This is a genomic window from Suttonella sp. R2A3, from assembly GCF_021513215.1.
Taxonomy (GTDB): Bacteria; Pseudomonadota; Gammaproteobacteria; order Cardiobacteriales; family Cardiobacteriaceae; genus JAHUUI01.
This window is the reverse complement of the sequence record NZ_CP090975.1, coordinates 692,899-748,625: the sequence shown is the minus strand read 5'-3', so window position 1 is coordinate 748,625 and position 55,727 is coordinate 692,899. Positions and strand designations below refer to the sequence as shown.

Genomic DNA, 55,727 nt, shown 5'->3' with positions numbered 1-55,727 from the left:
TAATAGCCGTATGATGCCGGTGCAAGGCTGTGATACAGCTTTTCCTACGTCTGTTGCATTTCCTGCAGGCTGTTCAGGTGCTGATGCGAGCAGTACCAGTCAAGGGATTCGTATTGCCTACCAGGCGGTGAGTGTGAGTGGTAAATCGGGTTTGAGTTTACGAAGTGCTACACAAGAGGTTTTGGATAATACGGGCATTGCCAGTGATAAAGGTGCGTTGGATTGTACCGGATCGGCGATTCCTGATACAGCAAATGGTTTTGTGGTTAATCAGTATGAGCTTAACGATGGCAATTTTCGTTGTGCAGGTAACGGTGGAAATACAGAACCGGTTGTCCAGGGCGTTGAGGAACTAACGTTTCGTTATTTGCTAACCGCCGCCATCCCGGTCGATAAAGGGGTGTCTAGTAGCGAGAGTGGACGCTATGTCGCCGATATTCGTCCAGCAGGTGAAATAACTAAAGCTAATGTGCCGCTGTTGTGGTCAGCAGTAGTCGGCGTTGAGGTGTGCTTGATCGTTGCGGCTGATCCACCGGATGGGACGCAAATGGCGTCACTACGTCAGGCACAAAATAATCAACGCCCAACCTGTGCGCGCAAAAATGATGACACTTTTGAAGATAATGTGGCGATGGCTGCAGGCGATAATCGCTTGTATCGCCGCGCGGTTCGGGTGTTTAGTATTCCTAACTCACTCAATGTGACACGTTGAGGAGGCGATAATGTTAATGGTATCTGCTCATTCTTCAAACCATTCAAAGCAACGCGGTGTTGTGTTAATTAGTGCGCTTATTTTCTTGCTGTTAATCTTGCTATTGCTGCGTTTTACGCTCACAGGTAGTGAGCTACAAGAGCGCAAAGCCGGTATCGATCAAGAGCTCAGTATGGCAGTCGAAGGCGCCGAAGTCGCATTGCGCAGCGCAGAAGGCTTTATTTTATCTCAGCAAACCCCAGGATTTACACCACCACCTTGCCCAACAGGTGCGTCACAGGCTGCGTGTGAAGCCGATCAAGCTGATGCGGTGGCGGCCGATAATTTGGCCTATTGGCAAAGCACAGCGGCGATAGATCTTGGGTTTGTGGTCGAAGGTGATCCAGGGCCATGTCTATCACCAGATCCATCCTCGCCGGCCTGGACATGTGCTAACTGGGGTAATCAGTTCCGTGCCGGCGGCAATACTTTTACTGCTAATAAATTGGCAGACAGCGTGTATGTAACCGAGCTTAAGCAAACCCTAGCAGAAGGTGCGGCTGTGATCTCACCACGCTATATTATTGAGCGTTTTGCGCCAGATGAATTAGACCTAAACGTTGCTGATCCACGAACAAAAAAGAGCGTGGTCTTGCGCGTGACGGCAGTTGGCTTTGGCGTGGATGATGGTAGTGGGGATAATGTGACCAATCACATGGCTCAAGCAACCTATATCCTTACCCCTTAAGGTGAAGTGTATGAATAAATCCCATAAACATAAAGGTTTTACCTTGGTCGAGTTGATGGTGACTATTGCCATTGTGGGTATTTTACTTGCCTTAGCTGCGCCAAATTTTAGTGAAATGGTGGCGCGCTCTAAACTAAAAAGTGCGCTGAATGAATGGCAAAGCTCTTTTTATTTTGCGCAAGCTGAAGCGATGCGCTTAAAAGAAAAAATTCATTTTTGTGCTAGTAGTGACGGGGAGAGTTGCAGCAATAGCGGTAACTATAACCAAGGTTGGATTGTTTTATATCAAAGTGGCAAACCTGATCGCGTTTTACGCGATGTACCACCACCCGATATGTCGAATAATATTGATATAACATTTAATGGTACGACCCATACTTCGACAAGAGCGCATATTATATTCGCACCCACCGGCCGCATTGATGGTGGATTTGGTGGCGCTACTGTGAGCTTCGCTTATAATGATGGAAAAACAACCGCTATTAAACTGGTGGTGAGTAATGAAGGGCGCTTGCATATAGAGTAGATCTAATGAGAATGAGTGGTAGTTAGTGAAAAAAGGTGATCAGTGATTAAACAAAGATACACAACAAATAAAGGCTTTACCTTGGTCGAGCTGATGATTGTCGTGGCAATCATCGGCATCATCGCAGCGATTGCTTACCCGAGCTACCAAGAATATGTCTTACGTAGTCATCGGGTTGATGCGCGTAATGTATTGCAGGAAGCGGCGCAAAAGCTGCAGCAAACTTATACTGTGACGCGTCGTTATAATAAAACCGCAGCCGATGAAGATATTGATAATGCGATGCTCACCACATGGGGGCTTGATCGCTCACCAGCTAGTGGCACAAAACGCTATGACATCAGTTTTTCAGCCGGACCAGATGCGTCAACTTATACCCTACAAGCTGTGCCAACCGGTGTTCAGGCTAAAGATGATTGCGGTACATTTACCCTCAATCAATCAAATGCGAAAACAGCTAACGGCAAGGGTGTTCGTGACCCCCAGTCGATCGAGTGCTGGAGTCGCTAACTAAACTGGCTCGAGCTTACTTATAAACGCTATTTGCTGGCGACAACGATCACCCGTTTGGGTGGTGGATGACCTTCTACGGTAGCGCGATAATCTGCGCGCATAAACTGATCGAGCGAGTGGCGATCCATCCAAGGGGTGCGGCGTTGCTCTTCTGCTGTGGTCGGAACGGCCTCGCTGCAATACTCAATGCGTAGCTTGAGGCGCTCCAGCCAATGACACAACGCCTCTGCGCTCGGTAAAAACCACACATTCTTCATCCCCGCATAGCGATCATCAGGCATAAACACCGTATTCTGGTCGCCATCAACAACCAACGTTTCCACCACCATCTGCCCACCGCTACGTAAGGTCTCACGTAGTTGCCATAGGTGCTGTAACGGGTCACGACGGTGATAAAGCACGCCCATCGATAGAGTAAGGTCGAACTCATTGAGCAGAGCATCATCTAGCGTCAGCGGTAAGTACGCCATGCGTGTGGCCTGATAGAGCTTTTGTAGGGCAAGAAATTGTGCAAAATAATGCCAGGAAGGATCAACGCCAACGCAAAGCGAAGTACCTTCACCCAGCATGCGTAGCATAAAATAGCCATTGCCACAGCCGACATCAAGAATATGCTTGTCGGTAAAATCCAGTCCAGCCTCTTGCAAGCGTGCAAATTTCCAATCGCTGCGCCACTCGCTATCTAAATCAATCCCACACGGCGCGAAAGGTCCTTTACGCCACGGCATCAGTGTGTGTAATGCTGCATTTAAGTCTGCTTGCTCACGATTGCTTAGCGCTTTATCGAGGCGAGGCGCTGCGCTGCGTAGGTCGATGTGCCCACCGGCACCATCTGGCATGGCGGTTACTGCTTCAAGCCATGCATCAAACTGACTATGGCGTTGCTGCCAAAGCTGGTCAAGTTTGTATTGAAGTGGTCCGTCAAAGCGCTGCAAGGCAGTTTTATACGCGAGGAGGTTTTGCCATTGTGCTTGGGCAAGATTCATTTAACTGCCACCCAAGCGATAAACTGCAGCGCCTGCATATAACGCGCCACATGAGAAAAACCTGCACGCTGTAGGCGCGCTTCAACTTCATCAGCGGCGTCAGTTTGCATGATGTGTTCTAGCGATTCACGTTTTTGCGCGATCGCGAGATCTGAATACCCCTGTGCGCGTTTAAATGATTCATGCCAACAGCGCATCGTATCGGCTTCTGGTCGAGTCTTTTCGCTGATCAATAAAGCGCCACCTGGACGCAGAGCACTATAAATCCGCGCTAGCACCGCATCACGCGCATCAGGCGCGACAAATTGCAGCGTCAAATTAAGAATGACCAGTTCACAAGGTTCAAGTGCTACCTTGGTCACATCACCTTCGCTGACAGTAATATGGTTTAACTCATTGCCCTCAACATAAGCGCGAAAGCGTGAGGCCATCGAAGGCGAAAGATCAATTGCGTGGATGGTTGCTTTGTCTGGCAAATGTTGGCTTAGCGCAATACTCGCGCCACCTAGAGAACAGCCCAAGTCGTAGGCTAATCCCTTTTCTGGCACAAAGCTGGCCCCGACAATACCGAGCAGTTGCAAAAGGGTGGCATAGCCTGGTACAGAACGATGAATCATATCAGGGAATACCGCGCTAACTCGCTCATCAAAGCGAAAATCAACGACGTCTTGCGCCTGATCATAAAGTTCATCGCGCTGAAAACGATTCATTACAGTACGGCCTTCGCTGACATGTCTGCATGATACGATGAGCGCACCATCGGACCAGAGGCCACATGGCTAAAGCCCATCACCATTCCTTCACGCTGAAACATCTCAAACTCTTCAGGCGTATAATAGCGCTTGACCGGTAAATGATGCACACTTGGCTGTAAATATTGGCCAATCGTCAGCATATTGACGTCATAGCGGCGTAAATCGCGCATCACTTCAAGGATCTCTTCGGGTTCTTCGCCGAGACCCACCATCAGCCCAGATTTTGAAAGCACTTTTGTACCACAGGCCTGCTTATAATCACGCAACAATTCTAGCGATTGTTGATAATTTGCCCCAGGTCGTGCCTCTGCATAAAGGCGCGGAATTGTTTCCATATTGTGGTTAAACACATCGGGTGGGGTATCGACTAAAATCTCAATCGCCTTATCAACCCGGCCACGAAAATCTGGGGTGAGGATCTCTACGGTCATTTTAGGCGCTGCGGCGCGAATTTCGCGAATACACGCGGCGAAATGCGCGGCACCCCCATCGAGTAAATCATCGCGATCAACCGAGGTGATTACCACATGATGTAATCCCATCGCGGCCACGGTTTCGGCAAGATGCTTGGGCTCATTGTTGTCTAAGGGATTAGGGCGCCCGTGTCCGACATCACAAAAAGGGCAGCGTCGCGTACAAATATCGCCCATAATCATAAATGAGGCTGTGCCGTGACGAAAGCATTCGCCCAAATTTGGACAAGACGCCTCTTCGCATACGCTATGGAGCTTTTGCTCACGCATAATGCCTTTTAAGCGCGTCACTTCTGGGCCACCAGGGAATTTCGCGCGAATCCAGTTAGGCTTGCGTAAACGCTCTTGCCCAACATGCTCAACATTCACCGCAATTTGGCGAATTTTATCGGCGCCTTTTTTCTTTATCCCCATTGATTTGGGTTTATTAGGCGTCTCTCTTACCTCACTCATCCTCACCTCGTGATGTTTTTTTAGGTTTTAATTCATTGAGCAGGGCGTTGAGCTCGCCAGCGCTTAAGTTGCGGTAACGGCCTGCTGCTAATTCTTTAGGGAGCTCAACTGTGCCAAAGCGTGTACGTTTTAAACGGCTTACTTGGCAGCCGACGGCTTCCCATAATCGGCGCACTTCGCGGTTGCGGCCTTCGCGTAAGGTGACCGAATAATAGCGGTTATATTGGGTATCATCATCGTGTGGTGCCATCAGTGGTGAGACATCATCAAAGCGGGCAAAGCCATCATCAAGCATCATCCCCTGACGCAGGGCAGTAAGCGTTTCTTCGTTGACTTCCCCAGCCACGCGTACCCAATACTCGCGCTCAATTTCAGCGCTTGGATGCATGAGTTTGTGCGCTAATTGTCCATCGTTGGTAAATAACAACAACCCAGCGGTGTTTAAATCCAAACGTCCAACGCTTACCCAGCGGCCTTGGCGGAGTTTTGGCAGCGATCGAAACACGCTACGTCGGCCTTCAGGATCTTTACGTGTACAGATTTCACCGGCCGGTTTGTGATACATCAGCACTTGGCGTGGTGCGTCTTTTTCTGGTGATACGCGTAGCGGTCGCCCATCGAGAGACAGGCGCTCATGGCCATTAATTTTTTGCCCCAATTCAGCCGGTTTGCCATTAATCCGCAGGCGACCTTCGCTGATCCAGCGCTCAATCTCGCGACGCGAACCTAATCCGCGTGCTGCTAACCATTTTTGAATGCGTTCGTATTCGTTTTTCATCTTGCGCTCCGACAGTCGCTATGCGTCTGTATTGATGTTTTGACAGTGTGTATTTTTATGACGGCTAGGGCAGGTACTGCGCTTGCCATACTGTGAGACCAGCTCGTTTTTCTAAAGCGGCATTATATAGCGCCTCCTTGGCTAACGCTATCATTCAACGAGCCGATAATTTGTCATTACAGATCAAAGTTTGCCTAAACGAGTTCAAACAATTGTTCGTTTTTGTCGATCCAATATGGAAAATATGCACTAATTTGGTGCGTAAAAATAGTGCGCATCCACTCACAAAAAATAATTCCTTTACAAAACAACGACTAAAATTAATTTTAACTTGGCACGTTGTGTGAATAAAAAGTCATGAAACGTAGGAATCTGCGATTCAGTTTTTAGTTAACGCAAGGAGTCTGTATGAAACTCATCACTGCCATAATCAAACCGTTCAAGCTTGATGATGTGCGAGATGCACTCAGCGAGCTCGGCATTGCCGGGATGACGGTGAGCGAAGTTAAGGGGTTTGGTCGCCAAAAAGGGCACACCGAGCTGTATCGTGGCGCGGAATATGTGGTCGATTTTCTACCAAAAATTAAATTAGAAATCGCGCTGGCCGCAGACCAGGCAGAAGCTGCTATCGCGGCTATTCAAAGTGCGGCTTGTAACCAAAAGGTCGGCGATGGCAAGATTTTTGTGCAACCGCTTGAGCAAGTCGTGCGTATCCGCACCGGCGAACTCGACCAAGACGCACTATAAGGAGGCGAAGATGAGCGATATTATTAATTTAAGTTACGCGTTAGATACCTTTTATATTCTAATGAGTGGTGCGTTGGTGCTGTGGATGGCTGCAGGCTTTGCTATGCTGGAAAGCGGCCTGGTGCGCAGTAAAAATACGGTTGAGATCCTTACCAAAAACGTTGGCTTGTTCTGTATAGCTTGCTTAATGTATTACCTGAGCGGTTATGCGATGATGTATCCAGGAGAGGCGGTTGCGGCTAATAATGCCTATTGGCCGGGCTTTAATTTCTTTGTGGGCGACGATAACGTGGCTAAAGAAATTGTTAGCGGCGCGAACGAGTCAACTTACTCTGGTATGGCAGATTTCTTCTTCCAGATCGTGTTTGTTGCTACAGCGATGTCGGTCGTTTCAGGAGCAGTCGCAGAGCGCATGAAGCTGTGGGCATTCTTTGTGTTTGCGATTGTTATGTGTGGCTTCTTGTATCCAATCCAAGGTTATTGGAAGTGGGGCGGTGGCTTCTTGGATCAAGCTGGGTTCGTTGATTTTGCTGGTTCTGGTGTGGTGCATTTGACTGGTGCGACCGCCGCGTTCGCTGGTGTCTTAGTGCTTGGTCCTCGTATGGGTAAATACGGCAAAGATGGACGTATTAATGCGATCCCTGGCGCTAACTTACCGCTGGCCGCGCTTGGTGCGATGATCCTATGGTTGGGCTGGTTAGGCTTTAACGGCGGCTCTGAGCTGGCGATTGCTAATATCGATGAAGCCAATATTGTTGCGTTGATTTTTGTCAACACCACGCTTGCAGCAGCAGCTGGTGGTTTGGCAGCGATCCTTAGTGCACAAGTTATCCTGAGAAAGCCTGATTTGACCATGTTGCTCAACGGTATTCTCGGTGGTTTGGTCGCAATTACCGCTGCACCAGAAACCCCAACACCAGGCCTTGCGCTGATTATTGGTGCCGTTGGTGGTGTGTTGGTTGTGTTGGCTGTGCTCTCGATTGACCGTTTGAAAATTGATGATCCGGTTGGTGCGATCTCTGTGCACGGTATCTGTGGTATCTGGGGCTTGTTGGCCGTACCGCTTAGCCAGGAAAGCGCGTCATTTAGCACCCAGCTGCTTGGTGTTGGCTCAATCTTCGCCTTCATCTTTATCACCAGCCTGGTTGTCTGGTTTATCATCAAAGCAGTGATCGGTATTCGCGTTGATCCTCAAGTCGAATACGACGGTGTTGATCGTCATGAATGTGGCATCTATGCCTACCCTGAGTTCATCGTGAACAACTAATCGTAAATCTTAAGGAAATTAGCCCGGCATTGCCGGGCTTCTTTATGTTAAAATAACCAGTTCACTTGGGGGCGTTTCTGGATTCGACGGGGATTACAAAGCTCTAGGTGCATGCCGAGAATGAAAGACTCTCGTAAACTCCTTTCAAACTTATAGTTGCAAACGACGACAACTACGCTTTAGCGGCTTAAATACCGCTTAACGCTCACTTAAATTTGTCTGTGGATTTAAACTGAGCGACATATACACAGAACCGCTGTTACTGGTGTCTGCCGAGTAGCAGTCAGACTTTGCAGACTCGCGCACGTTTAGCCTGACCGTTGGCGAGGCGATGCGTCAGTACAAATAACGGCTCTAAGCATGTAGTACCGACAGTGGCGAATTCGCGGACGGGGGTTCAAGTCCCCCCGCCTCCACCACTCATTTTTACGATAGCATCCAATACCATCCAAAGTTCGCTGAATTTATTGAGATTTTTCTTGTTTGGGTTCCGATAGTATCGGATGCAATCCACTTACATTCGAGAACGATTGTGGGGCAGAATGTGGGGCCACCCCTAAAAACCAATCCTGTCCCACAAAATGTTATCAGATTCCATGGCATGCACAGCCAGATCACGCGTTCTTCAATGGTGACGCTTGGCAAAATACTCAGGTCTTTGCTTAGAAAAGCACCAGAACATTCAAATTGAGCGATGTAGCGCTGAAATTTTCATCGGCGATAATAATTAATTTCTTTTTGGGTTTGAATAAGCGGTAATATAGTTTCCACACTGAGTCATTCGTTCGGGTTCCTTTCCGTTGTAATCGATTCAGGTGATACTTTTGTTGGATCATTGCAATTTAAGGATAAATGTATGAACAAGTATGCTGCAGAGTATTTTGGAACTTTTTGGTTGGTTTTGGGTGGTTGTGGTAGCGCTGTTTTAGCGGCTGCTTTCCCGGATCTTGGTATAGGTTTGCTTGGTGTGGCTCTCGCATTTGGCCTTACCGTCCTTACCATGGCTTTTGCTATCGGACATATATCAGGCTGTCATCTGAATCCAGCCGTGTCTTTTGGTCTGTGGGCTGGAGGGCGTTTTCCAGCAAAAGAACTACTGCCTTATATTATTGCGCAGGTCTTGGGCGGCATAACAGCAGGTGGTGTTTTATATCTGATTGCCACTGGCAAGGCAGGATTTGATCTTTCTGCAGGTTTTGCTTCAAATGGCTATGGCGACCATTCACCGGGTGGATATAGTTTGCAAGCTGCTTTGATCACTGAAGTTGTGATGACTATGATGTTTCTTGTCGTCATTCTTGGCGCTACGGATAAACGTGCACCACAGGGTTTTGCACCTATTGCCATTGGTTTGTGCTTAACATTGATCCATTTAATTAGCATCCCGGTTACAAATACATCTGTAAACCCTGCACGTAGCACAGGTGTTGCTATTTTTGTTGGTGACTGGGCAGTTGCACAGCTTTGGCTTTTCTGGGTAGCTCCGATCGTTGGCGGTGTGCTTGGTGCCGTCGTCTATCGTTTTATCGGTAGTGAGAAAGAATAACTTCAGAAATCGTCATAACTTGCTGGTAGGGACGCAGCAAAGCTGCACGCCTTTTGCGACATTAGACTTTGCTGACATCGCTGATGTTTAGCGTTGGCGAGGCGATGAGTCAGCACAAATAACGGCGCTAAGCATGCGCTACCGTAGTGGCGAATTCGCAGACGGGGGTTCAAATTCCCCATCTCCACCAATTGTTTTTCTGATTAAGTTCAAAGACCGCTGTTCTATCAGCGGTTTTTCTTTTCTTGATGATTGTGTTTTCTATAAATCCGGTAGCACTGCAACAATACTTGTGTATATTCGGCGAATAAAATAACGCTTCTTTACTTAAACATCACACCACTCTATATGCCTCTTATCTGGGGTTAAGATCGAAAAAATACACATTTTTTCTGCAAATGGATCTCTCTATTCTGCGGATAACTAATCATAAATAACTAGGTAAATTAATCATTTTTAGCTAATGATTATCGTTATCATTGCTATTAAAATATATTAATTAATCTTACTTTATAGGGAATCACTATGAATAATAACGTCTTTAGAGGTAGCACATTGGTTATGTTGATTACCGGTTCAGGCTGTCTCATGGTTTTTCCTGCAGCAGCTCAAAATACCAACGATACAGAACAGCTAGTTAAAGAGTCGTTGTCTGAAATTGAAGTCATGGGTAGAAAACTGACCCAAGATGAAAAAGGTGCGGAGCAGGTATACAGCAAAAACGTATCCAATGTTTATGTTGGTCAAGAATACTTGGAGCGTTATCGTGTTGATTCGGCGGGTGATGTGCTCAAAGGCCTTAATGGTGTGTACAACATGAATAGCCGTACTGCAGGTAGCGCGATTACCCCCAATATTCGTGGTATTGCTGGCAAAGGGCGTATTCCAGTGACCATAGACGGCACCGAACAGACTGTGGATGTGTGGTTGAATAACTATGGTGTAGGGGATCGCAATTATGTTGACCCGGCGCTGTTTCGTAGTATCGCGGTGGAAAAAAGCCCAGCGATGACGCGTGGCGTAAAATCTGGGGTTGGCGGCTCCATGACGATCCGTACCATAGAAGCGGAAGATGTCATCCCAGAAGGCGATAAATGGGGCTTTGAAATTAAAACCTCTTTTTCCGGCAACAGTACCGAAAATCAAAATGATTTGCGCAAATATCTTGGCTGGGAAGACTATCGCACCTTACCCGGTGGCGCAACGGCCGATGGTCCGGGTGGTGGGATTGATCCTTTTTTATACACCAAAAGCCCGCATTCATTAATTTTAGATAGCGCTGAACCGCCCAAACAAAAAAACGGTTCCGATAATTTTAAATTTGGTGGTGATCAGTCTTACCTCTTATCAGCCGCCTTTAAAACGGATGTGGTCGATGGCTTGGCCGCCTACAGCTACCGCAGTAAAGGCAATTACTTTGCCGGTAAGCACGGCGCGGATGCCTATATGAATAATCCGATTTTTGGTTCGATAACATGTTCTGAAAATGGCGGCACACATGACGATTGCCGAACTTCGGCTTCTTTTGTACCCAATATGGCAAAAATGTACAGCCCGGGCGAAGAAGTATTTAACAGCAATACTGAAACCAACACCCTGCTATTGAAAAACAACTGGTATTTGCCGAATGAACAGAAAATCGGTCTGCAATATATGAATACCAATATCCTGTTTGGTGAGGTTAATCCGTTTGTTACCAGCTATATTTTAAATTATAGCGAAGGCTCGCGTTACTCCAAGATACCTCCACCACCACAAGTACCGAATATCAGCAGTAAAATTCAAACTGGCACTTATAAAATCGACTATGAATGGCAGCCGGAAAACAACAAATGGATTAACTTGCAAGCCAATGCCTGGCATGTACGTACCGACAGTGAACGCCATCAAAGTGGCGCTATGCCACTGGTTGTTAATAAACCGGATCAGCTTTATGATGCCTGGCGTTGGTGTAATGTACGCGGTAAACCGTCTCCGGAACGAGCCAGTATTGGTCAAACCTGTGCTGATATCCGTAATCAGTACAAAACCTTTTATGGTATAGATTGGGACGAAAATACTACCGAAGCCGAAATAATTAAACTATCCGATGCCAATAAGCCAGCACCGCAATATATACCAACCGATCCCGCCAGCATCAAACAAATGCTGGAAGGTATGGGTCTTCCCGCTACTCCATCGGATATTGAAAGAACCATTAAAATGGCACAGGCACACAATCAGGATCAGTACAATAAACTCAGCCCCAACCGCTATGAGGTGATTTCTGGTGCCCAGCAAAGCACAAATGTTACTCGCAGCGGCTTTGATATTAGTAACCGTTTTCTCTTGCACGATAATTTAGCCATGACGATATCGGCGGATTACCAACGTGAAAAACTAGAAGAAAGCACAAAAATCATCAATTCCAATGATCTGTTTAATATGTATGGCATTGTCACCGGTATGGCGGCGGCGGCCGGACCGCGCAGTGCTGAACGGTATGAATGGGGCACTAATATCAGTTTTGACTGGCAGCCTACCGATCGTTTAGAGATTCAAGCAGGCGTGCGTTATCAAAGCTTTCAAGGCGAAGATGTCGCACTGGCCGCAGCACGCAAAAGCCGCAACCCACGCTACGGTGGCGGCGGCAATGGCGAAACCACTTATATAGACGGCTACAATATGGGCTATAAAGAATTGCTCAGTGATGCTGAATTAAAAGATTGGAGAAAAGTAGAAGAAGCTGAAAGAGTGTTTAGTGCGTCTACTCCTGGCACACCAGAATGGACTGCTTCCGCCAAAGCATTGACCGAATCAAAGCAAGCTCACGGCAAAAAATGGGGTTATGGCACCTATTATAATTCAGATACCTATCGGATCAACATTACCACTGCCGACAGCTATGGGGATGGCGGCCGTACGAACCCTAACCCGAAGGCCTATTACCGTAGCCGTGCCATTTATGTGCCCTATCATAATAAGCGACTGGATATTTCTGAGGTGGAAAAAACCTTTACTCCCGGGTTTTTTGATGAGAAAGTCAGCAATGTCCAAGGGTTGAGTGGTTCTTATTACAAGCACCTTATACCAACTGGCAGTAATCCGAACAGTTATGAGACAAATAAATTACGCTACACCAACGGTGCTTCTGCGTCTGCGTACGCAGGGGATGCCAGAAAGCCCGGACATGGTTATATACAAGATATTGGTGGACCTGAATACCAATACATCGTTAAAGGTCTTACTGAAGAGCAAAAATGGGCGATCCCACCCAAACTCAATCACCAAGCCTGGTCGCCTATGCTGGCGGTTACCTACCACCTTAGCGATAACCAGCGCATTTTTGCCCGCTATGCACAGTTAACCCGCTTCCCTAGCGTTTATGAAATTGCCAGTTCCAGTGAAGGTGTGGCTAAGTTTGATGTACCAATCAAGCCTGGTTTTGTGCTCAAACCTGAGCGCAGCACCAATTGGGAAATAGGCTATGGCTTTACCTTTACCCCCTATTGGCCACAGCTGCGCTATGGTGATGTACGCCTGACCTATTACAGCAATACGATAAAAAATGTGATTGATACTTCTAATGACTGGGCGATTTATCAGTACGATAAAAAAACCAGCAAAGGGTTGGAGCTGCAAAGCCGCATTGACACTGGTAATTACTTTGCTTCGTTCGGCGCCACCTATCGTTTGTCACAAAAAATGTGTGACCGCCAAGTAGCTTTTTTGCACGATATGTATTTGCGTCGTGCACCACAATGTGTGGAAGGCAGCTTTGGCAAAACCCGCTCTTACCAAGCTCTGCAGCCTAAATATTCACTCAATCTGGATGTGGGTACGCGCTTGCTGGATGAGAAACTGGAGCTGGGTATGCGTGGGGTTTATCACAGCAAGGTGGACAATTCCGGCTATGACCGCTTGCTCAAAGAAGGTTTTGGTTCGATGTATGATACGACCGGCAAACCTTATAGCTGGGATTCTTCTTTGGTAATAGATGCCTATGGCCGCTATCAAATCAATAAGAACTTCGCCGTGAATTTTGGGATTACTAATCTAACCGACCGCTATTATCTTGACCCTATGTCCAGTGTCGCCGTACCCGGACCAGGACGTACCTTTAGCGTCGGGTTTAAAGGCAGGTTCTGATTTTAAGCTTGACTACGCATAAACATAAAATAACGCCAGATTGTTATAATCTGGCAAACAACCTACCTCTTTTTTTACCGGTTTTTTCATCTTGCAAAAAAACGGCGGTAGTTTTTTTTAACTTGTGATAAGGAGATTTTTATCTCTAAGCAATCTATAAGAAACTTGTTTGTAAGGATACATGGCACAGATAAGGTGGCTTTTGCGAAGAATAGTGATTCTTCTTTTCCCATGACAGAAAAAGAATGACGAAAGTCGCTACGTAAGCTTCTCAGGGCTTCCTTAAACAAACTATATTGATGGCTAAGGTAGGTGTTCGGCAATGGTGGTCTAAGGTATTTATCCCAAGCTGCGCTTTAAACGTACAATACAGTACAGTAATTCTGCATTTTATCGTTATCAACAAAGTGAGATCATACTGAATTTAAAATATTTATTTTAAAGAATTATTTTTATGGAAGCCTATTACCCTGTTTTTCTAACCATACATCTATTTGCCGCAGTAATTTTTGCTGGCGCTGTATTTTTTGAGGTGTTGATTTTAGAAGGCATCCGCAAACAATTTCCAGCGGAGTTTATGAATGCACTGGAAATTTCTATTGGATCCCGCGCGCGTAAAATTATGCCATGGGTGCTGCTGATGCTCTATGGCGGAGGGCTGGGGATGATATGGGGGCGTTATTTACCGATGCTGGAACACCCATTGCAAACAGGATTCGCCAGCTTGCTACTACTTAAAATCATTCTAGCAATAAGCGTACTGTGTCATTTTTTTACGGCCATGTTTCTGCTGATTAGCAAAAGAATGAAAAGCGCATACTTCAAAATCATCCATCTTAGTGTATTTACCCATATGATTTTAATTATTTTTCTGGCAAAGGCGATATTTTATTGGGCTTGGTAATAAGGGACAGGTTGATATTCGTGGTGCGTGGGCACACTCGTCCAAATGCTTCTGAAGGTGACAAGGTGGCTGACAGATATTCTGGATACTGCTAAAATAAATAATAACTATTTTTATTTAACGCCACACTCGTTTATGACATCGTTGCACGCTCCTTCGATTATCCCGGTAGCGGGCTTCAAAAGTTTATCGTATAAACTGTTGTCGACGATTTTTATCTGGGCGTTATGCATTTTGGTATTTGTCAGTCAAACGGTGTTGATTACTTGGCGCTTGGAAGATCGCGGTGTGGTAATCAACCAAATGGGAAACTTGAATAAACAGATTTATCGCCTGTTGTTAACCAGTAGTCGAGAGGAATCATCCAAGCAATTCACTAAACAGATTACTCTCACTCGTGAGGCTTTAGCTCGGCTTAGCGAAAATGTCGATTCGGTGACAACATATCGTGCTGATAATACTACTGTGCAACACACGTTAGTGGATATTGAACAAGGAGTAGATCATTTCATCGTTGCTGCTACAAAAGCTTATCAAGGAACAGATAATCTCTCGGAGTTAATGCAGCAGGCCGATATCCTAACTACAAATATTAATCTGCACGCGCAAGCCATCGAACGAGATAATACCGACAATATTCATCTGTTACGCATTATTCGTCTGTGTTTGATTGCACTGATTTTGTGTTCGGTGGCCGCTAGTTTTTGGATGTTGCGCCGCTGGGTAATCAATCCGCTGACCTTACTCAATCAAACCATTGATAGGCTCACACAAGGACAGCTATCGGCACGTCTGCATCTGCATTCGCATGACGAATTCGAAGAAGTAGCGAAAAAATTCAACCTGATGGCGCATCATCTACAAGATATGTACGCGCATATGGAAGATAAAATTGCGATAAAGACCCACGCCTTGCTGCGCCAAAAACAGGATTGGGAATTATTGTATCAAGTTACCTCCTATCTGCATGCCAATACTTTTGGCCAGGAAACGTTACAGATATTTCTGGAGAAGATTCTGTCACCACAAGCGGTGGATGGTGGCTATCTCTCGCTAACGGATGCGACACAGCAAAAATTAAACGCCGCGTATCAGCTTTCCGAACCGCTTTTGGCAAAGTTACACAATATCTCACTGGATGAATATTTCGCATCCCACTGTGATGATGACGATACCGCATTATTGCGGATACGTGGTGATGGGAAATCGGAGGTATCATTATGGTTATTACCGGTTCGGTATGTAAACACTATTAAAGGCTTCTTAGTGCTGTACTTAGGCGCCGATAAAACCTTATCCGAAGAAAATGTGCGGTTATTAAAACTCTTAAACGCACAATTGGCCATCACCCATGAGAACGCTTACTTAAACAGCCTGCACAAACAATACGCTGTACTGGAAGAGCGTAATTTGATTGCGCGCGGGTTGCATGACAGCATCGCTCAATCTTTGTCTTTTCTCAATATGCAGTTCCAGATTTTGTGTCGTCATCCGAACCTAAGTAAGGAGATATCCCTGCAAGAAAATATTACGCTGATTCAAAATGGTATCCATCATTGTTACGAAGATGTGCGCGAATTATTGAATAATTTCCGCACACGTATCCAATACCAAAGTGTTCATGAATCGATTGAGGCGGTGATTGTCCACTATCAGAAACAGGTCGGACTACCGACGCGCTTGTATATTCTCAGTGATGAAATTTATCTGGATGCAGCGCAACAAACCCAAGTAATCTTTATTCTGCAAGAAGCTTTATCCAATATCCGCAAACACTCTGGGGCACAAAATATCAGCGTGGTCATCGATAATGACGGTGATTTCTGCATGAATATTGAGGACGATGGATGTGGGTTTGATTACGACGAAGTACAACGCTTGTCAGAAGCGGAAGAAGCGCACATTGGCTTGTTTATCATGCGTGAACGTGCTGATCAAATCAATGCCACGCTGTATATTGATTCTTCCCCCGGATGTGGCACCAGAATCCGGCTCATTATCCCTCGCCTACTGCCAGAAGGTAATTCATGAACAAGCCACTCGTCAAAATTGTATTGATTGATGACCATGCGCTCTTCCGGCAAGGCTTGCGCTTTTTGTTGATACAAGAACCAGAATTTACTGTCATAGGAGAAGCTGCGAATGGAGTGGATGGTGTGGCACTCATCACAACCTGCCAACCCGATATTGTCCTATTGGATTTGGACATGCCGGATATCAACGGTTTGCAAACCTTAATCCGTATTAGTGAAGTTTGCCCAGAATTACCGGTACTGATTCTGACGATTTCTGAGAACGCGGCTGATTTACAGAAGTGTCTATCCCTAGGTGCGAAAGGTTATGTTCTGAAAAATGCAGATACTTCATTTCTCATCAATGCTATTCGGAGAATCATGGCGGGAGACAAAGTTTTGTCACCGGATATGGTCAGTCATTTAGTGGAAGAATTGCATCCGGCAGAGAGTGTAGACCGTCTTAACGCGTTGTCTGCTCTGACGCGAAGAGAAGTAGAAGTCCTGCATTACATCGCTCGCGGCATCAGCAATAAAGCGATCGCCGCCAAACTGTCGTTGTCGGAAAATACGATCAAAGTACATGTGCAAAATATTCTAAAAAAACTGAATTTACGCAGCCGTGTGCAAGCGGCAGTTTTCGCTAATCAATACAGCCAAGAACTACCAAATAAACTCTAAAAAATAACTCTACCTTGGTTTTCATGCTATACAGTATTTAAACTATTGGCGTGATGCAATCTATGGTGTTCAGACAGATATAATTCTTTTTGAAGTTACCACCTGATTAACTACAGTAAAAATTTGCGGTCTGGTTATTTTATGCTGAAGACTAAAAAAGAACATATTAAAAATCAGAGACGTTTTTCGCTTGGGAAGTCGAGGGCGTCTATTGTATCGGCTACTTTTCTGATTTTTCCAGTTTCGTGAGACCAGACATAGAGTTTTTCGCCTAATTGTTTACTGCTTTTTGCACTTGGTAAGAGGATCAATAAATCCCCAAAACCATTTGCGGCAATAGCGATGGCTTCATGCGGAAACCCAATCCATTTTTTGGCTTGTTCAGTTTCTATAATAATATGGTTAGCTGTTCTGCTGATATGTTTCTTGCTGGATTTATCCCAAAAAGGAAACAGCTGCCAAACTGCTTTCTTTGTACACAACTCCCCGCCGTTGCTAAGGCACATTCTTGCTTTAAAGCGCGGTGGGAACGTCAACCCTAAGGTCTGTTCGGTCTCAGCAATAACTGTGATATCGATTGGAAAGGGCATAACGGGCTATAGGTTGTTCATTCTGCACAGGCTTGTAACCACTGATCAACAACCCCACCATTGGGATTGAGTCGCTTTGCGCGTGCACTATTTGAGTCATCTGCTGGATTGATTTCAAGGTTGACCATAATCTTTTGTCTTTACGCATTAACGCCAAAAAGACCTTCTTCATCGAGCTCTATGAGCGCTTGAGTCATTTCAGAGATTCTAAATTGATATTCTTTTTCCCACGCCTCATCGCTCATGGTATAGGTCAATTCTGGCCGAGCGAGGAATAATTGTGTCACGGGTTCGAAATATTGCGCTCCAAAACAAAAAAGAGGCGAATCTGAATACGACCATCTTAAGTCGTCTTTTAATGCTTCGTAGTTATCAAGATATAAGCCGAGGCTTTGTTGTGTTTTTTCCTCTAACAACTGTTCTGTCCAAGCAGATTGTCCGGGAGATAAGGCCTCCCCAACTGTGGTTAGTACAAAATAATAGATTTGCTCATCGCCAACATATGCAAGCATCGCTTGATAAGTTTTTCGTGTAGCCGTTTTGATGGCTTCTTTTAATAATGGGTAAGTCATTCGATAAAACAGGGTTGTAAGAAAACAGGTTCAAATTCTCCTCTTCTCAGCGCGATACGTGTTTTATACGCTCTGATTTTGGCCTTGCGTTCATTCTCTGGGTGTAGGTGCTCGCCATAGAAACCCGTGTCATATTCATTAACGGCTTTTTTAAATGCCTGTGTTCTGATGCCATCAACAATCACTTTACAAAAATTAAGCTCGTACAACCTCCCTTCGTGATTACTCGCCGATGTATTCAGCCAATATTTATCAGGATTAAAATAATATAACTGCACAATAGCCTCTTCCCAAAAGAGCATCAGTGCTAAACCTAGATCACACTGTTCGTGGGTCACTACGGCGTAAGGTAATTCAAACCCATCATCCCAATTGTATTGACACAGCAGGGTAAATAAATCAGCAGGATTATCTAACGCCTTAACCAGCGCGATCCGTTTCTCGTTAGGACAGCGATTAAGGATGTTATCTATCGCTTGTTGGCTCATGCTATAGCCTCTGGAGCAGATTCTAGAAATACTAAATATCGACACGCGCTTTGAGAAAAGCGAGATATTTTGGATCTTCTTCCGCAAAAATATCATCACCTTCTAGAGCGAAAGCGCGCAGTAATTCGTCTGTCGCTCTATCGAGATTGCCAATCTCTAACTGACATTGCCCCAAGCGCATATGAATAAACGGATTACCAATCGCGTCAGGGCAGTGCATCGCCTGAGATAAGTGTTCAACGCCTGCTTGAAAATCTTTATCCAAAAAATTCGTGTCGCCAATGGCCGCTAAAATCCATGTGGCGGTATCCCAATCTGTTTTGGGTTCAGGGACTAAATCAAAGGCCTGCCAGAAATGGGCTAGGGCGTTATGATAATCGCCGTTATCTGCAAAATCGTCGCCTTTATCGCATAAGTCTTGAATCTCTGCATAGGTTTTATCGTCGATCTCGTTCATGATGGGCTCTCATTGGTTGGTAAAGAAATTTCTACGCTGAATCAACTGTGTGTTGGGCCAGGCCATAGCAATCCGCTATATTGAAAATTCCAATATTTTGCTGCGCAATGAAGGCAGCGAAAAAGCCGCATGGTAAAAAACGGCTCAATATTTTCTAAGGGATAAAAATCTTGTAACGCATAATCAGCAACCGATGGCGACATGGGTCGCCAGCAGGTGAAGGTCGCATAATCTTCATCGGCTTCGGGTGTTTCACCGATATATTCGGTCAAATCATGGCAGCAAAACGGCCAATCGTTATGGTGTAGAAACTGGATATACGGTTGATGTGCAAACTGAGGGTTTTCAATGCGGTTATGAAGGCCTTTGGGCAAGCTGGCTTTTAAATCATTGAGATAATCTTCGTCTAAGGCGAGATTGCCAGATTTAATGCAGCTTTCACAGGCATAGTTAAGCTGAGGTTCTTCTTCTGCAAGCTCAGGGTCAGCGCTTAATGAAGGATCTAAGATAGTCGCTCGGACCGCATACGCCTTGATGCCTTCTTGCTCGCAGTGCTGACACACCTCTTCTTCTTCGAGTGAAGGGAGCGCCTGATCGGCAATATAGCTAAAGTGTGTCCCCATAAGCTTATCTCAGTATTTAAGTGCTCAGGTCGGTATCTTCCCAGCTAATACCTGGAGATAAACACCAAGTCAGGCTGTGTCTGCGTTCATGGATAGCGCCACCATCGCTGATGGGGTGGTAGCCTTCAGGGAGCGTGTCGTGGCCGAGTTGTGCGCTTCTTACAGCGTTGTGTGCGCAATAATAAAGGTCTTCGAGTTTGACCACTTCTTCCAGGCTGCGCGGTTGGTTGGCAGACAGTATGTCGTCAACACTGGCCTCTAAGCCCGGTAAAAAATCATACATCAACGCGCTGGTGATGTCGTTGGGCAGTTGTCCGATGCTAACCTCAGGTTCAATAGTAAATCCTAATACCCAGGCTAAGGCCCAGACGTTTTCCAAATACCAGCCAATGTTATCAATATAGGTTTGATTGGCTTTGCTGCGCGTTAGTGAGAATATTGCTAACTCGTCATCAGTCATAAACGCAGATAAATGATTATTATCCATATAGCGCTTAATACGCTGTGAGGCAGTTTGCTCTTCGCTAAAAACTACCCAGCAAATGAGGGCATCGAGGGCATAAAGGCGAGCGGCGATTTCCTCATAAGGACGTAGCGTTTGCTGCTCAGAAAGCGGTAGCCATTGTGCGGGCTTAAACCCGAGTGACATGAGTTTGTCGACATTCTTATCTCTGATTTCTTGGGGGCGCATCGCGTCCTCTTTGGCTAAGATAACGAGCACTTATAGTGCAATACTATCGTCAAGATCACAATAAAAACTTGTTTTTTGGGGAACAGGGTAGAAATGCCAACTATGGTGAGTGGGCTGAACGAAAAAGCCTGCCATAGCGTAAATGGATATTGCTATGGCAGGCTGGCGTTTTACTGTGCTTCTAACGCCGCTTTGGCTTTGTCTAAATAGTCAGGGTCTTTCAGTGAATCACGTTGTGCTTCAGAAAGCGGTCCTGAACGTTCGAAGTGTGGTCCAACAGCCATCTGTTGGTTGCCGTCTTGATCCAAGATCGTCATATAGTCACCATTGTTCAAGTTTTTGATGGACTCGATTTGAGGTGCTGTATTTTGCTTGGCTATCGGCTGGCCGTCGTCATCTTTTAGACCCAGATAGAACTGACTTTGTGGATCAGCGCTCACATCACCGCCGCTCATGCCATACCCCATGGTTTTTTCATTGAGGTGACAATCGCTACAGCCTCGGGCTTGTCTGGTCGTGGTGTGTGGGTTCAATGGCTGCATATCGATGGTTAGCATGCCATCTTCTTCGCGTTTAGCCACATTATTCAACAACACGACCTTACCTTCTTCGTCAACAACCGTACCGGTGGTTTGGATTACCCCAACCAGTGGTGTGACGCGACCTTCGCCGTTAATACCCAATACAGGTTCTTCCCAGCGCGCATGCGAGTAGTCACCAGACGGTGCGCCTTTTTGCATCACCATGCTCTCACCATCAGTATCTGAGGTTGTACCATCAGGATTGATTTTCGCCGAAGATTCAACCCAATCAACCATTTCGTTACCTTCAGAATAGTCGAGTTTATAGGTGTAACCGAGATATGAAGGCGCCCAAGTGGCGTGGCAGGCGTAGCATTCCATGGTTTCTAAATGTTTCGGTGCACCGACCATCGCTAGACGACCTTCAGGGTTTTGCCAGAGGTTGTTGTCTTCGATATCTTTCAAGATAGGCACTTCAAGGGTTTTGCCGGTGGCTGAATGCAGGATAACTTTATCCCCGTCTTTAACCACGTTACCAAAAGCATTACCACGTGAAGAGATTAAATAGCCATCTTTCTTATCGTAAGTGGTGGCGTAGGTTTGGGTAATCGTCATCGAATTTTCTGCTAAACCTCTAGGCTCGTCGAGCAGGCTCAACACAGCGCTATCTTCGCTGAGTTTCGCGCGATCGATGAGCTCATCACCAACGCCCAATGGGAGATCCCAAGGGTAGTCAGTTGGTGTGCCGTGGCAGTCTTGACACTCTGGCTCAACGTTGGCCAATGCGACTGTGCCAATATTGCCGTTACCGTGTAAGTCTGGCGAGGTGTGGCAATCCTGACAGATCATGCCAGCGTCGAAGTGTACATCGGCTCTGAGGTGTTTGTATAAATACGTTGAGCTAGGGCCTTGCATATTCCCTTCAGCGTCAAACGGTGCATAAGTGGTTGTTCTATCGGCCGCGAACAAACCTTGGAAGGAGAGGCTAACGCGACGACCTGAGCTATGACAGGCATTACAGGTGGCAATCTGAATACCGGAATATTCCGTGTCATGCACTTGCACTTTCGATTTTTCAGTCCCTTGCATTGAGTGGACTAACATTTTCCCTTTTGCTTCAGGGTCAATAGATGGGTCGTTGCCTTCATATTGACCTTCTAAACCATAAGGAATATGACAGCCAGCGCAGCCTAGGCCACGGTAATGACCTTTTTTCGGTTTGCCTTTGCCTGGTAAGTGACAGGCGTTACAGTTGCGCAGGAAGCTATAAGCGGCTTGCTCAGGAAACTCTTCCAGTGAAGACATATCGGCTTGAGGGATCTTCTTGAGTTCGCTCGGGATGCGGTCAGCATGTTGCGCGACAATCTCTGTTACATACGCTTTATATTCCGGCGAACCGTAAATAGGGGTTGGTCCGTCGCTGTCTTGCATGTCCTGGTTGCCATAGCGGTGGAGATAATCATCGTTGTTAACGCCCCAGCCATAAGTGATGACTTTGATCTTGCCAGACTCATTGGACATGATCGATTTACGGATACTTTGCGTTTGCTGGTAATGGCACATGCCACAGGTTTTATCCATCACAGCAAATGAGGCAGGAACCGGGGTGAAGTTTTCAAGTGGACTGCCTTTTGGTGTCCCGCTATGGGCGAGGTCGGCGTCTTCTGTTTCTTCTGGGGTACCACCATGACAGACCACACAGCCATTAGGGTCGCCCATACCATTACTCATGGCATAGATTTGCTGCATCATCAACGAATCATGATCTCTAATCGGTTCAATGCCTTGGTGACAAGTGAGACAACCCTCGCTAGGAGCAGGGAAGTCTTCTGCTGCGATTGCCGGACTAAAAAACAGCTCTATAACCATAAGAGCGCTTAGACAGATAAACTGGTTTATTCGTGTTTTCATACTACTCTCCGTTTCGACATGCCTCATCGAGCGTTATAATCATGCGAACGCAATCGTCGTCATTTGTTTCTTTAATCATACGCCTTCTTAACGCATTTTTCATCCCTAAGATATTGTTTTTGCTAATATTAAAGTTAATGACAATCATTTATATTCTCTTTTTTTGTTAAAATCAGGAGAGGGGTGGCTTGTGAATAATTAACTTATTTTTAATGTTAACAGTGTGTTGGGGGTTAAGTTGTGTTGAGTGGTTGGCCTATAATGAGGTGTTGTGCTGGTGCATAGTTGGTCTGCGCAACTTTTGGTTATATGATGCTTGGGTTTTGATTTTAGGACTTTGGGTTATGCAATATCCTGCTTGGTTGGAGGTTGATTGTGCGCAATTAGCGGACAATATTGGTGCTGTGAAGGACGTGATTGGGCGTAGTGAGCTCTGTGTGGTCATGAAGGCGGATGCCTACGGCATGGGGATTGCTAATGTGTTACCGACGGTTATTGCAGAAAATATTTCTTGTGTTGCTATTGCTGATAATAGTGAGCTGTTCGCGATAGTTGCCCAGCAGCAGCCTCGCTACGAGGGCGAAATTATCCGCCTTCGCAGCGCTACAGAGCAGGAAGTGATTGAAGCGGCGCCATATGGGGTGACTGAGCTTATTGGTCATCTTGATAATGCCGCGCAGATGAGCACTCATGCGCAAGCTGCTGGGATCAAAATCCCATATCATTTTGAACTCAATTCTGCCGGTATGGGCCGTAATGGTCTCGATTTGCGCCATGGCGATGGTCGCGAACAGGCGCGCGCGATTCTACAGTTGCCAGGTTTGACCCCACGCGGCATCATGACGCACTTTCCGAAAGAGCACCGCGATGATATCAGCCAAAGTCTGGCACGATTTAGAGAGGAATGTGATTGGTTGATCGAAGTGGGGGGCTAAATCGTGAAAAAATCTGTTGTCATGCGGCGAATTCGTATGCGCTGTTGAGTGATGCCAACACCCATTTAGATAGGGTGCGCGCAGGCGAGGCGCTGTATGGCGAGATGGCGATACCCGGGGTGTCGCTCGGTGGCAGTATTATGCGCTTTAAAACGCGTATTGCCAGCATCAATGAATATCCTAAAGGCAGCAGCGTGAGTTATGAGCGTGAGCATGTGTTGCGTCGGGATAGTCGGGTCGCAACCGTGCTGGTTGGTTATGCTAACGGTTATCGGCGCGCGTTTAGTCATCGTGGTGAGATGTTGGTGCGCGGGCAGCGTGCGCCGGTAATTGGACGGGTGTCGATGAATGTCACCACCATTGATATCAGCGATATCCCAGAGGCACGTTTAGGCGATGAAGTGGTGATTTTTGGCCGCCAAGGACAAGAATGCATCAGCGAATCGGAAATTGAGACAATTAACCAAGCGCTGATGGAAGATCTCTATACGGTGTGGGGGCGGTGCAATCCACGCGTGGTTGTCTAAAAAAGCCCGCTGAGGCGAGCGGGCAAACCCGCACCTGATGATGCGGGGGAGGGCAACCACCAAGCCTCTTAATCTGCTAAGGCATTAGCCAAACCAGCCAATACCCAAGGTAATTAACAGCGCAATGATCGCGATGGCGTAGAACGTTAAGCGGGTTTTATTGCCCACATGAATGTGTAAGTCGTGCAGGATGTAATAAAAACGGTGCATGCCGTGCCACAAAAAAGTAAAAATCAGTCCTGCAGCAATTAGGAAAATAAACCAATTGCTTAGCCAAGGATGCGCGTTTTCGTAGAAGGTTTGTGGATCGCCGAGGACGCCCAGCGGCAATAAAATACACAGCACCAGCACAATTGGCGCAAGGAATAAGGCAGCAGTGGTGCCGCCAACCGAGAAGAGTCCCCAGTATAAGGGTTTGAGGTGTTTGTGAGACATATTTGCTCCTTAAGCCATGAGGATGACGAGGGCGAGTAGGACGATGGTGATCGCTGCGAATACCACCCAGTTACCGAGAATCATTTTTTTGTCTTCGACAAATTTTTCACCAATTTGTACGCGAATCGCCTTTGGCATCGCCTCAAACCATTTGATGGTGTTAAACAGCGCAGCAACAATGGCAAATAAGTTAAAGATAATCATCAGCGGATGGGCCTGTACAGCCAGCCATTTTGTCCACGCTTCAGGAGAAGCTAGCGCGAGTGCGGCGATGCCCCAGAATAGATTGAACGAGGCAATGGCAACCGGTACGCTGGTCAGTTCGCGCAACATATAGAGCTTGTAAAAATTACTCGCCATATACCAGTTAGCGGGCTGTTGGTGTTGATAAGGTTTTCGACTCATGATGCGCTCTCCTCACTTTCTTTACTGAACCATGACAGCGCCCAATATGGAACACCTTGTGCTTTAGCCTGCTGAATAGCGCCGGCTGGGTCAACGTGTTTCGGGCAGACTTCAGAGCAGTAGCCGACGAAGGTGCACGGCCACACACCATCTTCTTTGTTCAGCGTTTTGAAGCGTTCTTTACTGCCAGCATCACGGTTATCAAGGTTATAACGGTGTGCTAAAGAAATTGCTGCCGGGCCTAAAAAATCTGCATTGATGCCGATTTGCGGGCAAGCTTGATAACACAGCATGCAATTAATACACATCGTATATTGCTTGAATTTAGCGAGTTGCTTGGGCGTTTGTTTATATTCTTTCTCGGTAATGCTGCGTGCTTTTTTCGGCACGATATAGGGGGTTACGGAGGCGAGTTTTTCCACAAAAGGATTCACATCAACCACCAGATCTTTTTCTACCGGCATTTGATCGAGCGGTGCAATGGTGATTTTGCCTTCGTCCGCATAGTCACGCACAAAAGTGGAACACGCCAGTTTGGGTACGCCATTGACCACCATACCGCAGGAACCACACACTTCCATGCGGCACGACCAGCGATACGCTAATTCTGGTGCAAAATCGTCTTTAATGATCCCAAGGGCATCGAGAATTGACATATCCTGGGTCCATTCGATATCAAAGGTTTGCGCCCATGGGGTATCGTCCTGATCAGGTCGATAGCGCATGACCTCAAGTGTAATCGTATTGCTCATGATGATAGGCCCTCTTATTTTTTATCCCCAGCCGCGCCATAGACACGTTGTGCTGGTTGGGATTTAGTAATCAATACATCGCTATAGACGATGCTCGGTGCGTCATTGCCTTGATAAAACGCCAAAGAATGTTTGAGGAACTGCTCGTCGTTACGTTCAGGATAATCAAGGCGCTGATGTGAGCCGCGTGATTCAGTGCGCTTTGCGGCGCTGTAAATCATCGTTTCAGCGACATCTAGTAAATAGCCTAATTCGATGGTGGTTAGCCAATCGGTGTTAAAGATATCGCTGTGATCGGTAACCCGCACATTTTGATAACGGGTTTTTAGCTCGCCAATGGCTTTAATCGCGTCTTCGCTGTTTTCCGCACTACGATAAATGCCGACATCTTTCTCCATCATCTCGCCTAAGGCGTTGCGGATGTCAGAAGGTTTTTCGGTGCCATTACTGCGGTTGAGTAATTCGCCGTGTGGGGTGAAGGCTGTTTCAGCTAGGCGTGTAAACTGCTCTTTACTCATGTTGAAATCACGACCGGAGGCGTGTTTTAGCGCTTCTTCGCCAGCCACTTTGCCAAACACACACAGCTCAGCTAGTGAGTTTGAACCAAGACGGTTCGCGCCGTGCAAACCCACTGAAGAGCATTCACCCACAGCGTATAAGCCGCTAATGCGTGTGGCGCAACGTTGATCGGTTTCGATGCCGCCCATCGTGTAGTGAGCGGTAGGGCGCACAGGAATCGGCTCAAGCACTGGATCGACGCCAACAAATTTTTTCGACAAAGAGCAAATAAATGGCAGGCGTTCTTCTAAATAGGTTTTACCTAAATGGCGCAGGTCAAGATTCACTACATCGCCGCGGGAGGTTTCAATCGTGCGGCCTTTTTTCCATTCATGGTAAAACGCTTGCGAGAGTCGGTCGCGAGGGCCTAATTCCATATATTTATTTTTCGGTTCACCGACCGGCGTTTCAGGCCCTAAACCGTAGTCTTGTAGATAACGGTAGCCGTCTTTATTGGTCAGAATACCGCCTTCACCACGACAACCTTCGGTCATCAAAATGCCCGATCCAGGCAGGCCGGTGGGGTGGTATTGAACAAATTCCATGTCACGTAAGGGGACACCATGGCGATACGCCAGCGCCATCCCATCCCCAGTGACAATGCCACCGTTGGTATTAAAGGCATAGACACGACCTGCGCCGCCAGTAGCGATGATCACGCTTTTTGCTTGCACAGCGCGTTTAACCCCATTTTGCACGTCATAGCACAGCACGCCTTCAACCGCCTCATCAGCAACGATTAAATCGAGCGCAAAATGCTCATCGAGTCGCTTAATATTGTCAAACTGCATTGAGGTTTGGAATAAGGTGTGCAGCATATGAAAGCCGGTTTTGTCTGCGGCAAACCAGGTGCGTGGAATTTTCATCCCACCAAAGCGGCGCACGTTTGCGCGGCCATTAGGCAGGCGTGACCAAGGGCAACCCCAATGCTCCATCTGGATCATTTCTTCAGTGGCGTGTTCGACGAAATACTGCACCACATCCTGCTCACACAACCAATCACCACCAGAAACCGTGTCGTTGAAATGATTATCGAGGGAATCATCATCGCGCACCACGCCTGCAGAACCGCCCTCTGCGGCCACTGTATGGCTGCGCATTGGATAAACTTTGGAAATAAGGGTCACGGTTTTGTGACTGGCGCCGCGCGCAATCTCAATCGCTGCGCGTAAACCGGCACCGCCGCCGCCGATAATCGCGACATCTGTTTGGATGATATCCATATTTTGCCTCAGTGTTGTAGTTTTCGATGATTATATCAAAAATAGAATAAATAATGTATAAAAATCCGAGTATATATGAACAATCATAAGCACCATTTTGCTGGTTAAGCCATCTGTTATATCGCACTTGAGTTGATGAGATTTTTCTTAGAAAAAATTATCGAACTAGTCTATTTATTATTGAGAAACTTTGTTATTCTAGTGTACTAGTTTACTGAAACAGGAACCTCAAATGAATGAAACCGAACGTGCGTTGCTTGAGTTATTTCACGATGCAGATAGCTTATTAGCGACACAACAACTATTTGCTATTTTTCTCACCGATACGGAATGGCGCGAGCTGATGAACCGTTTACGCATTTTTGTGATGCTCGCACAAGGCCATACTCAGCGCGATATCGCGGATCGTTTAGGCGTTGGGGTTGCTACCGTTTCTCGTGGCGCGCGTGCCTACCAACAGTATCAACTAGAGCAACGCCTGCCCCAGTTAAAACAATTGTCTTTGGATAACCTATGATGACCAATCGCCCAGACTTATTCAATATTCCTGCTAAGCCTAAACTGGTTAAAATCAGCCAGGATATCGACTTTTTCTCGCTATTCTGTCGTGTGGAAGCACGTTTTGATACCTGTTTTTTGCAAGAATCGCTAGGTCGCGAAAGCCATATGTCGCGCTACCATGGGATCGGTTTCGACCCAGCGGCGGTGGTATTCGCTGATAATCCACATACGCTGTCGATTATTGAGCGTGATAGTGGGACGCGTCATGATTATTCGTGTGACAATCCTTATCAGCTGTTGCGTGAGATGACGCCCAATCATGTGATTGCGAGACAACATAGTGGCGGTTTATTTGGTTATATTGGTTATGATGCGATTAACTTTTTTGAACCGAGCGTAGGGGCGAAAGCGAGCGAGCATTTCCAAGCGTTTAAGTTTGGCCTTTATTTAGATGGGCTGACCTACGACAAGATGACCGGAGAGCTATTTTATTTTTATTATCACGACAGCCGGATTGAGCTGATTGAAGCCTTGCTTGCTGCGCCCATGCCAGAATATAGGCCGCCAGAAGTCCGTTATTTGGGCGATGGCATGAGTCGTGAGCAACATGCGCTTGCGGTTGATGAAGTCAAAGAAGACATTAAAGCGGGGTTCGTGTTTCAGTGCGAAGTGGGCTTTAAATCGCATTACCAAATTTCCGGCAACAAAGTGCCAATTTATGCCCGCTTGCGCGAAGTGAACCCATCGCCGCATATGTTTTACGTTAAATTTGCTAATCAGCATATTATTGGTGCTTCCCCGGAGTTGCTTTTGCGTTTGCGTCAGGGTGAGTTAGAAACGTTTCCATTGGCGGGCACAGCCAAACGAGGTGAGACCGAAGAAGAAGACCGCCAGCTCGCTCGTGCCTTACTCAATGACCCAAAAGAGATTGCCGAGCACAATATGCTGGTCGATTTACACCGTAACGATATTGGGCGCGTCGCGCGATTCGGCACAGTTAAAGTGCGTAATTTAATGGACATCAAACGCTTTTCACATGTCCAGCATATTTCATCAGAAATCGTTGGTATTTTGGCCAGCGATGAAGATATGTTTAGCGCCTTAGCGGCGAATTTTCCGGCTGGGACATTGTCTGGCGCACCAAAGGTTGAGGCGATGAAAATCATCAACCGTTTAGAACCTGATGGACGAGGACCGTATGGTGGCGCGGTTGGGCAGTTTTCGTTTAATGGCGATTGTATTTTTGCGATTCCGATTCGCAGTGTGTTTATCAGTGGTGACACTGCCTACGCGCAGACCTGTGGCGGTAATGTCTATGACTCCAACGCGGCCGATGAATACTTAGAAATCGAGCGTAAACTGATGGCGATGCGACGCGTACTCGATGAATTTAGGGTAGCGGAGGGCGAATAATGAAGGTGCTATTGATCGATAACTATGATTCTTTTGTGTTTAACCTCTACCAGTATATTGGTGAACTGCTTGAAGAACAGGGCGGTGGAGAGGTCTTGGTGCGACGTAATGACGCGCTGAGTTTAGATGATGTGGCCTCGCTTGCGCCCGATCGGATTGTGATTTCTCCGGGGCCGGGTTCGCCCGATGATCCAGCGTATTTTGGCATTTGCGCTTCAGTCATCCGTGAATTTGCGCCAACGATTCCGATGCTTGGGGTGTGTTTGGGCATGCAGGGTATGGTGCATGTTTATGGTGGACAGATTGTGCGCGATGAGCGCCCCATGCACGGCAAGACTTCAGCGATTGTGCATAATGGCGAGGGGGTGTTTCAAGGCTTGCCGCAAGGGGTGGAGATTATGCGTTATCACTCATTATGCGCCGCACGACCGTTACCGGATTGCCTGGAAATTACTGCGGTTGTGGGCGATGGTGAACAAGGCTTTGCTGCGGCTGCCCGTGGAAATAGTTCGATTATGGGCCTGCGTCATCGCGACTATCCGATGCAAGGGGTGCAATTTCATCCAGAGTCGTTTGCTACCGAAGGTGCTAAGGTGATGTTGGGGCATTTTTTGACGCAAAATCGTTAAAAAAATTCCCGAATAGGGCAAATAATGCTAAGGTAAACACTGGTTAACACAATGAAAGGATAGCACGATGAAAAAATGGATGGCTTTGAGTATGGCTGCGGTATTGGGTTTAGCAGCGTGTGGCAGTAATGATGAGTTGCCTAAGGCGTGTACGGATCTCGCTGATTCGGTCAAAGAAATGGCAGGAGATATGCCAGAGGCTAAAGACATGCTGAAACAGCTGGATGCGGATATGGAAAAAGCGCGCGAAGAATGGAAAAATATGAGCGATGATGATCGCAAAAAAGCGGAACAAGAGTGTGTTAGCGCTCAAGCAGAAATGGAAAAAATGAAAGGAATGATGGAAGAAATGAAAGAGTTGCAGAATGCTCAATAATTAAGAGCACACCTCTTTCGTTCATTAAAAAACCAGCGTCATGCTGGTTTTTTAATGTCTACACGATTTAAACACCGTATTAACTGCTTAATCGAGCTTTAATTGTGCATTTTGTCTGTTTAACCAATCTAAAATATCGTCGTTAACACTAAACTGACGATCATTGAAGCGTTGTTCACTACTTCTTCTTTCCTCGCGACGTTCGTGCGAACGAACAAAGCGGCGCACGTCTTCATTATTACGCAAAATCAGGCCAGGGACGCGTTGTGGATGGCCGTCATTATCTTTTGCGACCATCGTAAAGTAGCTCGAGTTACTGTGGCGTACCGTGCCTTGAATGAGGTTTTCCGCCTCAACACGCAGTCCGATCACCATTGAAGTGGCGCCTGTGTAGTTCACACGGGCTTTGATAGAGATGAGATCGCCGACATGAATCGGGGTGCGAAAATTAACCGTATTGACCGAAGCGGTTACACAATAAGCCTGAGCGTGTTTACTGGCACAAGCATACGCTGCTTGGTCCATGAGTGAGAGTAAATAGCCGCCGTGGATATTGCCACCAAAATTGGCGTATTCAGGCTGCATCAACAGCGCCATGAGGATTTCGCTATCGTTTGGGCATTTAAATTCGTGCATGATGACCTCGTCTGACAGATAGAACCATTATCAGTATGATCGTGTGCCAGCGCAAGCGATTAGTTTTGCGTAAGGACTTCGCGCATGATCCGGCAATACTCAGCTATTTGTGTTTCGCTGATGCCACCACCATAGGCGAGAAAAGGGGGGTTAAGTGTGTCATCCTTACAGCCGTAGCGCGGGACAGTGTTGTCAAATAAAACGATGCCACCGCCGGTTTCGGACAAAAGTAAATCGCCGGCGGCAATATCCCATTCGCTGGTCGTATAAGACAGCTTTGGATAAATATCCGCACCACCTTCAGCGATCACACAAAACTTCAAGGCGCTGCCACGCGTGGTGCGGGTATAGTCGCCAAAAAGATTGCGCAGATAACCATTCATACGCCTAGAAAGCTTGATGCGTGCGGTAATAATCGTAGCCGGGTCTGCAATGCTGCGCCCGTAAAGACGTTTGACTTCAGGTGAAGTGCTATCACCCTTATAAGTGCCTTTGCCGTGCAGCGCAAACCAATACTTACCAGTGGTTGGTGCGTAGATATAGGCTAGCGTAGGGCGGTGGTTCTCGATGCGCGCGATAGCGATACAGAATTCATCGGTGTGTTCGATGAATTCTCGTGTGCCATCAATCGGGTCAATCAACCAATAGTCGCTATGGCGCTGCTGATGCACTTCTGGGCTGGATTCTTCACTGATAATCGGTAGCTTAAGAATCTTGGGTAAGCCATTGAGTAAGGCATCATGTGCGGCAAGGTCGGCTTCAGTAAGCGGGGTGTTATTGTCTTTCTGAGTGATGTTCAGCGTGGACTGATCACGGTAATAAGACAAAATCACCGCGCTGGTTTCATGACACAGCGCGGTGAGTTGCGCAACCAGTTGCTGATCGCGAGATGTTAACATGCGCTTAGGCAGGCTTTTTGCTAGCCAGCTTCTCTTTAATACGCGCTGCTTTACCTTCCAAGCCACGTAAGTAGTACAACTTAGCACGACGAACATCGCCACGACGCTTGACTGTAATAGAGTCAACTAACGGGCTGTGGGTTTGGAATACACGCTCAACACCTTCACCGTGTGAGATTTTACGCACGGTAAATGATGAACCGATGCCACGGTTGCGTTTCGCGATGCAGACGCCTTCAAACGCCTGTAGACGCTCACGGTTACCTTCACGAACTTTAACCTGCACAACAACCGTGTCGCCAGGGTTAAATTCAGGCAGATCGCTCTTGAACTGCTCTTGTTCTAATGTATCAATGATGTTGCTCATCACAGCTCTCCGATATGATATTCTTGCAAAAATTCAGCTAACAACGCTTCCTGCTCTGTTGTGAGCACCAGCCGGGTGATTAAATCGGGGCGTTGTAAAAATGTTCGACCCAGCGCTTCTTTCAGGCGCCATTTAGCAATGTGCGCATGATTGCCACTGAGTAGGATTTCAGGGGCGGGGATTCTACCAGCAATTTCCGGTCTTGTATAGTGCGGATGATCAAATATTGCTTGTTGAAACGAATCTTCAGCTGCAGAATTTGCATCTCCTAGCACGCCAGGGATTAATCGGCTGACCGTATCGATGAGCACGGCCGCTGCCAATTCGCCTCCGGAGAGGACAAAATCGCCGATAGAGATTTCTAAATCAATATGTTGATCAATAAAGCGCTGGTCAACGCCTTCATAACGACCACACCATAATGCTAAGCGCGGCTGTTCAGCCAGTTTACCTGCTAAGGCTTGGGTTAAAGGCTCACCTTGAGGGCTGAGATAAACATGAAAAGGCTTTGGTTCGCTGGCATTAATCGCGTTTGCGGTTTCAGCCAATGGTGCGTATTGCATCACCATCCCAGGACCACCACCAAAAGGACGATCATCAACGCGTTGGTGACGGTCTTCGCTGTATTCGCGTGGATTCCATGTGTTGATTGTAATCAACTCTTTGGCCACAGCGCGTCCGACCACCCCTTGCTCAAACCACTGGGTGATCATTTCCGGGAAAATGGAGACAAGATCAAATTGCATGAGATTAGTCGCTTAACCAATCATCTGACCAGTCAACGATGATCCTGGATGATGAAAAATCAATCTCACGAACATAATCAGGCTGAACGAATGGGATGAGCTGCTCTTTGTTGTGTGCGTTTTTGACCACCATCACATCGTTAGCGCCGGTTTCAAATAAATCTGCTACCGTGCCAAGCGGCTGATTGTCTAAATTAACCACTTCCAGGCCTTTAAGATCGGCCCAATAATATTCATTATCAGCAGTTGTGGGCAGGTCAGCTCGATCGACAAGCAGGGTAAGGCCATGTAAGGCATAAGCGCTATCACGGTCATTACACTCGCTAAACTTGGCAATCAGGCCCTTGCCTTGCATTTTGCCACATTCGAGCTTGAGGGTTGTTGGCGGTTGATTGCCACGCTGTGCGTAGAGGTTCGCGTAAGAAAAAATGGCTTCTCGCGGCCGACAGTCAGAATAGACTTTGACCCAGCCGCGGACACCATGCACGCCGACAATCCGCCCGAGCACAATGAGATTGGGCGGGGTATTCATGGCGGTATGAAAAAATTAAGCGGTTTGTGCTTTTTTGTATTGTTTGATCAGGCTGTTAACGCGATCGCTAAGTTTGCCACCTTGGCTAACCCAGTATTCGATGCGCTCGATGTCTAAGCGAAGTTCTTCTTCCTGACCGCGCGCGATTGGGTTGAAAAAGCCCAGGCGTTCGATAAAGCGACCATCACGAGCGTTGCGGCTGTCAGTGGCAACTACATGATAAAATGGACGTTTTTTGGAGCCACCACGGGCGAGACGAATAGCTAACATAGGTTCCTCGTAAATGAAACGGTGTAAAAAAGAGGGATATTGTACGGATTTTTTTAGAAAAAGAAAGCGTTTTGCTGGTTTTTTATTGTCTTGCAAGTATAAAACTTACGCCATCATCAACTATTGCGTTCAATGATGGCGTTGATTCGAGATCGCGCTTGATCTGGATTTTTTAATAGTACCACTCGCGAACAGGGCCGCTATCAACGTGGATAAAGCTTGATCCACGGTATAGACCGATGCCGCCAGCGTTAAGGCGTTTAGCGATGCTCTTTAGTTCGCGGGAACCGATGCCTTTGACCGAAATATCAGCAGCTTGTGCGCGCATATGATAGCTTTTTTTGCCAACGTTATTGGAGCGGCTTGCCAGCATATTATTGGTCGCTGGTGAACGGTAACCGCTGTGTAATTCTAACGTGCGGCTTTGCCCGATGTTGCTTTGCACATAATGCAAGATATTTAACAAATCAATATCGATGGGTACGACTTTATTCTGACGGAAATCGCGGAAAAAGGTGTTGATTTGATTCATTGATGGCTGAATGTAGCCATAATCTGGCGTCCAAAACACGGTACGAAGATTTTCGCCAGTGTGCGGATTGTGCATTTTGATCAGGCGCTCACGGCTACTAGCCGCTTTTACCCATTCGCTGGGCAGTAAAATCCCGGCGCTCGCAACCGCTAAGGTTTTAATAAATGTACGTCGGTGTTGATGTGTGCAACACGGGCAATCATCGCCATGTTCAAAATCGGTAAAAGAAATAGGGCGCTTAGAGGCATTTCTTTGCATCATAAAAGTTACCGTTTTATTAGATCACAATTGATAATAAACCAATGCTTATCTTTATTCAAGCTTATTTTATAAAAATGTGGTATTGGTGGCTACGCCCTGATTCGAACAGGGGACCCCATCATTATGAGTGATGTGCTCTAACCAGCTGAGCTACGTAGCCAAAAATGAGAAGCGCGGCATTATGCCGAGCAGCGAAGGCGATGTCAAGTGTTGCGCGATTTTTCTAGTGCGTTTTTTATTACGATGCTGTGTTTTGTGGTTTCGCTTGTCGCGTATCGGCATAAATTAATAGCGCAACCATGCGTGCGTGTTCTTCGAGGGTATTGAGCAGGCGGCGGTTTTTTTCATTATCCTTGATATCCGGATCAAGTTGACTCATCGCTTCTAAATCTTCCAATGCGTCACGGGCATCATCGCTCGGGGTAAAAAGCGTTTTTTCGCGCAGGTATTGTACGGCCAGATGAAAGCCTTGTGCCCAAAAGCCCAGCGCTTCTGCACGAGCGCTTAAGTCTTTATCTTCAGGAAGCAGTAGTTGAAAACGTAGCTCTCGGCCAGCCAATTTACTTTGGATATGCGTGCTCAGCGCTTCTAAGGTTTGTTCGCCTAGCTCAGTTTCGCCCTCTGGGAAGAGCAGCGTATTGCGTTGGTTTTCATGATCAGCACAAATGAGTCCGCTCAAAATGCCATGTGCTTCACTGGGATGAAACCACCAACCTTGATGTTCAATCAGTTCAGCAAATGCGTTGTAGTGTAAAAAATCTGACATTCGATGCCCTATAAATATGAAAAATGATAGTATAGCTAAAGATAACCTAGGGAGTAAGTTCTATGCCTGAACGTTTACATCTTGACGAATTAAAACGTGTAGAGCAAGGCGTTAATGCATTATTGAAAGCGTGGCGTAAGCTCAATCAACAATACAGTCAATTAGAAAAAGACCATCAGCAGCTGTTAGACAAGCATGAACAGCAGAAAAATACGCATGAACGCTCGCTGGATGAGCTGCGTAAAGAAAGTGATGGGCAAAAACAGCAGCAGAATGAGGCGTACCAAGCGAAAGTCGCTGGTGTCGAGCAGCATTGGCAGCAACAATATGCAGCGCTCGAAGCGCAAACGAGCGAGCGAGTCCAACAGCTCGAGCAAGCCCATCATAATGAGTTAAAAGAATTACAAGCTACCTTAGCGCAACAAAAAGCGCAATTTACTGAACAATTAGAAGCAGCGAATTGTGTTAAGGATGCCTTGATTGATCGTGTGCGAGGAGTTGAAGTATGAGTAAAGAGAAAATTAAAGTCTCGCTCAGCGTATTAGAAAATCCCTATCAGCTGATGTGTGAACCACATGACCGTAACTTGTTGATCGAATCGGCTGAATTGCTCAATACCCATTTACAAGATCTACGCAATGCCAACCCTAAGCTCTCACACGAACGACTATTGGTTATGGGCGCGCTACAAATGACCTTTGATTTATTACAAGAACGCCAAACGTTAGCACATGAGGTCAGTAGCGTGAATCAGTTGAGTGCGCGGTTAATCAGCGCACTCGATATGGCTAATGGTGAATTACCACTAAATAAATAAGCATCATTTGCTGGGAATAGACATGAAAGGGCAGCTCTGGATTATCGCCGCACCTTCTGGTGGCGGGAAAACCTCACTGATTGCAGAAATGGTCGCTACTTTAGACCATGTGGTTGAATCAGTGTCGCATACCACGCGTGCTCGCCGGCCGGGCGAACAAGATGGTGTGCACTATCATTTTATCGACCAAGAAGCGTTTGACGGACTCGCGCAAGCGGGTGATTTTCTTGAGTGGGCGCAAGTATTTAATCATGCTTATGCGACCTCTGGTGCTCAGGTGGATGCGCTGCTTGACGCCGGACAAGATGTGATTTTGAGCATCGACTGGCAGGGCGCAGAACAAGTGATGCAAAAGCGTCCTGACACAAAAAGCGTCTTTTTATTGCCACCTTCTTTGCAAGCGTTGCATGAGCGCTTAACGCGACGCGGGCAAGATGATGTAGCGGTGGTTGAACAACGTATGGATGAAGCGGTTGAGCAAATCAGCCATTACCGTCATTTTGAGTATGTGATTGTCAATGATGATTTTGCGCGTGCGGCAAATGATTTGCGGTGCTTGTTGCGTTCAGCACGTTTGGAGCGTGAGCGTCGTCAGGTTGATTTAGAACCGTTGTTGCGTAAATTGGGTCAATAAGTGAAACAAAATATCCTACCGCATCCGTATGTGATGCTTGTCTTAGCGCCGATTATTTGGGCGAGTAGTAATGTGATTGGTAAACTAGCACGTGGTGTAATTACGCCGTTTGAGCTGACCTGTTATCGCTGGTTACTGGCGGTGCTTGTGCTTAGTTGGTTTGGTCGAAAAGTGATTCGCACCGATTGGTCAGTACTTAAAAAACGCTGGCTCTATTTATTGCTGATGGGTGGGTTTTCTTTTGGCCTGTTTAACATCATTCTTTATAGCGCTTTTCAAATAGGCGCGCAGGTGATTAATGTATCGATTATTACGGCGTTGATTCCGGTTGGGGTGTTACTGATTAATGTGCTGGTGTTCCGCGAACGCGCGCATTTCGCTCAATGGCTTGGGGTGTTGTGTGCGTTTATTGGCGTGTGTGTGGTGCTTAGTCGTGGTGATTTGAGCCAACTACTGCAGCTGAATTTTGCCCGTGGGGACTCTTTAGCGCTGCTCAGCACAGCGATTTATATTGTGTATTCTGTAGCGTTGCGTTATGCGCCTAAAGTGCATTGGTTAAGTCTTTTATGGGCGATGTGCGTGGGGGGCTTGCTCGCTTCGCTACCTTTTTATGCTTATGGCGTTAACCAAGGAGCGCTATCAAATTTCTCTTGGCAGAGCGTGGCTATGGTGGCTTATGCTGCGGTGGTGATTTCGATTATCTCTAAGCTGTTTTATATGGAAAGTGTGCTGCAGATTGGTGCGAGTCGTGCTGCGCTGACGATGAATTTCTTACCTGTTTTTGGCGCCTTGATGGGGGTGGCTGTTTTTGCTGATGAACAGCTCGCAAACTATCATGTCTTATCGCTGCTGTTGGTCTTTAGTGGTATTGCGACATCAGAATACGGCGCGTATCGTCAACAACGACGCTTGAGCATAGCTTGATTGTTCTATGCTTTGCTCGTACAATCCGCAAAAAATTAATGTAACAACCTAACAAATATGAGTAAAGCATCCAAACCGTCGAGTATGGCGGACGCTAACCAGTCGCTTAATCGCAGTTTAATTATCTTATTCTTACTCACAACGGCCGCCTTTCTCTATTGGGGGCTCAACTACACCCAATTTAACCATATTACGCTCTTTTTTCTTGCTGCTGTATTTGGCCTGTTCATGGCGTTTAATATCGGCGGTAATGATGTGGCGAACTCATTCGGCACATCGGTAGGTGCTGGGACGCTAACTATCCCGCAAGCGCTAGCGGTTGCCGCAGTTTTTGAAGTCAGTGGGGCGGTGCTCGCTGGTGGGCATGTCACCGATACGATTCGTAAAGGGATTGTTGATTTGTCGGTGATTGATGTTGAGCCGTTAGCGTTTGTGTTGATTATGATGGCCGCGCTGATTTCCGCAGCTTTATGGCTACTGTTCGCGACACGGCGCGGTTGGCCAGTCTCGACCACGCATTCTATTATCGGCGGGATTGTTGGCGCGTCGATTGCCTTGGCTTTTGTGTTACCGGATGCTGATGCGCTGGCGTTGGTCCAGTGGTCAAAAATTGGACAAATTGTTGCTTCTTGGGTGCTCTCTCCGCTACTTGGTGGCTTGATGTCGTTTACTGTGTTCCGTTTGATTCGTAAATATATTCTGATTTATAAACCGGGTAAGCACGATCACGATGACTACGCACGCCGGGTAAAAAATATCCGCCCGAGTTTTCACCGTAATATGAGCAAACAAATTGTCGCAATGCGCAATATGTTGCAAGTTGAACCTGTTGAAACTCCGCTGGATAAAGAAGAGAAGAAGCATCAAGACGAGCAGGCGTTTGCTGCCATGCAGCGTTGGGCGCCGGTGCTGGCCGCGCTCGGGGGCATGATGATCGTGGCGATGTTGTTGCTCAAAGGGCTAAAGAACCTGCAATTAGGCTTTAGCGGCTTTGAAAAAACGATGTTGATTCTGATGTTTGGTATGGTTATTTGGATGCTGGTTTATAGCTTTATCAAGCGTATGAAGCGCAAAAAATTACGTCGTCAGGTCTATATTTTATTTAGCTGGATGCAAGTGTTTACCGCCTCTGCCTTCGCTTTTAGTCATGGTTCGAACGATATCGCTAACGCGATTGGTCCGTTTGTCGCGATTTTGGATGCGCTTCGTAACAATGCTATCTCCACGGCTGCGCCAGTGCCGACGATGGCAATGGTCGCTTTTGGTATGGCGATGGTGGCCGGACTGTGGTTTATCGGTAAAGAAGTGATTGCCACGGTTGGTACGCATTTAGCGGAAATGAACCCGGCTTCTGGGTTTACCGCTGAGTTATCGGCAGCGATCGTAGTACTGCTCGCGTCAGTCTTTGGTTTGCCGGTTTCAAGTACGCATATTTTGGTTGGCGCGGTGCTGGGTATTGGTTTGGCTAACCGCAACGCCAATTGGGCGTTAATGAAGCCGATTGCTGCTGCTTGGGTCATTACGGTGCCAGCGGCGGCACTGATTGCTGCATTGTGCTTCTTATTCGGCTATCAGTTCATCTGAATAATATAAAGCCGCACAGAGATTCTCTTGTGCGGCTTAACGCTACAATACCTTGGTAAGATATCAAGAAGGCTTATTCGCCAATATCACGGCGGTAGGTAATCCCTTTAAAGGCAATTTTATCGATACTGCTGTAAGCGGTGCTACGCGCTTGCTCGAGTGAGTCACCCAAACCGACCACATTCAGCACACGTCCACCGTTGGTGAGGTATTCATCATTGTGGTGTTTGACGCCAGCTAAAAAGACTTGGCTGAAGAAACGCGCTTGTTCGATATATTCAATCGTTTCCCCGGTTTGGTAGTCGCCAGGGTATCCTTCAGCCGCGGCAACCACACAAACGGCATGTTTATCTCGCCAGTCGAGGGTGATTTCGTCTAAGCGCTGTTCAATCGCCGCCATCACCGGATCGAGCAGTGGGCTGCGTAACAAGGGTAAAATGGCCTGAGTTTCAGGGTCGCCCATACGCATATTGTATTCAAGCAAAAAGACGCCGTCATCGTTGATCATTAACCCGAAGAAGATCACGCCGGCAAAAGCCATACCTTCAGCTTGCAGGCCGGCCAAGGTCGGCGCAACAATGTCTTGTTGAAAAGCGGCTTCGTGTTCTGCGCTAAACGCGGGATGTGGGCAAACTACCCCCATGCCACCGGTGTTTTCGCCGGTATTGCCTTCGCCAATCGTTTTATGGTCTTTAGCGGCTGGCATGGTGAGGATGGTTTTACCGTCAGTAAAGCTCAAAATGGAGGCTTCAAAACCGGTTAAAAAAGCTTCAATGACAATTTCTTCTCCAGCTTCACCAAAGCGTTTATCAACCATCATCTCGTGTAATGCTGTCTCGGCCTCATCCTGGTTTTGGCAAATAATCACCCCTTTACCGGCCGCAAGACCGCTGGCTTTAATCACCAAAGGATAATCAGCGTTTGCAACATATTCTTTAGCGGCATCAAGGTTGATGAAACGCTCATAAGCGGCGGTTTTTACGCCGTATTTTTTCATGAACGATTTAGCATACGCTTTACTGCCTTCAAGTTGCGCGGCTTGTTGGTCAGGGCCAAAAATGGTCAGGCCGGCGCTTTGAAAGCGGTCAACAATCCCTTCAACTAACAGCGCTTCTGAGCCGACAAAAGTCAGGTCGATATCGCGGTCTTTGGCAAATTCGAATAATTCATCAACCCCGGTTAAGGCAATATTTTCCGTGCGTTCAAGTTCATCGATGCCGCCGTTACCTGGTGCAACATAAATCGTTCCGATGCGTGGGTCTTGTGAGAGTTTCCAGGCGATGGCGTGTTCGCGACCACCGCCGCCAATAATCAGCACATGAATCATGATGGGGTATCCTGTTGGTTGGTTTTATGGGTAAAAGTGTGGCATAAATCAGCAACGGTGCGCGTAAGCAGGGCGTGTTCTTGCTGTTGTACGCGTTGTTGTAAGCGTTGTGCATCATCATCAGGGTGAACAGGAACTTCAGCTTGGGCGATGACTTCACCGGTATCAATACCATGATCGACATAATGTACGCTGCAGCCACTTTGGGTCTCACCAGCATCTAACACGGCTTGATGAACACGTAAGCCATACATACCGGCACCGCCAAATTTTGGCAGTAAAGAAGGGTGTAGGTTGATGATCCGCTGTGGGTAGGCATCAATGAGCGCAGCAGGAATAATGCTTAAATAACCGGCGAGAATAATCAGATCCGTTTGTTCAGGAATTGTGCGTTGCAAGCTATCGATAAATTGCTCGCGGGGCAGTTTGCGGTCGATCTGATAAAAGGGAATGTGGGCGCTAACGGCATGGTTGAGACCAGCGCATTCACGATCGGCCATGACAGCAATAATTTCTGCATCGATGGTGTGATTAGCGCAAGCGTCAATCAACGCCTTTAAATTGCTGCCACCACCTGAAATCATCACCGTGAGCTTTGCGCCCATACGTATTCCTTAACTTGTTCGAGAAAGCCGACAGTATAACGAAATTCAGGGCAGTTTGACCAATTCAGCAGTGAGAAAATGCTCGACAGGTCAGGTTGTGCTGAATGCAGGGTGTTTGTTGAGTTCGCTAAGCTGCTGTTTATATTGTTCGGGGTCAATCGCGCGGGTCGCTGCGCGGTGTAAGGTGACGTTGAATCCTTCTGCGAGGGCGTCTTTAATCGTAAAATACACGCAGTAATCGGCAGCGAGTCCTGCGATATGGATCGTGCTAATTTGATGGGCGCGCAGATAATCGGCAAGGCCGGTGTGCTGGCGATGACCGTTATCATAAAAGGCGCTATAGCTGTCAATATCCGGGTTCATCCCTTTACGGAAAACAGCGGCTATTTGGCGTTCGTCTAAATCCGGATGAAACGCTGCGCTATGCGAGCCAGCCACGCAATGAATCGGCCAGAGTACCTGCTCCAGGCCATGCAAATTAATTTGTTCAAAAGGGTGTTTGCCTGGATGATTAGCGGCAAAACTACTGTGATTGCTCGGGTGCCAGTCTTGGCTCGCGACCACTAAGGGGTAATCTGGGATCAGTGCATTGACGATCGGTACAATCTGATCACCTTCTGCTACCGGGAGTTCACCCTCAGGCATAAAGCCATTTTGGATATCAACGAGCAGTAAGGTGGTGTTTTTTAGCATAGAGTTCTCACAACGTTTTAGCGCAGGGTTACTAATTCCTCAGCGCTGGTTGGGTGAATGGCAACCGTGTCATCAAAATCCGCTTTCGCCGCCCCCATCTTGACCGCAACAGCAAAGCCTTGCAGCATTTCATCAACCCCATCACCAATCATTTGAATACCAATCACGCGCTCAGCCTTACCTTGGCAGATTAATTTCATCAGCGTTTTCGGTTTATGCGCGGCAAAGGTGCGCGCCATCGGGGTAAATTTGGCACGATAGACGGTAATCTCATCTTCACCATAGGTTTTAATCGCCTCTTCTGCGCCCAAGCCCACAGTGCCGATCGGTGGGTGGGTAAACATCACTGTAGGGATGTTCTCATAATCAAGCTTGGACTCAGGTTGGTCGTCAAACAGGCGTGCGGCAAGTTTACGTCCGGCCGCAATCGCGACAGGGGTAAGGTCCATCTGACCGGTGACATCGCCTAAGGCGTAAATGCCGGGAATATTGGTGTTTTGATAGTCATCTACCGTAATGGTAGTGTCATCATTTTGCGCCACTTCAGTGGCCGCTAAGTTCAACGCATCAACATTCGGCGTACGCCCGGTTGCCCACAGCAAACAATCGCTTTGTAGCGTATCGCCGTTGTTTAATTTAACCAATAAATGGCCATTTTCCTGTTTACTGACGCTGCTGATTTCGCTTTCCAGGCGTAAATTGATGCCTTGCTCTCTCATCGCTTCTTCGAGGCTCTCGCTGATATCGCTATCTAATTCGCGCAAGATACGCGGCTTGCGCACAACCAGAGTGCATTGCGTGCCGAGCGCTTGTAAAACACCGGCTAACTCACAGGCGATATAACCAGCGCCGACGATGATGGCTTGTTTGGGTTGCTCGGCCAGGGCAAAAAAATCATCGGATGTGATGCCGTGTTCAGCGCCTTCGATATTCGGGATAAAGGGTTTGCCACCCGTAGCAATCACGATATGTTTGGCTTGATAGATTTCGCCGTTAACCTCAATGCTCTGTTCATCGACAAATTGTGCAAACCCTTCGATGCGTGTGATCCCATCTTTTTCAAGATTGTTGGCATAAATACCGTTGAGGCGCGTGATGTAAGCGTCACGGTCTTTTTTAAACGCGCGCCAGTTAAAGCTCGCCGCATTGCCAACATCGTTAAAACCATAAATTGGCGCATTTTCTAATGCTTCAGCGGTATTGGCGGCATACCAAAAGATCTTTTTCGGCACACAACCGACGTTGACACAGGTGCCGCCTAGGCGTGAATTCTCGATAACCGCTACTTTAGCGCCATATTCAGCCGCGCGTCGCGCAGTGGCAATGCCGCCGCTGCCACCGCCAATACAGATTAAATCAAAGGTATTACTCATTATTCCTCTCTATGGTGCTTTATCGCACGAATATTACGTCTATCACGTTTATCGGGGCGGCGGTTTGGAAAATCAACCATAGCTTTTGCAGCGCTCATTTGTTCTTGCAATGCTTCACGGCGCGCAATACTTTCCTCGGTTTCACGATAAAAGGTTTGTGCGATGCTCGCTGAGACACGTTTATCGGCTGCCTCTAAGACCACAACATCAAATTCGAGTCCAGCTTGTTTGCAAATATAGAGGGTATCACCTTCGCTAATCTGGCGCGCTGGTTTGGCGCGTTGACCGTTAACCTGCACACGACCATTTTTGATCGCGTTAACCGCTAATGGGCGGCTTTTGTAAAATCTTGCCGCCCATAGCCATTGGTCTAACCGCGCCGAAGTGCTCATGTTTGTTAGCTTTCTTGCTGCTCAACCTTTTCATGATCTTGGAGGTTGATATTGAGCGCAAGGACATCGGTATCGCCTTCTTTAGAAATATTGGCTTCCACGTCTTGTTCTCCAATATCGACATATTTTTTGACGACTTCGAGAATTTCACGTTTCATATCGGCCATAAACGCTGGCTCGTTACGCTTATTGCTTTCGCGACCATCACGTTGATGGGCGACAATAATCTGCAAACGCTCTTTGGCTTTTTGTGCAGAAGAAGGTGTGCGGCGGAAAAAGCGATCAAAAATACTCATGATCTACCTCCAAACAGTTTAGACATAAAGCCTTTACGTTTGGCTTCTAAAAATCGGTGGGGAAGTTCGTCGCCAAGTAAGCGCTCAACCATATCGGAATACGCTTGTCCGGCGTTGGACTCGCTTTGTAAAATGACTGGTTCACCCTGGTTTGAGGCAGAAAGCACCGCTTCTGATTCTGGAACAACCCCCAGCAATTTTATCGCGAGAATTTCGATCACATCTTCAACGCTCAACATTTCGCCCATGCTAACCCGCTGTGGGTTATAGCGGGTGATGACAAGGTGCTCTTTAACCGGCTCTTCGCCTTCTTCAGCACGTCGGGATTTGCTTGATAAAATGCCTAAAATCCGGTCAGAGTCGCGTACCGAAGAGACTTCCGGGTTGGTCGTGATGATCGCCTCATCAGCAAAATAGAGCGCCATCAATGCGCCACGCTCAATACCGGCTGGTGAGTCACAAATAATATACTCAAAATCCATCGCTTTAAGTTCATCCATGACTTTTGCCACGCCTTCAATAGTGAGCGCATCTTTATCACGGGTTTGTGAGGCTGGCAGAATATACAGATTTTCGACCCGTTTATCGCGAATTAATGCTTGGCTGAGGTTCGCTTCATCATTAATGACATTAACTAAGTCATAAACCACACGGCGTTCAACGCCCATGATCAAATCTAAGTTACGCAGGCCTACATCAAAATCAATAACCACCGTTTTGTGGCCTTTCAGCGCGAGTCCTGTTGAGATATTGGCACTGGTTGTTGTTTTGCCTACGCCACCTTTGCCGGAGGTAACGACGATTATCTTACTCATTTACGGCTATCCTTATTTTAGTAAAAATCATATCGATACGACTTTCATGCTCGCATCGTCGGTTAAGGTTATCAAACAATTCTTTTGCCCTTTATATACCTCAAGCTGCTCCATATTCTGATAGCAACCTGCGATGGAAAGGATCTCAGCAGTTAATTCACTGCAATAGATGAAACACGCATTATCGCCTTTAGCACCAGCAAAAGCGCGGCCACGTAAGGAGCCAAAAACCGAAATATTACCATCAGCGATAATTTCAGCACCAGCACCTACTGTGCCGATGATCACTAAATCGCTACCTTGGGCGTAGATACGCTGTCCTGAGCGAACATGGCGACGAATCACCATCGTTTGCGCAGCACTGTTATTTGGTGCTTTAGCTGGCGATTTTGTTTCAGGCTTTGCTTTGCTCGCTGGTTTGCTTTGTGACTCGCCTGGATTATTAGCAGCGGTTTGTAGGGTAATATCAGCTAATTGAACCGCATGTAAAACGTCTGTGCTGACTTGGTGGTTGCACAGACCAATTAAGGTGAGCTGTTGGTCGGCAAATAATGATTTGAGCGCTTCTAAAGAAGACCGATCAGCGCTCGCTTGCTGCAGGTCAGCGACAATCGGCATGGCCGTAAAAAAATCCGACGGTGCGGATTTTAGCTTTTCTGCTAGGGTGTTGCGGACGCCTTCGGCGCTTAAATCATTAAGCTCAATCGTTGTGATAGGGGTATGACGTGTTTTAAACACAAAAAATCCAAAATAATGATTACGTTAATGCGCTAATGATACGGTTTTATAAGGTCAGGCTCAAGCCCAAGATGTGCATAATCTGCAAATCATTTTATCAGCTTTGGGTGGTATAAAGCACAGCGAGTTCCTTAATGTCGATGTCACGAGCCAGCGCGGTAATGGTACGGGTTTCTAAGGGCATAGTCTGAGGGTCGAATTGTTGACGCAGCGCCATCAGCTCTGCGGCAAGGTTGGCATCTAGCGTGTCGAGCTGCTCTTGGATGATGGTGAGTTTTGCCTCCGCGTTTGCTACATCTTGACGTTGCTGCTGAACGCGTCCGGCACGACGTAAGGCGCTACTTGCCGCGCGCATATTGGTTTTGCTCATCACCTTGCGCCCCATAAACGCGCCGAGCAGGGCGCTACCAATGCTAAGGCCCGCATCAATCATACTTTGGCTGCTTTGACTGCTTTCGCGATCAACGCGAGTCTCTGCGGTAATCAGCTGTCTTTCTAACGTACTCTGTTTGCTCGCGTATTTTTGGCGTAAGGCATTCATCGCGCTGTCGCGCGCCGCGTGCGCCTCAGGAATGATACGTTGACGGAAGCTCTGCTCGTCTTCATCAGCCTCGCTATAGATACCAATTTCTTTGTGGAAGAGCACGCTGAGGGTTTGCTCTTGGCGTAAGTATGTGCCAAGTGCTTTATCCCAGGTTTTCCAGTGATCGGCGTTACTGAGTGTTGATGGCACTCCGTCAAAATTTACCGGGCGTTGTGGGGTATTGCCCAGTTGTGCCTGGGCAAGTTTTAACGGCGTGGCTTTTTGCCAATCTGGCTCAGCGTTGTCATTAAATGGGATACGCAGTTTGAGTAAGGTTTCGTGGCGCGTATCGCTGACTTTATCACTGTAGAAAATTTTAGCATGGGCGAGCAAATGGGCATGATAATGGGTAAGGCCACTGTCATCTGCCACGCTTGGCGCATAATACGCGCGAACCCCTTCAGGGAGAACGGGTGCACTTTCGAGCTTTGACTGGGCTTGAATCGTGTTTGTTTCGGCAAAGTCTTTGGGTTTGAGTTGTTTCAGGCGTTGGCTATCCATCGGGCCGGCTAAATAACTCATCACCCAACGGGTGTGGAATAGACAAGGCGTTTGTTCGTGAATGTTATGCAGTAAAAACACCCGTTTGCCGAGTTTGTCTAAGGCATTGTCGAGATCATCGGCTGAGAATTGAGCGCTACTGGCAGACAGCAGTCCATCGCGCAGACGGGCGCGATCTTGTGCGGTTTGTAAGCGACCGACAAACCATGTACCGGCGTTTGACAGCGCTTTATAATCAAGATCAACCGGGTTTTGCGTGGAAAGGACCAAGCCCAGGCCGTAAGCACGCGCCTGTTTAAGTAGAGTAAGAAATAAGGTTTTGCTCGGTGGATTGGCGGTTGGCGGTAGGTAGCCAAAAATTTCATCCATATAGACAATCGCGCGCAACGAGCCACTGCCGGGTTGCTGACGCATCCATGAGATTAAGTTGGACAGTAACAGGGTGACGAAGAACATCCGCTCACTGTCGCTTAAATGTGCGATATTGAGTACTGCAGTTTGTGGGCGCAATTCGCTATCGTAAAACAGGCGCTGACAATCAAGCGGTTTGCCATTCATCCAGTTGGCAAATGATGGAGAGGCGAGCAGGCTGTTTAAGCTCATCGCCAGTTTACGGCGTTCATTAGCGCTAATCACATCATCGAGCGGCATCACACCAAGGCTGGCAAAGGGCGGCTCGAGAATCGCTTTGATCAGTTCGGCAAGGGTTAGCGAGCGTTCGGCGTCCCAATGGTGGCGTAAAACTTGGGTCAGGAACACATGGGTGGGTGCGAGAGGATCGCCGGCGTTGCCGATGAGTGAGAGTAGCGCGGCGGCTGTGGCATCGAGTGCCTCACTATAGGCGTTGATGTCGCTGCGTATGGTTTGATTGGGTGGTGCAAGATCGGCAAGTAACGATAAGGGGACGCCATCTTGGCTGCCCGGGGTATAAATAGTGACCGGGTTGGCGTCTTTAAGCGCCTGCATGCGCTCAGGACCTTGCCCACTTCCGGCAATGCCTTCACGCCAGGTTTTGGCGGTTTTTTCTGCCCACTCGTCGCGACTCATTCCAGCTTGGGTTAGCATGGCCTCATCCGCCCACGGTGCGAAATCTTGCGCACGGGTTTGGGGGAAATTGAGCGCCAAGTTACCCAAATCGCCTTTAGGATCAATCGCAATCACTGGAATGCTATCCAGTGCGGCTTCTTCAAGCAGGCCGATACCGAGGCCGGTTTTACCCGAACCTGTCATGCCAACGATGACCGCATGGGTGGTTAAATCGGCGGCATCGTAATTGATCGCAGCGTTTTTATCATCAATATCGGTGCCGATATAAAACTGGCCAATCTGTTCTTCGATGTTCATCCCTGTACTCCTAGAAGGGCTAGCAAACCGAGCAAATCACGTTCAGTATAAAACAAGCTCGCGTCATGACGCACATTTTCACGTGCGACCACACCGCCATAACCAATCACTGCATCGGCTGCACCTAATGCGGCAACATCACTCGCGCCATCACCAATCAACACAACGCGCTCCAGTTGATGGTGCTTTTTCCACGCGGCAACTACTTCGTATTTACCCTTTGCGGTTGCTAAGGGCGACGGGATCAGGTTTTCGTAGTATCCGCTATCGTTAAAAGCGATATCAACGGCAAAAACGTCTTCAGGAGCGATGGATAATTCCTCTGCCAGCGGAAGAATGGCTTCGCGCAGTCCACCGCTGACAATACCAACACGAATGCCGGCCGCTTTTAGCGCGGCGATGACTGCTTTTGCGCCCGTGGTCATCGTTTCGCAATACATATTAGCGACATGCTCTATATCGAATCGGTGTGGTCGGATGATGGCTAAGCGTTTGGCGTAAACGTCTTCTAGCAGGACTTCACCGTTCATTGCTTGATTGGTAAGGGTGACAATTTCCTCTTGGCAATCGGTGATTTCTGCGAGTTCGTCGATGCCTTCAATGGTGGAGAGGGTAGAATCACAATCAAAAAGAACGCCATCCGGCGTAAAAGATAAAGCGGTCATAGTTGTCCCAAAGCAGTAGGTAACCGCTAGTGTAATAGATTTGTCGATAAAAATAAAAATGCCCGAGCAAGTCGGGCATTGTGTGCATTATGGTGGCTAACCTTATAGGCTATTAATACCGTTGGTGACACCTTTAAGCGAGAATCCCATAGTTTGCTGTTCGTCAACAATAAACGCGGCAACTTGTAGGACATTCCCGGCTTTGATCTTACCTGCGATTTCATTAGTCAGCGCAACCGCGGCATTACAGCCACCTTCTGTACAAAAGTCATAAGGGGCAACACCTAACTCTTTACCATCAACGGCAAGGGCCATACCGGCACGCAAGTTAACGCCTAAAGGAACGGTGACAAACATCATCAATTGGTTATCCGCTTCAGCAATTTTACGGATGATAATTTGTCCAACTGGTTGGCCGCTGTCGTTGTTAACCGTTTGTGTAATACCACACTCACCGTCTTTACACACACCTTTCCAGTCGCCATAGGCCTGACCTTCGCTTACCTTGGCTTGTGCGCCAAAACTCAGTGCAGCTAAGGCAGCTAGAGATAAGGCTTTAATGCTCTTGTTCATAATGATACTCCTGATTATGATCCACAAAAATAACGCGAGCAGTGTAGCAAGATTGTCTTTAAAGCCCAAGTGTTAAATATGAATGCTTCGCCATTATCCCGTGAGCTGGCGTGTGATTAGCGTTTTGAGTGGCGGTAGGCGGTTGCTCAAACGTAACACCCCATCACGAACGATTTTTGCCGGTCGCGATTCTTGGGTGAAGAGTTTCACGATCGCATTGGTGCCGTGATAAAGCAAGCGGGTGTTTTTTACGTGCTCACGGTGATAACGGGTTAATACTTCAGCCGCGCCAATATCTTTACCTTGACCCGCTTGGCGTAAAATTAACCGACTTAAAATGGCCTGACTTTGTAGACCGAGGTTAAAGCCGTGCGCGGTGACTGGGTGCATACCACAGGCGGCATCACCAACCAATGCGCAGCGGTTCGCGTAAAAGCGGCGAGCATGAACCCCCATAAGTGGGTAGTCGTGAATGGTGCTGGCTAGCTTCATCTCGCCAAAGCGATGATCGACTTGTTCGGCAATGTGGTTGGCAAGCTCTTCGTCGTTCATCGCTTTTAAGGTGTGTAGTTTGCGGGTGTCAATGGTGACCACGCAGTTGGTCATATTATCGGTGAGTGGGAGTAATGCCAGGGTGCTACCGTAGAAAAAACATTCAAAAGCGGTATGATCATTGCTGATGGTGTGCTCTAGGCGGAACACCATCACCGTGCGACCGAAATCGTGCATATCGGTTGGGATGCCCATTTCACGCCGTACGAATGAAAAACGGCTGTCAGCAGCAATCAACAGATCGGCAGAGAGCTGGGTCTCGTCATCAAGAGTGACATACGCGGCATTAGCATCACTTTTAGCGGAGACGACTTTACGTCCCAGGCACCAAGTGATGTTGTCTTGCTCAAGACACGCGGCATAAGCGGCTCGACGAATCAGGTGGTTGGTCACCAGATAACCTAAGGTCTCAATCGGCTGATTCTTGCGGTTGGTCTCAGGTAGTGGGAAATGCAATGAATAGGGTGAATCACCATTAACCACTGAAGCTTCGCGAAGGTTATAAATCTCATTAGAGGGAATATGTTGCCAAATCCCGGTGGCTTCAAGAGTATGTTTTGACGGGTGGGTTAGCGCAATTTCGCGACCATCAAATGGCGCGTTTTCAAGCTCTGCAGCGTCGTGATTATCAACCACAGTAATCGATAGGCCACTACCTGCTAATGAACGACAAAAACTCAAACCGGCAGGTCCACCGCCGACCACAATAATATCGCTATGTCTCATGATGTCACCTTAGTTAAATATCGCTCAAAGTTTAGCATAAACGACGTATTAAGGGGCGTTAACTTCCAGGCATATATTGCTGGTTGAGCGTTGCTGGTTATTTGCTGTGAGGTTGTAAAAACCAAGGGCGTGCCAAAAGTGTTCAAGTGCGTCATTTTTAGCATAACTTGCCCCGAGTGGGGCGCTAAGTTCATGGCTTGCCGCACTAATTAATGCGCGGGCGATGCCTTGACGACGAAAGTCGGGATGTACTGCAATGCGCTGGATGCGATTAAGCGGATTCATGCCGTAAGTGCGCTTGCCTGTGCGACGCAGCAATTGCTGCATCAACAAGCGACCTTGAGGACGCCGCGTGCCATCAATCACCGCTTCGATCAGCTCGGGCGGTAAAGGAGATTCGTGCAGGACATGTAATACACCGATCACTGCACTATCGTGTTCCATCAGCCATAGCTGTTGCGCAGGTAAATCGAGTAAGCGTTTAAGGTCTGCTGGGCTGTGACGGTAATGCGCGTGACGCAGTAGGGCAAAGGTGGCGCGCAATCGTGCTTCATCGTTGGCGAGCTGTTGCGGGTTAATCCGTACTATTTTACCTTTTTACGGATGATAATTTGTCCAACTGGTTGGCCGCTGTCGTTGTTAACCGTTTGTGTAATACCACACTCACCGTCTTTACACACACCTTTCCAGTCGCCATAGGCCTGACCTTCGCTTACCTTGGCTTGTGCGCCAAAACTCAGTGCAGCTAAGGCAGCTAGAGATAAGGCTTTAATGCTCTTGTTCATAATGATACTCCTGATTATGATCCACAAAAATAACGCGAGCAGTGTAGCAAGATTGTCTTTAAAGCCCAAGTGTTAAATATGAATGCTTCGCCATTATCCCGTGAGCTGGCGTGTGATTAGCGTTTTGAGTGGCGGTAGGCGGTTGCTCAAACGTAACACCCCATCACGAACGATTTTTGCCGGTCGCGATTCTTGGGTGAAGAGTTTCACGATCGCATTGGTGCCGTGATAAAGCAAGCGGGTGTTTTTTACGTGCTCACGGTGATAACGGGTTAATACTTCAGCCGCGCCAATATCTTTACCTTGACCCGCTTGGCGTAAAATTAACCGACTTAAAATGGCCTGACTTTGTAGACCGAGGTTAAAGCCGTGCGCGGTGACTGGGTGCATACCACAGGCGGCATCACCAACCAATGCGCAGCGGTTCGCGTAAAAGCGGCGAGCATGAACCCCCATAAGTGGGTAGTCGTGAATGGTGCTGGCTAGCTTCATCTCGCCAAAGCGATGATCGACTTGTTCGGCAATGTGGTTGGCAAGCTCTTCGTCGTTCATCGCTTTTAAGGTGTGTAGTTTGCGGGTGTCAATGGTGACCACGCAGTTGGTCATATTATCGGTGAGTGGGAGTAATGCCAGGGTGCTACCGTAGAAAAAACATTCAAAAGCGGTATGATCATTGCTGATGGTGTGCTCTAGGCGGAACACCATCACCGTGCGACCGAAATCGTGCATATCGGTTGGGATGCCCATTTCACGCCGTACGAATGAAAAACGGCTGTCAGCAGCAATCAACAGATCGGCAGAGAGCTGGGTCTCGTCATCAAGAGTGACATACGCGGCATTAGCATCACTTTTAGCGGAGACGACTTTACGTCCCAGGCACCAAGTGATGTTGTCTTGCTCAAGACACGCGGCATAAGCGGCTCGACGAATCAGGTGGTTGGTCACCAGATAACCTAAGGTCTCAATCGGCTGATTCTTGCGGTTGGTCTCAGGTAGTGGGAAATGCAATGAATAGGGTGAATCACCATTAACCACTGAAGCTTCGCGAAGGTTATAAATCTCATTAGAGGGAATATGTTGCCAAATCCCGGTGGCTTCAAGAGTATGTTTTGACGGGTGGGTTAGCGCAATTTCGCGACCATCAAATGGCGCGTTTTCAAGCTCTGCAGCGTCGTGATTATCAACCACAGTAATCGATAGGCCACTACCTGCTAATGAACGACAAAAACTCAAACCGGCAGGTCCACCGCCGACCACAATAATATCGCTATGTCTCATGATGTCACCTTAGTTAAATATCGCTCAAAGTTTAGCATAAACGACGTATTAAGGGGCGTTAACTTCCAGGCATATATTGCTGGTTGAGCGTTGCTGGTTATTTGCTGTGAGGTTGTAAAAACCAAGGGCGTGCCAAAAGTGTTCAAGTGCGTCATTTTTAGCATAACTTGCCCCGAGTGGGGCGCTAAGTTCATGGCTTGCCGCACTAATTAATGCGCGGGCGATGCCTTGACGACGAAAGTCGGGATGTACTGCAATGCGCTGGATGCGATTAAGCGGATTCATGCCGTAAGTGCGCTTGCCTGTGCGACGCAGCAATTGCTGCATCAACAAGCGACCTTGAGGACGCCGCGTGCCATCAATCACCGCTTCGATCAGCTCGGGCGGTAAAGGAGATTCGTGCAGGACATGTAATACACCGATCACTGCACTATCGTGTTCCATCAGCCATAGCTGTTGCGCAGGTAAATCGAGTAAGCGTTTAAGGTCTGCTGGGCTGTGACGGTAATGCGCGTGACGCAGTAGGGCAAAGGTGGCGCGCAATCGTGCTTCATCGTTGGCGAGCTGTTGCGGGTTAATCCGTACTATTTTACCTTTAGCCTGCTTGTGGGTAGGTTCGCTTAATGGTTCATGGAGTAAAAACGCGTGTTCGATGATGCGCTCGAGCGGGTCGTTTGCTGGATAACGGTAAGCCTGGGTAAAGGTAAGCCACTGCGTCTCGCAAGGTAGACGCAGTTTATGGCGGAATTGCTGCGCTTGACCTTCGTAGCCATCAAGGGTTGCCGCCATGGAAAATTGTGGGTAGTGCGCAAGCAACGCGTGAAGTTGATGTAGCGGGATGCTGCTGGCTTCGTCAACAATCAGGTAATCGGCGCTCGGCAGGCGGTTGAGCGCGTCATCGGGTGGCAGGATGGTCACTGCCGTAGGATTTTTGAGCACAGCAAGTAGTGAGTCAAGGTTATGACGAAATGGGGCAACAAGGAGTATCTGTTTAAACCCTTGCTCGGCTAACCAATTAATTTTTTCACCTAACCAATACGATTTACCCCGTCCACGACGACCAACGACAATTTGTGCCTGCCGTGTAAAATCCGCGGGTTGATTGGTGCTAGTGTTGGTTTGCTGCGCTGGTGGATTGAGAATGAAATGACGCAGGCGGGCGTTAAAATGATTCGTGCAAGTGCTCACATCGCCACCATAGTCAATCATTCGCTGATGGTCGGGATCACCTTCAGCAGGGTAAGTTTCGGGTAAATGAAGATATAGGGTGCCGCCCGCGCTGAGTGTTCCAGCGAGTGCGGCAAATGCGTTTGGGTGTAGCCCGTGTTCGGCGTCGTAAAAAAGCTCGTGATGCGTGCGACCTAGCTGTTGCCGGTATTGGCGAATATCTAGGTCGCGGCCAAAAACGCTATTTTTTGGTAACGCTTCTGAAGAAATCAGCTCAATGCGGCGCGGGGTCACATGCGACCAGTTTGTCCGCGCTGACGCAGGAAGTGATCACACAGGGTTAACGCCGCCATGGCTTCGACAATTGGGCAGGCGCGCAACGCGACACAGGGGTCGTGGCGACCTTTAGTCACAACCGATACGTCTTCACCGTGAATATTGGTGCTTTGTCCAGGAATTAAGATGCTTGAGGTGGGTTTGAAGGCGATTTTTGCGGTAATTGGCTGTCCGCTACTGATCCCGCCAAGGATGCCGCCAGCACGGTTGGTCAGAAATCCTTCATTAGCGTTGCGCTCATCGCGATGTTCGCTGCCTTTTTGGGTAATGACATCAAAACCATCACCGATTGACACGCCTTTAACCGCGTTGATGCTCATCAAGGCTTTTGCCAACTCGGCATCCAGGCGATCAAAAACTGGTTCGCCTAAGCCCACTGGAACCGATTCTGCAACTAAGGTGATTTCCGCACCAATCGAATCGCCGGATTTTCGAATATCGTAAAGATAGCGTTCAAGGGTCGGGACTTGTTCAGCATTCGGGCATTGGAATGGGTTATTCGTCACATGAGCCCAATCGTCAAAATGCAGCTTGTGTTCGCCAATTTGTGAGACATAACTGCGGATGCGTGTGTTGCACAGCGTGGCGAGAACCACTTTGGCAATCGCACCACCAGCCACGCGGATTGCAGTCTCACGCGCTGAAGCGCGACCGCCACCACGATAGTCGCGCAGACCGTATTTGTGTTGATAGGTAAAATCCGCGTGCCCCGGGCGAAATTGCTCTTTAATTTGTCCGTAATCTTGTGAGCGTTGGTCGGCGTTACGAATCAATAAACCAATCGGTGTGCCAGTCGTTTTGCCTTCAAAAACCCCAGATAGTAACTCAACTTCATCGCTTTCACGGCGTGGGGTAACGTGGCGTGATGTTCCCGGTTTGCGGCGGTCTAAGTCTTGTTGAATCATCGCGGCATCTAGCGCAATGCCTGGCGGGCAGCCATCGAGTGTGCCACCAATAGCGACACCATGGCTTTCGCCAAAGGTGGAGAGAATCAAGCTGCGCCCGATGCTGTTACCGCTCATGATCAGGCATCGATGGCGTTGATGATGCGCGCGCTAATCGCTTCAATATCGCCTGTGCCATCTACGCCATGCAGTTTGCCTTGACCTTCATAATAGGCAATCAACGGCTGGGTTTGTTCGGCAAATACATTCAAGCGATTGCGGATGGTCGCTTCGTTATCATCCGCGCGTCC

63 protein-coding genes, 1 tRNA gene and 1 other RNA gene (2 of these 65 only partly in view) are annotated in these 55,727 nt (G+C 47.6%); 23 read left to right on the top strand and 42 right to left on the bottom strand.

Going from position 1 to position 55,727, the window contains the following annotated elements; genetic code table 11:
• The 4 genes in view from L0B52_RS03570 to L0B52_RS03550 are tightly spaced (at most 42 nt apart) and all read left to right on the top strand, a layout consistent with a single transcriptional unit that may run on beyond the window.
• Positions 1-712, top strand: the 3' portion of a protein-coding gene (locus L0B52_RS03570) for a prepilin-type N-terminal cleavage/methylation domain-containing protein (protein WP_235065171.1). It extends 410 nt beyond the left edge of the window; only the last 712 of its 1,122 coding nucleotides appear in the window; its start codon lies off the left edge, out of view; its stop codon occupies positions 710-712.
• 10 nt (positions 713-722) lie between these two features.
• Positions 723-1,439, top strand: a complete 717-nt coding sequence (locus L0B52_RS03565; RefSeq protein ID WP_235065170.1) for a pilus assembly protein — start codon at positions 723-725, stop codon at positions 1,437-1,439.
• Between the two features lie 10 nt (positions 1,440-1,449).
• Complete coding sequence (locus tag L0B52_RS03560; protein ID WP_235065169.1) at positions 1,450-1,965, top strand: GspH/FimT family pseudopilin; 516 nt, start codon at positions 1,450-1,452, stop codon at positions 1,963-1,965.
• 42 nt (positions 1,966-2,007) lie between these two features.
• Positions 2,008-2,475 (top strand): type IV pilin protein, encoded by a 468-nt coding sequence (locus L0B52_RS03550; RefSeq protein WP_311195342.1) that lies wholly within the window; start codon positions 2,008-2,010, stop codon positions 2,473-2,475.
• Positions 2,476-2,504: 29 nt separating this feature from the next.
• On the opposite strand, the gene cmoB is transcribed toward L0B52_RS03550, so the two are convergent.
• Genes cmoB through L0B52_RS03530 form a run of 4 tightly spaced genes read right to left on the bottom strand, consistent with a single transcriptional unit; the run spans position 2,505 to position 5,923 of the window.
• Positions 2,505-3,464 carry a tRNA 5-methoxyuridine(34)/uridine 5-oxyacetic acid(34) synthase CmoB gene (gene cmoB, locus L0B52_RS03545; protein WP_235065168.1) on the bottom strand — a complete coding sequence of 320 codons (960 nt, stop codon included), beginning with the start codon at positions 3,462-3,464 and terminating at the stop codon, positions 2,505-2,507.
• Positions 3,461-4,174, bottom strand: coding sequence for a carboxy-S-adenosyl-L-methionine synthase CmoA (gene cmoA / locus L0B52_RS03540; protein WP_235065167.1), 714 nt, complete (start codon positions 4,172-4,174; stop codon positions 3,461-3,463). Before cmoA ends, cmoB begins: the two co-directional genes overlap by 4 nt.
• Positions 4,174-5,145, bottom strand: a complete 972-nt coding sequence (gene lipA, locus L0B52_RS03535; protein ID WP_235065166.1) for a lipoyl synthase — start codon at positions 5,143-5,145, stop codon at positions 4,174-4,176. The genes cmoA and lipA overlap by 1 nt, the downstream gene beginning before the upstream one ends.
• Complete coding sequence (locus L0B52_RS03530) at positions 5,138-5,923, bottom strand: pseudouridine synthase (protein WP_235065165.1); 786 nt, start codon at positions 5,921-5,923, stop codon at positions 5,138-5,140. Before L0B52_RS03530 ends, lipA begins: the two co-directional genes overlap by 8 nt.
• Positions 5,924-6,331: 408 nt before the next feature.
• On the opposite strand from L0B52_RS03530, the gene L0B52_RS03525 reads away from it, so the two are divergent.
• The 8 genes from L0B52_RS03525 (at position 6,332) to L0B52_RS03490 (ending at position 17,208) form a co-directional block, all read left to right on the top strand.
• Complete coding sequence (locus tag L0B52_RS03525) at positions 6,332-6,670, top strand: P-II family nitrogen regulator (RefSeq protein ID WP_235065164.1); 339 nt, start codon at positions 6,332-6,334, stop codon at positions 6,668-6,670.
• Positions 6,671-6,680: 10 nt separating this feature from the next.
• On the top strand, positions 6,681-7,937 hold the full coding sequence (amt, locus tag L0B52_RS03520; protein WP_235065163.1) for an ammonium transporter: 1,257 nt from the start codon (positions 6,681-6,683) through the stop codon (positions 7,935-7,937).
• 67 nt (positions 7,938-8,004) lie between these two features.
• Positions 8,005-8,356: a transfer-messenger RNA gene (gene ssrA, locus L0B52_RS03515) on the top strand.
• A 437-nt stretch (positions 8,357-8,793) separates the two neighbouring features.
• Entirely contained in the window at positions 8,794-9,483 is a 690-nt protein-coding gene (aqpZ, locus tag L0B52_RS03510; protein ID WP_235065162.1) for an aquaporin Z, read from the top strand.
• A 525-nt stretch (positions 9,484-10,008) separates the two neighbouring features.
• Positions 10,009-13,611, top strand: coding sequence for a TonB-dependent receptor (locus tag L0B52_RS03505; protein WP_235065161.1), 3,603 nt, complete (start codon positions 10,009-10,011; stop codon positions 13,609-13,611).
• Positions 13,612-14,065: 454 nt separating this feature from the next.
• Positions 14,066-14,515: a hypothetical protein gene (locus tag L0B52_RS03500; RefSeq protein WP_235065160.1), complete on the top strand. Its 450-nt coding sequence runs from the start codon at positions 14,066-14,068 to the stop codon at positions 14,513-14,515.
• Positions 14,516-14,650: 135 nt separating this feature from the next.
• Positions 14,651-16,546 carry a histidine kinase gene (locus L0B52_RS03495; RefSeq protein WP_235065159.1) on the top strand — a complete coding sequence of 632 codons (1,896 nt, stop codon included), beginning with the start codon at positions 14,651-14,653 and terminating at the stop codon, positions 16,544-16,546.
• Positions 16,543-17,208: a response regulator transcription factor gene (locus tag L0B52_RS03490; RefSeq protein WP_235065158.1), complete on the top strand. Its 666-nt coding sequence runs from the start codon at positions 16,543-16,545 to the stop codon at positions 17,206-17,208. The genes L0B52_RS03495 and L0B52_RS03490 overlap by 4 nt, the downstream gene beginning before the upstream one ends.
• 173 nt (positions 17,209-17,381) lie before the next feature.
• Here the strand turns inward: L0B52_RS03490 and L0B52_RS03485 are convergent, their stop codons facing one another.
• The 7 genes from L0B52_RS03485 to L0B52_RS03455 all read right to left on the bottom strand — a co-directional run bounded on the left by L0B52_RS03485 (position 17,382) and on the right by L0B52_RS03455 (position 23,061).
• On the bottom strand, positions 17,382-17,798 hold the full coding sequence (locus L0B52_RS03485) for an SMI1/KNR4 family protein (RefSeq protein ID WP_235065157.1): 417 nt from the start codon (positions 17,796-17,798) through the stop codon (positions 17,382-17,384).
• 140 nt (positions 17,799-17,938) lie between these two features.
• Positions 17,939-18,370, bottom strand: a complete 432-nt coding sequence (locus L0B52_RS03480) for a DUF4303 domain-containing protein (protein WP_235065156.1) — start codon at positions 18,368-18,370, stop codon at positions 17,939-17,941.
• On the bottom strand, positions 18,367-18,858 hold the full coding sequence (locus tag L0B52_RS03475) for a DUF4274 domain-containing protein (RefSeq protein WP_235065155.1): 492 nt from the start codon (positions 18,856-18,858) through the stop codon (positions 18,367-18,369). The genes L0B52_RS03480 and L0B52_RS03475 overlap by 4 nt, the downstream gene beginning before the upstream one ends.
• A gap of 31 nt (positions 18,859-18,889) precedes the next feature.
• Positions 18,890-19,315 (bottom strand): tetratricopeptide repeat protein, encoded by a 426-nt coding sequence (locus L0B52_RS03470; protein ID WP_235065154.1) that lies wholly within the window; start codon positions 19,313-19,315, stop codon positions 18,890-18,892.
• Positions 19,316-19,356: 41 nt separating this feature from the next.
• Complete coding sequence (locus tag L0B52_RS03465; protein WP_235065153.1) at positions 19,357-19,938, bottom strand: CbrC family protein; 582 nt, start codon at positions 19,936-19,938, stop codon at positions 19,357-19,359.
• 16 nt (positions 19,939-19,954) lie between these two features.
• Positions 19,955-20,629: a DUF4272 domain-containing protein gene (locus tag L0B52_RS03460; RefSeq protein WP_235065152.1), complete on the bottom strand. Its 675-nt coding sequence runs from the start codon at positions 20,627-20,629 to the stop codon at positions 19,955-19,957.
• A gap of 170 nt (positions 20,630-20,799) precedes the next feature.
• On the bottom strand, positions 20,800-23,061 hold the full coding sequence (locus L0B52_RS03455) for a multiheme c-type cytochrome (protein ID WP_235065151.1): 2,262 nt from the start codon (positions 23,059-23,061) through the stop codon (positions 20,800-20,802).
• A 344-nt stretch (positions 23,062-23,405) separates the two neighbouring features.
• On the opposite strand from L0B52_RS03455, the gene L0B52_RS03450 reads away from it, so the two are divergent.
• Positions 23,406-23,996, top strand: coding sequence for an alanine racemase (locus tag L0B52_RS03450; protein ID WP_235065150.1), 591 nt, complete (start codon positions 23,406-23,408; stop codon positions 23,994-23,996).
• Positions 23,972-24,523: an alanine racemase C-terminal domain-containing protein gene (locus tag L0B52_RS03445; RefSeq protein WP_235065149.1), complete on the top strand. Its 552-nt coding sequence runs from the start codon at positions 23,972-23,974 to the stop codon at positions 24,521-24,523. The genes L0B52_RS03450 and L0B52_RS03445 overlap by 25 nt, the downstream gene beginning before the upstream one ends.
• Positions 24,524-24,607: 84 nt before the next feature.
• Here the strand turns inward: L0B52_RS03445 and frdD are convergent, their stop codons facing one another.
• The 4 genes from frdD to frdA are packed head-to-tail and all read right to left on the bottom strand — an operon-like array spanning position 24,608 to position 27,896.
• On the bottom strand, positions 24,608-24,958 hold the full coding sequence (gene frdD, locus L0B52_RS03440; RefSeq protein ID WP_235065148.1) for a fumarate reductase subunit FrdD: 351 nt from the start codon (positions 24,956-24,958) through the stop codon (positions 24,608-24,610).
• 9 nt (positions 24,959-24,967) lie between these two features.
• Positions 24,968-25,363: a fumarate reductase subunit C gene (locus L0B52_RS03435; RefSeq protein ID WP_235065147.1), complete on the bottom strand. Its 396-nt coding sequence runs from the start codon at positions 25,361-25,363 to the stop codon at positions 24,968-24,970.
• Entirely contained in the window at positions 25,360-26,115 is a 756-nt protein-coding gene (locus L0B52_RS03430; RefSeq protein ID WP_235065146.1) for a succinate dehydrogenase/fumarate reductase iron-sulfur subunit, read from the bottom strand. The genes L0B52_RS03435 and L0B52_RS03430 overlap by 4 nt, the downstream gene beginning before the upstream one ends.
• 14 nt (positions 26,116-26,129) lie before the next feature.
• A complete protein-coding gene (gene frdA, locus L0B52_RS03425; RefSeq protein ID WP_235065145.1) occupies positions 26,130-27,896 on the bottom strand; it encodes a fumarate reductase (quinol) flavoprotein subunit in 1,767 nt (588 codons plus the stop codon).
• A 232-nt stretch (positions 27,897-28,128) separates the two neighbouring features.
• On the opposite strand from frdA, the gene L0B52_RS03420 reads away from it, so the two are divergent.
• From L0B52_RS03420 to L0B52_RS03405, 4 genes are all read left to right on the top strand, one after another.
• Positions 28,129-28,413 (top strand): Trp family transcriptional regulator, encoded by a 285-nt coding sequence (locus L0B52_RS03420; protein WP_235065144.1) that lies wholly within the window; start codon positions 28,129-28,131, stop codon positions 28,411-28,413.
• Entirely contained in the window at positions 28,410-29,810 is a 1,401-nt protein-coding gene (locus L0B52_RS03415; RefSeq protein WP_235065143.1) for an anthranilate synthase component I family protein, read from the top strand. The genes L0B52_RS03420 and L0B52_RS03415 overlap by 4 nt, the downstream gene beginning before the upstream one ends.
• The gene (locus tag L0B52_RS03410) at positions 29,810-30,439 is read left to right on the top strand and encodes an aminodeoxychorismate/anthranilate synthase component II (protein WP_235065142.1); all 630 of its coding nucleotides are present in this window, start codon (positions 29,810-29,812) and stop codon (positions 30,437-30,439) included. Before L0B52_RS03415 ends, L0B52_RS03410 begins: the two co-directional genes overlap by 1 nt.
• A gap of 67 nt (positions 30,440-30,506) precedes the next feature.
• Positions 30,507-30,815 carry a hypothetical protein gene (locus L0B52_RS03405; RefSeq protein ID WP_235065141.1) on the top strand — a complete coding sequence of 103 codons (309 nt, stop codon included), beginning with the start codon at positions 30,507-30,509 and terminating at the stop codon, positions 30,813-30,815.
• An 87-nt stretch (positions 30,816-30,902) separates the two neighbouring features.
• Here the strand turns inward: L0B52_RS03405 and L0B52_RS03400 are convergent, their stop codons facing one another.
• From L0B52_RS03400 to L0B52_RS03360, 9 genes are all read right to left on the bottom strand, one after another.
• Positions 30,903-31,451: an acyl-CoA thioesterase gene (locus tag L0B52_RS03400; RefSeq protein WP_235065140.1), complete on the bottom strand. Its 549-nt coding sequence runs from the start codon at positions 31,449-31,451 to the stop codon at positions 30,903-30,905.
• Between the two features lie 59 nt (positions 31,452-31,510).
• Entirely contained in the window at positions 31,511-32,350 is an 840-nt protein-coding gene (locus tag L0B52_RS03395; protein ID WP_235065139.1) for a 3'(2'),5'-bisphosphate nucleotidase CysQ, read from the bottom strand.
• 4 nt (positions 32,351-32,354) lie between these two features.
• Entirely contained in the window at positions 32,355-32,717 is a 363-nt protein-coding gene (rplS, locus tag L0B52_RS03390) for a 50S ribosomal protein L19 (RefSeq protein WP_235065138.1), read from the bottom strand.
• Positions 32,717-33,463: a tRNA (guanosine(37)-N1)-methyltransferase TrmD gene (gene trmD / locus L0B52_RS03385; RefSeq protein ID WP_235065137.1), complete on the bottom strand. Its 747-nt coding sequence runs from the start codon at positions 33,461-33,463 to the stop codon at positions 32,717-32,719. The genes rplS and trmD overlap by 1 nt, the downstream gene beginning before the upstream one ends.
• A gap of 4 nt (positions 33,464-33,467) precedes the next feature.
• Positions 33,468-33,995 carry a ribosome maturation factor RimM gene (gene rimM, locus L0B52_RS03380; RefSeq protein WP_235065136.1) on the bottom strand — a complete coding sequence of 176 codons (528 nt, stop codon included), beginning with the start codon at positions 33,993-33,995 and terminating at the stop codon, positions 33,468-33,470.
• Between the two features lie 15 nt (positions 33,996-34,010).
• A complete protein-coding gene (rpsP, locus tag L0B52_RS03375) occupies positions 34,011-34,265 on the bottom strand; it encodes a 30S ribosomal protein S16 (protein WP_235065135.1) in 255 nt (84 codons plus the stop codon).
• A 172-nt stretch (positions 34,266-34,437) separates the two neighbouring features.
• Positions 34,438-35,058, bottom strand: a complete 621-nt coding sequence (locus L0B52_RS03370) for a DUF882 domain-containing protein (RefSeq protein WP_235065134.1) — start codon at positions 35,056-35,058, stop codon at positions 34,438-34,440.
• Between the two features lie 83 nt (positions 35,059-35,141).
• Positions 35,142-35,218, bottom strand: a tRNA-Met gene (locus L0B52_RS03365).
• A 78-nt stretch (positions 35,219-35,296) separates the two neighbouring features.
• Positions 35,297-35,824 (bottom strand): UPF0149 family protein, encoded by a 528-nt coding sequence (locus L0B52_RS03360; RefSeq protein ID WP_235065133.1) that lies wholly within the window; start codon positions 35,822-35,824, stop codon positions 35,297-35,299.
• Between the two features lie 62 nt (positions 35,825-35,886).
• On the opposite strand from L0B52_RS03360, the gene L0B52_RS03355 reads away from it, so the two are divergent.
• From L0B52_RS03355 to L0B52_RS03335, 5 genes are read left to right on the top strand one after another with little or no spacing between them, the layout of a single operon-like run.
• Positions 35,887-36,333, top strand: a complete 447-nt coding sequence (locus tag L0B52_RS03355) for a hypothetical protein (protein WP_235065132.1) — start codon at positions 35,887-35,889, stop codon at positions 36,331-36,333.
• The gene (locus L0B52_RS03350; RefSeq protein ID WP_235065131.1) at positions 36,330-36,641 is read left to right on the top strand and encodes a cell division protein ZapA; all 312 of its coding nucleotides are present in this window, start codon (positions 36,330-36,332) and stop codon (positions 36,639-36,641) included. The genes L0B52_RS03355 and L0B52_RS03350 overlap by 4 nt, the downstream gene beginning before the upstream one ends.
• A 22-nt stretch (positions 36,642-36,663) precedes the next feature.
• Complete coding sequence (gene gmk, locus L0B52_RS03345) at positions 36,664-37,275, top strand: guanylate kinase (protein WP_235065130.1); 612 nt, start codon at positions 36,664-36,666, stop codon at positions 37,273-37,275.
• Positions 37,276-38,199 (top strand): DMT family transporter, encoded by a 924-nt coding sequence (locus L0B52_RS03340; protein WP_235065129.1) that lies wholly within the window; start codon positions 37,276-37,278, stop codon positions 38,197-38,199.
• A gap of 57 nt (positions 38,200-38,256) precedes the next feature.
• A complete protein-coding gene (locus L0B52_RS03335; RefSeq protein ID WP_235065128.1) occupies positions 38,257-39,783 on the top strand; it encodes an inorganic phosphate transporter in 1,527 nt (508 codons plus the stop codon).
• A 73-nt stretch (positions 39,784-39,856) separates the two neighbouring features.
• On the opposite strand, the gene purD is transcribed toward L0B52_RS03335, so the two are convergent.
• From purD to L0B52_RS03245, 18 genes are all read right to left on the bottom strand, one after another.
• Positions 39,857-41,107 carry a phosphoribosylamine--glycine ligase gene (gene purD / locus L0B52_RS03330; protein ID WP_409202312.1) on the bottom strand — a complete coding sequence of 417 codons (1,251 nt, stop codon included), beginning with the start codon at positions 41,105-41,107 and terminating at the stop codon, positions 39,857-39,859.
• Positions 41,107-41,715, bottom strand: a complete 609-nt coding sequence (gene purN / locus L0B52_RS03325) for a phosphoribosylglycinamide formyltransferase (RefSeq protein ID WP_235065126.1) — start codon at positions 41,713-41,715, stop codon at positions 41,107-41,109. The genes purD and purN overlap by 1 nt, the downstream gene beginning before the upstream one ends.
• 90 nt (positions 41,716-41,805) lie before the next feature.
• Positions 41,806-42,408: a bifunctional nicotinamidase/pyrazinamidase gene (gene pncA / locus L0B52_RS03320; protein ID WP_235065125.1), complete on the bottom strand. Its 603-nt coding sequence runs from the start codon at positions 42,406-42,408 to the stop codon at positions 41,806-41,808.
• Between the two features lie 17 nt (positions 42,409-42,425).
• Positions 42,426-43,781 carry a glutathione-disulfide reductase gene (gorA, locus tag L0B52_RS03315; RefSeq protein ID WP_235065124.1) on the bottom strand — a complete coding sequence of 452 codons (1,356 nt, stop codon included), beginning with the start codon at positions 43,779-43,781 and terminating at the stop codon, positions 42,426-42,428.
• Positions 43,781-44,173 carry an RNA-binding S4 domain-containing protein gene (locus L0B52_RS03310; RefSeq protein WP_235065123.1) on the bottom strand — a complete coding sequence of 131 codons (393 nt, stop codon included), beginning with the start codon at positions 44,171-44,173 and terminating at the stop codon, positions 43,781-43,783. The genes gorA and L0B52_RS03310 overlap by 1 nt, the downstream gene beginning before the upstream one ends.
• Before the next feature lie 5 nt (positions 44,174-44,178).
• Positions 44,179-44,469, bottom strand: coding sequence for a cell division topological specificity factor MinE (gene minE, locus L0B52_RS03305; RefSeq protein ID WP_235065122.1), 291 nt, complete (start codon positions 44,467-44,469; stop codon positions 44,179-44,181).
• On the bottom strand, positions 44,466-45,284 hold the full coding sequence (gene minD / locus L0B52_RS03300; protein ID WP_235065121.1) for a septum site-determining protein MinD: 819 nt from the start codon (positions 45,282-45,284) through the stop codon (positions 44,466-44,468). The genes minE and minD overlap by 4 nt, the downstream gene beginning before the upstream one ends.
• 27 nt (positions 45,285-45,311) lie before the next feature.
• A complete protein-coding gene (gene minC / locus L0B52_RS03295) occupies positions 45,312-46,022 on the bottom strand; it encodes a septum site-determining protein MinC (RefSeq protein WP_235065120.1) in 711 nt (236 codons plus the stop codon).
• Between the two features lie 97 nt (positions 46,023-46,119).
• A complete protein-coding gene (locus L0B52_RS03290; RefSeq protein WP_235065119.1) occupies positions 46,120-48,450 on the bottom strand; it encodes a helicase HerA domain-containing protein in 2,331 nt (776 codons plus the stop codon).
• Positions 48,447-49,115: an HAD-IB family phosphatase gene (locus tag L0B52_RS03285; protein WP_235065118.1), complete on the bottom strand. Its 669-nt coding sequence runs from the start codon at positions 49,113-49,115 to the stop codon at positions 48,447-48,449. The genes L0B52_RS03290 and L0B52_RS03285 overlap by 4 nt, the downstream gene beginning before the upstream one ends.
• A gap of 102 nt (positions 49,116-49,217) precedes the next feature.
• Positions 49,218-49,688, bottom strand: a complete 471-nt coding sequence (locus tag L0B52_RS03280) for an invasion associated locus B family protein (RefSeq protein ID WP_235065117.1) — start codon at positions 49,686-49,688, stop codon at positions 49,218-49,220.
• A gap of 93 nt (positions 49,689-49,781) precedes the next feature.
• Positions 49,782-50,969 carry a 5-demethoxyubiquinol-8 5-hydroxylase UbiM gene (gene ubiM / locus L0B52_RS03275; protein ID WP_409202311.1) on the bottom strand — a complete coding sequence of 396 codons (1,188 nt, stop codon included), beginning with the start codon at positions 50,967-50,969 and terminating at the stop codon, positions 49,782-49,784.
• A gap of 45 nt (positions 50,970-51,014) precedes the next feature.
• Entirely contained in the window at positions 51,015-51,509 is a 495-nt protein-coding gene (locus tag L0B52_RS03270) for a GNAT family N-acetyltransferase (RefSeq protein ID WP_235065116.1), read from the bottom strand.
• Positions 51,510-51,550: 41 nt separating this feature from the next.
• Positions 51,551-51,751 (bottom strand): hypothetical protein, encoded by a 201-nt coding sequence (locus L0B52_RS03265; protein ID WP_235065115.1) that lies wholly within the window; start codon positions 51,749-51,751, stop codon positions 51,551-51,553.
• Positions 51,752-51,844: 93 nt separating this feature from the next.
• Positions 51,845-53,032: a 5-demethoxyubiquinol-8 5-hydroxylase UbiM gene (gene ubiM, locus L0B52_RS03260; RefSeq protein WP_409202311.1), complete on the bottom strand. Its 1,188-nt coding sequence runs from the start codon at positions 53,030-53,032 to the stop codon at positions 51,845-51,847.
• Between the two features lie 45 nt (positions 53,033-53,077).
• Positions 53,078-54,490 carry a GNAT family N-acetyltransferase gene (locus tag L0B52_RS03255; protein WP_235065113.1) on the bottom strand — a complete coding sequence of 471 codons (1,413 nt, stop codon included), beginning with the start codon at positions 54,488-54,490 and terminating at the stop codon, positions 53,078-53,080.
• Positions 54,487-55,554, bottom strand: coding sequence for a chorismate synthase (gene aroC, locus L0B52_RS03250; protein WP_235065112.1), 1,068 nt, complete (start codon positions 55,552-55,554; stop codon positions 54,487-54,489). The genes L0B52_RS03255 and aroC overlap by 4 nt, the downstream gene beginning before the upstream one ends.
• A 2-nt stretch (positions 55,555-55,556) precedes the next feature.
• On the bottom strand, positions 55,557-55,727 hold the 3' end of the coding sequence (locus L0B52_RS03245) for an adenylate kinase (protein WP_235065111.1). Its footprint extends 369 nt past the window's final position; the window shows 171 of its 540 coding nt (coding positions 370-540); its start codon lies off the right edge, out of view — the gene reads right to left on this strand; the stop codon is at positions 55,557-55,559.

Bases quoted from the DNA above. Each gene is read 5' to 3' on its own strand.
- L0B52_RS03565 (WP_235065170.1), top strand. From the start codon at position 723: ATGTTAATGGTATCTGCTCATTCTTCAAACCATTCAAAGCAACGCGGT.
- L0B52_RS03560 (WP_235065169.1), top strand. From the start codon at position 1,450: ATGAATAAATCCCATAAACATAAAGGTTTTACCTTGGTCGAGTTGATG.
- cmoB (WP_235065168.1), bottom strand. From the start codon at position 3,464: ATGAATCTTGCCCAAGCACAATGGCAAAACCTCCTCGCGTATAAAACT.
- cmoA (WP_235065167.1), bottom strand. From the start codon at position 4,174: ATGAATCGTTTTCAGCGCGATGAACTTTATGATCAGGCGCAAGACGTC.
- lipA (WP_235065166.1), bottom strand. From the start codon at position 5,145: ATGAGTGAGGTAAGAGAGACGCCTAATAAACCCAAATCAATGGGGATA.
- L0B52_RS03530 (WP_235065165.1), bottom strand. From the start codon at position 5,923: ATGAAAAACGAATACGAACGCATTCAAAAATGGTTAGCAGCACGCGGA.
- L0B52_RS03525 (WP_235065164.1), top strand. From the start codon at position 6,332: ATGAAACTCATCACTGCCATAATCAAACCGTTCAAGCTTGATGATGTG.
- amt (WP_235065163.1), top strand. From the start codon at position 6,681: ATGAGCGATATTATTAATTTAAGTTACGCGTTAGATACCTTTTATATT.
- aqpZ (WP_235065162.1), top strand. From the start codon at position 8,794: ATGAACAAGTATGCTGCAGAGTATTTTGGAACTTTTTGGTTGGTTTTG.
- L0B52_RS03505 (WP_235065161.1), top strand. From the start codon at position 10,009: ATGAATAATAACGTCTTTAGAGGTAGCACATTGGTTATGTTGATTACC.
- L0B52_RS03500 (WP_235065160.1), top strand. From the start codon at position 14,066: ATGGAAGCCTATTACCCTGTTTTTCTAACCATACATCTATTTGCCGCA.
- L0B52_RS03495 (WP_235065159.1), top strand. From the start codon at position 14,651: ATGACATCGTTGCACGCTCCTTCGATTATCCCGGTAGCGGGCTTCAAA.
- L0B52_RS03490 (WP_235065158.1), top strand. From the start codon at position 16,543: ATGAACAAGCCACTCGTCAAAATTGTATTGATTGATGACCATGCGCTC.
- L0B52_RS03485 (WP_235065157.1), bottom strand. From the start codon at position 17,798: ATGCCCTTTCCAATCGATATCACAGTTATTGCTGAGACCGAACAGACC.
- L0B52_RS03480 (WP_235065156.1), bottom strand. From the start codon at position 18,370: ATGACTTACCCATTATTAAAAGAAGCCATCAAAACGGCTACACGAAAA.
- L0B52_RS03475 (WP_235065155.1), bottom strand. From the start codon at position 18,858: ATGAGCCAACAAGCGATAGATAACATCCTTAATCGCTGTCCTAACGAG.
- L0B52_RS03470 (WP_235065154.1), bottom strand. From the start codon at position 19,315: ATGAACGAGATCGACGATAAAACCTATGCAGAGATTCAAGACTTATGC.
- L0B52_RS03465 (WP_235065153.1), bottom strand. From the start codon at position 19,938: ATGGGGACACACTTTAGCTATATTGCCGATCAGGCGCTCCCTTCACTC.
- L0B52_RS03460 (WP_235065152.1), bottom strand. From the start codon at position 20,629: ATGCGCCCCCAAGAAATCAGAGATAAGAATGTCGACAAACTCATGTCA.
- L0B52_RS03455 (WP_235065151.1), bottom strand. From the start codon at position 23,061: ATGAAAACACGAATAAACCAGTTTATCTGTCTAAGCGCTCTTATGGTT.
- L0B52_RS03450 (WP_235065150.1), top strand. From the start codon at position 23,406: ATGCAATATCCTGCTTGGTTGGAGGTTGATTGTGCGCAATTAGCGGAC.
- frdD (WP_235065148.1), bottom strand. From the start codon at position 24,958: ATGTCTCACAAACACCTCAAACCCTTATACTGGGGACTCTTCTCGGTT.
- L0B52_RS03435 (WP_235065147.1), bottom strand. From the start codon at position 25,363: ATGAGTCGAAAACCTTATCAACACCAACAGCCCGCTAACTGGTATATG.
- L0B52_RS03430 (WP_235065146.1), bottom strand. From the start codon at position 26,115: ATGAGCAATACGATTACACTTGAGGTCATGCGCTATCGACCTGATCAG.
- frdA (WP_235065145.1), bottom strand. From the start codon at position 27,896: ATGGATATCATCCAAACAGATGTCGCGATTATCGGCGGCGGCGGTGCC.
- L0B52_RS03420 (WP_235065144.1), top strand. From the start codon at position 28,129: ATGAATGAAACCGAACGTGCGTTGCTTGAGTTATTTCACGATGCAGAT.
- L0B52_RS03415 (WP_235065143.1), top strand. From the start codon at position 28,410: ATGATGACCAATCGCCCAGACTTATTCAATATTCCTGCTAAGCCTAAA.
- L0B52_RS03410 (WP_235065142.1), top strand. From the start codon at position 29,810: ATGAAGGTGCTATTGATCGATAACTATGATTCTTTTGTGTTTAACCTC.
- L0B52_RS03405 (WP_235065141.1), top strand. From the start codon at position 30,507: ATGAAAAAATGGATGGCTTTGAGTATGGCTGCGGTATTGGGTTTAGCA.
- L0B52_RS03400 (WP_235065140.1), bottom strand. From the start codon at position 31,451: ATGCACGAATTTAAATGCCCAAACGATAGCGAAATCCTCATGGCGCTG.
- L0B52_RS03395 (WP_235065139.1), bottom strand. From the start codon at position 32,350: ATGTTAACATCTCGCGATCAGCAACTGGTTGCGCAACTCACCGCGCTG.
- rplS (WP_235065138.1), bottom strand. From the start codon at position 32,717: ATGAGCAACATCATTGATACATTAGAACAAGAGCAGTTCAAGAGCGAT.
- trmD (WP_235065137.1), bottom strand. From the start codon at position 33,463: ATGCAATTTGATCTTGTCTCCATTTTCCCGGAAATGATCACCCAGTGG.
- rimM (WP_235065136.1), bottom strand. From the start codon at position 33,995: ATGAATACCCCGCCCAATCTCATTGTGCTCGGGCGGATTGTCGGCGTG.
- rpsP (WP_235065135.1), bottom strand. From the start codon at position 34,265: ATGTTAGCTATTCGTCTCGCCCGTGGTGGCTCCAAAAAACGTCCATTT.
- L0B52_RS03370 (WP_235065134.1), bottom strand. From the start codon at position 35,058: ATGATGCAAAGAAATGCCTCTAAGCGCCCTATTTCTTTTACCGATTTT.
- L0B52_RS03360 (WP_235065133.1), bottom strand. From the start codon at position 35,824: ATGTCAGATTTTTTACACTACAACGCATTTGCTGAACTGATTGAACAT.
- L0B52_RS03355 (WP_235065132.1), top strand. From the start codon at position 35,887: ATGCCTGAACGTTTACATCTTGACGAATTAAAACGTGTAGAGCAAGGC.
- L0B52_RS03350 (WP_235065131.1), top strand. From the start codon at position 36,330: ATGAGTAAAGAGAAAATTAAAGTCTCGCTCAGCGTATTAGAAAATCCC.
- gmk (WP_235065130.1), top strand. From the start codon at position 36,664: ATGAAAGGGCAGCTCTGGATTATCGCCGCACCTTCTGGTGGCGGGAAA.
- L0B52_RS03335 (WP_235065128.1), top strand. From the start codon at position 38,257: ATGAGTAAAGCATCCAAACCGTCGAGTATGGCGGACGCTAACCAGTCG.
- purN (WP_235065126.1), bottom strand. From the start codon at position 41,715: ATGGGCGCAAAGCTCACGGTGATGATTTCAGGTGGTGGCAGCAATTTA.
- pncA (WP_235065125.1), bottom strand. From the start codon at position 42,408: ATGCTAAAAAACACCACCTTACTGCTCGTTGATATCCAAAATGGCTTT.
- gorA (WP_235065124.1), bottom strand. From the start codon at position 43,781: ATGAGTAATACCTTTGATTTAATCTGTATTGGCGGTGGCAGCGGCGGC.
- L0B52_RS03310 (WP_235065123.1), bottom strand. From the start codon at position 44,173: ATGAGCACTTCGGCGCGGTTAGACCAATGGCTATGGGCGGCAAGATTT.
- minE (WP_235065122.1), bottom strand. From the start codon at position 44,469: ATGAGTATTTTTGATCGCTTTTTCCGCCGCACACCTTCTTCTGCACAA.
- minD (WP_235065121.1), bottom strand. From the start codon at position 45,284: ATGAGTAAGATAATCGTCGTTACCTCCGGCAAAGGTGGCGTAGGCAAA.
- L0B52_RS03290 (WP_235065119.1), bottom strand. From the start codon at position 48,450: ATGAACATCGAAGAACAGATTGGCCAGTTTTATATCGGCACCGATATT.
- L0B52_RS03285 (WP_235065118.1), bottom strand. From the start codon at position 49,115: ATGACCGCTTTATCTTTTACGCCGGATGGCGTTCTTTTTGATTGTGAT.
- L0B52_RS03280 (WP_235065117.1), bottom strand. From the start codon at position 49,688: ATGAACAAGAGCATTAAAGCCTTATCTCTAGCTGCCTTAGCTGCACTG.
- L0B52_RS03265 (WP_235065115.1), bottom strand. From the start codon at position 51,751: ATGAACAAGAGCATTAAAGCCTTATCTCTAGCTGCCTTAGCTGCACTG.
- aroC (WP_235065112.1), bottom strand. From the start codon at position 55,554: ATGAGCGGTAACAGCATCGGGCGCAGCTTGATTCTCTCCACCTTTGGC.